Origin of the sequence: Gulosibacter sediminis, assembly GCF_030011715.1 — a bacterium.
Classification (GTDB): domain Bacteria; phylum Actinomycetota; class Actinomycetes; order Actinomycetales; family Microbacteriaceae; genus Gulosibacter; species Gulosibacter sediminis.
In genome coordinates, this window is the sequence record NZ_JASCYH010000020.1 from 1 (window position 1) to 43,659 (window position 43,659).

41 protein-coding genes and 1 pseudogene are annotated in these 43,659 nt (G+C 67.3%); 22 read left to right on the top strand and 20 right to left on the bottom strand.

Annotated features, from left to right (window positions below; translation table 11 throughout):
* The first annotated feature begins 313 nt into the window (after window positions 1-313).
* Window positions 314-463 (top strand): hypothetical protein, encoded by a 150-nt coding sequence (locus QM019_RS07890; protein ID WP_282852536.1) that lies wholly within the window; start codon window positions 314-316, stop codon window positions 461-463.
* A 4-nt stretch (window positions 464-467) separates the two neighbouring features.
* Here QM019_RS07890 and QM019_RS07895 read toward each other — a convergent pair whose 3' ends face one another.
* The 5 genes from QM019_RS07895 to QM019_RS07915 all read right to left on the bottom strand — a co-directional run bounded on the left by QM019_RS07895 (window position 468) and on the right by QM019_RS07915 (window position 5,573).
* Window positions 468-830 carry a hypothetical protein gene (locus QM019_RS07895; RefSeq protein WP_193128388.1) on the bottom strand — a complete coding sequence of 121 codons (363 nt, stop codon included), beginning with the start codon at window positions 828-830 and terminating at the stop codon, window positions 468-470.
* 400 nt (window positions 831-1,230) lie between these two features.
* On the bottom strand, window positions 1,231-1,650 hold the full coding sequence (locus tag QM019_RS07900; RefSeq protein WP_282852537.1) for a helix-turn-helix domain-containing protein: 420 nt from the start codon (window positions 1,648-1,650) through the stop codon (window positions 1,231-1,233).
* A 330-nt stretch (window positions 1,651-1,980) separates the two neighbouring features.
* Window positions 1,981-2,499 carry a hypothetical protein gene (locus QM019_RS07905; protein ID WP_282852538.1) on the bottom strand — a complete coding sequence of 173 codons (519 nt, stop codon included), beginning with the start codon at window positions 2,497-2,499 and terminating at the stop codon, window positions 1,981-1,983.
* Between the two features lie 146 nt (window positions 2,500-2,645).
* Window positions 2,646-3,149, bottom strand: coding sequence for a hypothetical protein (locus QM019_RS07910; RefSeq protein WP_282852539.1), 504 nt, complete (start codon window positions 3,147-3,149; stop codon window positions 2,646-2,648).
* A gap of 90 nt (window positions 3,150-3,239) precedes the next feature.
* Window positions 3,240-5,573 carry a glycoside hydrolase domain-containing protein gene (locus QM019_RS07915; protein WP_282852540.1) on the bottom strand — a complete coding sequence of 778 codons (2,334 nt, stop codon included), beginning with the start codon at window positions 5,571-5,573 and terminating at the stop codon, window positions 3,240-3,242.
* Between the two features lie 169 nt (window positions 5,574-5,742).
* Between QM019_RS07915 and QM019_RS07920 the strand changes: the two genes are divergently transcribed.
* The 5 genes from QM019_RS07920 to gatB all read left to right on the top strand — a co-directional run bounded on the left by QM019_RS07920 (window position 5,743) and on the right by gatB (window position 10,865).
* On the top strand, window positions 5,743-6,783 hold the full coding sequence (locus tag QM019_RS07920; protein ID WP_282852542.1) for a sensor histidine kinase: 1,041 nt from the start codon (window positions 5,743-5,745) through the stop codon (window positions 6,781-6,783).
* Entirely contained in the window at window positions 6,780-7,370 is a 591-nt protein-coding gene (locus QM019_RS07925; RefSeq protein WP_282852543.1) for a response regulator transcription factor, read from the top strand. Before QM019_RS07920 ends, QM019_RS07925 begins: the two co-directional genes overlap by 4 nt.
* Window positions 7,371-7,544: 174 nt before the next feature.
* Window positions 7,545-7,844: an Asp-tRNA(Asn)/Glu-tRNA(Gln) amidotransferase subunit GatC gene (gatC, locus tag QM019_RS07930; protein WP_164509824.1), complete on the top strand. Its 300-nt coding sequence runs from the start codon at window positions 7,545-7,547 to the stop codon at window positions 7,842-7,844.
* Entirely contained in the window at window positions 7,844-9,352 is a 1,509-nt protein-coding gene (gene gatA, locus QM019_RS07935; RefSeq protein ID WP_282852544.1) for an Asp-tRNA(Asn)/Glu-tRNA(Gln) amidotransferase subunit GatA, read from the top strand. Before gatC ends, gatA begins: the two co-directional genes overlap by 1 nt.
* Before the next feature lie 4 nt (window positions 9,353-9,356).
* Window positions 9,357-10,865, top strand: coding sequence for an Asp-tRNA(Asn)/Glu-tRNA(Gln) amidotransferase subunit GatB (gene gatB / locus QM019_RS07940; RefSeq protein WP_282852545.1), 1,509 nt, complete (start codon window positions 9,357-9,359; stop codon window positions 10,863-10,865).
* A 57-nt stretch (window positions 10,866-10,922) separates the two neighbouring features.
* On the opposite strand, the gene QM019_RS07945 is transcribed toward gatB, so the two are convergent.
* Window positions 10,923-11,261, bottom strand: a complete 339-nt coding sequence (locus tag QM019_RS07945; RefSeq protein ID WP_282852546.1) for a hypothetical protein — start codon at window positions 11,259-11,261, stop codon at window positions 10,923-10,925.
* A gap of 178 nt (window positions 11,262-11,439) precedes the next feature.
* On the opposite strand from QM019_RS07945, the gene QM019_RS07950 reads away from it, so the two are divergent.
* From QM019_RS07950 to QM019_RS07960, 3 genes are all read left to right on the top strand, one after another.
* Entirely contained in the window at window positions 11,440-11,709 is a 270-nt protein-coding gene (locus QM019_RS07950) for a VOC family protein (RefSeq protein ID WP_282852547.1), read from the top strand.
* Window positions 11,710-11,808: 99 nt separating this feature from the next.
* The gene (locus tag QM019_RS07955; RefSeq protein WP_282852548.1) at window positions 11,809-12,090 is read left to right on the top strand and encodes a hypothetical protein; all 282 of its coding nucleotides are present in this window, start codon (window positions 11,809-11,811) and stop codon (window positions 12,088-12,090) included.
* Window positions 12,074-12,430 (top strand): type II toxin-antitoxin system RelE/ParE family toxin, encoded by a 357-nt coding sequence (locus QM019_RS07960; protein ID WP_282852549.1) that lies wholly within the window; start codon window positions 12,074-12,076, stop codon window positions 12,428-12,430. The genes QM019_RS07955 and QM019_RS07960 overlap by 17 nt, the downstream gene beginning before the upstream one ends.
* Before the next feature lie 85 nt (window positions 12,431-12,515).
* Here the strand turns inward: QM019_RS07960 and QM019_RS07965 are convergent, their stop codons facing one another.
* Complete coding sequence (locus tag QM019_RS07965) at window positions 12,516-13,265, bottom strand: MBL fold metallo-hydrolase (RefSeq protein WP_282852550.1); 750 nt, start codon at window positions 13,263-13,265, stop codon at window positions 12,516-12,518.
* Between the two features lie 34 nt (window positions 13,266-13,299).
* Here QM019_RS07965 and QM019_RS07970 point away from each other — a divergent pair, with 34 nt between their 5' ends.
* From QM019_RS07970 to QM019_RS07980, 3 genes are read left to right on the top strand one after another with little or no spacing between them, the layout of a single operon-like run.
* Window positions 13,300-13,962: an NUDIX domain-containing protein gene (locus tag QM019_RS07970; RefSeq protein WP_282852551.1), complete on the top strand. Its 663-nt coding sequence runs from the start codon at window positions 13,300-13,302 to the stop codon at window positions 13,960-13,962.
* Window positions 13,963-13,992: 30 nt separating this feature from the next.
* A complete protein-coding gene (locus tag QM019_RS07975) occupies window positions 13,993-15,336 on the top strand; it encodes a M20/M25/M40 family metallo-hydrolase (RefSeq protein WP_282852552.1) in 1,344 nt (447 codons plus the stop codon).
* Entirely contained in the window at window positions 15,333-16,796 is a 1,464-nt protein-coding gene (locus QM019_RS07980) for an MFS transporter (RefSeq protein ID WP_282852553.1), read from the top strand. Before QM019_RS07975 ends, QM019_RS07980 begins: the two co-directional genes overlap by 4 nt.
* On the opposite strand, the gene QM019_RS07985 is transcribed toward QM019_RS07980, so the two are convergent.
* Genes QM019_RS07985 through QM019_RS08000 form a run of 4 tightly spaced genes read right to left on the bottom strand, consistent with a single transcriptional unit; the run spans window position 16,780 to window position 21,518 of the window.
* Window positions 16,780-17,760: an acyl-CoA thioesterase gene (locus QM019_RS07985; RefSeq protein WP_282852554.1), complete on the bottom strand. Its 981-nt coding sequence runs from the start codon at window positions 17,758-17,760 to the stop codon at window positions 16,780-16,782. The two genes, QM019_RS07980 and QM019_RS07985, sit on opposite strands and share 17 nt — an antisense overlap.
* Window positions 17,761-17,769: 9 nt before the next feature.
* Window positions 17,770-18,780, bottom strand: a complete 1,011-nt coding sequence (locus QM019_RS07990) for an agmatine deiminase family protein (RefSeq protein ID WP_282852555.1) — start codon at window positions 18,778-18,780, stop codon at window positions 17,770-17,772.
* A 45-nt stretch (window positions 18,781-18,825) separates the two neighbouring features.
* Window positions 18,826-19,797: a LacI family DNA-binding transcriptional regulator gene (locus tag QM019_RS07995; protein ID WP_282852556.1), complete on the bottom strand. Its 972-nt coding sequence runs from the start codon at window positions 19,795-19,797 to the stop codon at window positions 18,826-18,828.
* The gene (locus QM019_RS08000) at window positions 19,794-21,518 is read right to left on the bottom strand and encodes an AMP-binding protein (protein ID WP_282852557.1); all 1,725 of its coding nucleotides are present in this window, start codon (window positions 21,516-21,518) and stop codon (window positions 19,794-19,796) included. The genes QM019_RS07995 and QM019_RS08000 overlap by 4 nt, the downstream gene beginning before the upstream one ends.
* A 29-nt stretch (window positions 21,519-21,547) precedes the next feature.
* Here QM019_RS08000 and dinB point away from each other — a divergent pair, with 29 nt between their 5' ends.
* Complete coding sequence (gene dinB, locus QM019_RS08005; RefSeq protein ID WP_282852558.1) at window positions 21,548-22,822, top strand: DNA polymerase IV; 1,275 nt, start codon at window positions 21,548-21,550, stop codon at window positions 22,820-22,822.
* A gap of 6 nt (window positions 22,823-22,828) precedes the next feature.
* On the opposite strand, the gene QM019_RS08010 is transcribed toward dinB, so the two are convergent.
* Both QM019_RS08010 and QM019_RS08015 read right to left on the bottom strand, forming a co-directional pair.
* Window positions 22,829-23,683 (bottom strand): 3-hydroxyacyl-CoA dehydrogenase, encoded by an 855-nt coding sequence (locus tag QM019_RS08010; RefSeq protein WP_282852559.1) that lies wholly within the window; start codon window positions 23,681-23,683, stop codon window positions 22,829-22,831.
* Window positions 23,676-24,308, bottom strand: a complete 633-nt coding sequence (locus QM019_RS08015) for a TetR/AcrR family transcriptional regulator (protein ID WP_282852560.1) — start codon at window positions 24,306-24,308, stop codon at window positions 23,676-23,678. Before QM019_RS08015 ends, QM019_RS08010 begins: the two co-directional genes overlap by 8 nt.
* Window positions 24,309-24,434: 126 nt before the next feature.
* On the opposite strand from QM019_RS08015, the gene QM019_RS08020 reads away from it, so the two are divergent.
* On the top strand, window positions 24,435-25,076 hold the full coding sequence (locus QM019_RS08020; protein WP_282852561.1) for a Type 1 glutamine amidotransferase-like domain-containing protein: 642 nt from the start codon (window positions 24,435-24,437) through the stop codon (window positions 25,074-25,076).
* A gap of 7 nt (window positions 25,077-25,083) precedes the next feature.
* Here the strand turns inward: QM019_RS08020 and treZ are convergent, their stop codons facing one another.
* Genes treZ through glgX form a run of 3 tightly spaced genes read right to left on the bottom strand, consistent with a single transcriptional unit; the run spans window position 25,084 to window position 31,410 of the window.
* Window positions 25,084-26,877 carry a malto-oligosyltrehalose trehalohydrolase gene (gene treZ, locus QM019_RS08025; protein ID WP_282852562.1) on the bottom strand — a complete coding sequence of 598 codons (1,794 nt, stop codon included), beginning with the start codon at window positions 26,875-26,877 and terminating at the stop codon, window positions 25,084-25,086.
* Complete coding sequence (treY, locus tag QM019_RS08030; RefSeq protein ID WP_282852563.1) at window positions 26,877-29,219, bottom strand: malto-oligosyltrehalose synthase; 2,343 nt, start codon at window positions 29,217-29,219, stop codon at window positions 26,877-26,879. Before treY ends, treZ begins: the two co-directional genes overlap by 1 nt.
* A gap of 13 nt (window positions 29,220-29,232) precedes the next feature.
* Window positions 29,233-31,410 carry a glycogen debranching protein GlgX gene (glgX, locus tag QM019_RS08035; RefSeq protein ID WP_282852574.1) on the bottom strand — a complete coding sequence of 726 codons (2,178 nt, stop codon included), beginning with the start codon at window positions 31,408-31,410 and terminating at the stop codon, window positions 29,233-29,235.
* Window positions 31,411-31,495: 85 nt separating this feature from the next.
* Here glgX and QM019_RS08040 point away from each other — a divergent pair, with 85 nt between their 5' ends.
* Both QM019_RS08040 and QM019_RS08045 read left to right on the top strand, forming a co-directional pair.
* The gene (locus QM019_RS08040; RefSeq protein WP_125107961.1) at window positions 31,496-31,711 is read left to right on the top strand and encodes a hypothetical protein; all 216 of its coding nucleotides are present in this window, start codon (window positions 31,496-31,498) and stop codon (window positions 31,709-31,711) included.
* Window positions 31,712-32,266: a nucleoside/nucleotide kinase family protein gene (locus tag QM019_RS08045; protein ID WP_282852564.1), complete on the top strand. Its 555-nt coding sequence runs from the start codon at window positions 31,712-31,714 to the stop codon at window positions 32,264-32,266.
* On the opposite strand, the gene QM019_RS08050 is transcribed toward QM019_RS08045, so the two are convergent.
* Window positions 32,263-32,628, bottom strand: coding sequence for a metallopeptidase family protein (locus tag QM019_RS08050; RefSeq protein WP_125107963.1), 366 nt, complete (start codon window positions 32,626-32,628; stop codon window positions 32,263-32,265). The two genes, QM019_RS08045 and QM019_RS08050, sit on opposite strands and share 4 nt — an antisense overlap.
* A 9-nt stretch (window positions 32,629-32,637) precedes the next feature.
* Window positions 32,638-33,291, bottom strand: coding sequence for a trimeric intracellular cation channel family protein (locus QM019_RS08055; protein WP_282852565.1), 654 nt, complete (start codon window positions 33,289-33,291; stop codon window positions 32,638-32,640).
* Window positions 33,292-33,426: 135 nt separating this feature from the next.
* On the opposite strand from QM019_RS08055, the gene gltB reads away from it, so the two are divergent.
* The 3 genes from gltB to QM019_RS08070 are packed head-to-tail and all read left to right on the top strand — an operon-like array spanning window position 33,427 to window position 39,960.
* Entirely contained in the window at window positions 33,427-37,965 is a 4,539-nt protein-coding gene (gene gltB, locus QM019_RS08060; RefSeq protein ID WP_282852566.1) for a glutamate synthase large subunit, read from the top strand.
* Window positions 37,958-39,418: a glutamate synthase subunit beta gene (locus QM019_RS08065; RefSeq protein WP_282852567.1), complete on the top strand. Its 1,461-nt coding sequence runs from the start codon at window positions 37,958-37,960 to the stop codon at window positions 39,416-39,418. The genes gltB and QM019_RS08065 overlap by 8 nt, the downstream gene beginning before the upstream one ends.
* Window positions 39,418-39,960: a hypothetical protein gene (locus QM019_RS08070; RefSeq protein ID WP_282852568.1), complete on the top strand. Its 543-nt coding sequence runs from the start codon at window positions 39,418-39,420 to the stop codon at window positions 39,958-39,960. Before QM019_RS08065 ends, QM019_RS08070 begins: the two co-directional genes overlap by 1 nt.
* Here QM019_RS08070 and trhO read toward each other — a convergent pair.
* Window positions 39,941-40,840 carry an oxygen-dependent tRNA uridine(34) hydroxylase TrhO gene (gene trhO, locus QM019_RS08075; RefSeq protein WP_282852569.1) on the bottom strand — a complete coding sequence of 300 codons (900 nt, stop codon included), beginning with the start codon at window positions 40,838-40,840 and terminating at the stop codon, window positions 39,941-39,943. The two genes, QM019_RS08070 and trhO, sit on opposite strands and share 20 nt — an antisense overlap.
* 55 nt (window positions 40,841-40,895) lie before the next feature.
* Here trhO and QM019_RS08080 point away from each other — a divergent pair, with 55 nt between their 5' ends.
* Together QM019_RS08080 and QM019_RS08085 are read left to right on the top strand one after the other, a co-directional pair.
* Window positions 40,896-41,726: an HAD family hydrolase gene (locus tag QM019_RS08080; RefSeq protein ID WP_282852570.1), complete on the top strand. Its 831-nt coding sequence runs from the start codon at window positions 40,896-40,898 to the stop codon at window positions 41,724-41,726.
* A 79-nt stretch (window positions 41,727-41,805) separates the two neighbouring features.
* Window positions 41,806-42,612, top strand: a complete 807-nt coding sequence (locus QM019_RS08085) for a variant leucine-rich repeat-containing protein (RefSeq protein ID WP_282852571.1) — start codon at window positions 41,806-41,808, stop codon at window positions 42,610-42,612.
* 480 nt (window positions 42,613-43,092) lie between these two features.
* On the opposite strand, the pseudogene QM019_RS08090 reads toward QM019_RS08085, so the two are convergent.
* Window positions 43,093-43,335: pseudogene (locus tag QM019_RS08090) on the bottom strand (DUF1295 domain-containing protein); the annotation flags it as partial.
* Between the two features lie 38 nt (window positions 43,336-43,373).
* Between QM019_RS08090 and QM019_RS08095 the strand changes: the two are divergent.
* Window positions 43,374-43,659: transposase (locus QM019_RS08095; protein WP_282852573.1), on the top strand; the 286-nt coding region annotated here is incomplete at its 3' end.

Genomic DNA, 43,659 nt, shown 5'->3' on the forward strand with positions numbered 1-43,659 from the left:
TGCACGGCGAACTCGGCATGCGCACCCCGATCGAGATCGAGGACGCGTACTACGCTGACCTCGAATCAGGCCTCCCGGCGACCGCCGGACAGGGAAACCGATAGGAACGAAACCCAGGCCGATTCAGCAGACCCTTAAGGACGACCTTTGGTACACGGGACCGGTAGACGGCGCTTGGGGCCCCAATACTATCAAGGGGCTCCAGGCCAAGTTTGCAGCAGATTGGGGCATTGGTGGCGACATCCAGCTCTACTCCGGACCCATCGACGGCGCTCCCGGTCGAAACCTGGTCGCGGCCGTAAACACTTTCGCCATGGAGTGGGCGCGCGGCTCTAAGGGTGACCCAGCGGAGTACCAGACACTCCTCGCAGGCGCGGGCCGTGGAGAGAACCTGCGCAAGTGCCCCGCGATGGTGTGGCGCAACGTCGCCGCGCGTATCGCCGTGGAGCCAAAGAAGAAGTAGCGGGCTAGAGCGCGGTCGCCGTCTGCTCTGCGCTCCAGTGGCAGACGTAGGCGGCGTCCGTCTCGTCGCGCGCAGGGAACGTGACGTTCCACTCTCCGGCGTCGATGCGCGCCTCGGCGGCGTCGGCGTCGTAGGCGGCGTGGAATGCGTCTCCCGCAGCCTCCGCACTCGCGTACTTCGCAGCATCGGGCGATTCCATCCATGCCTCCGCGCACGCCTCCAACGCGAGAGGGCGCTCCCACTCTGGCATCTCGTCGACCGGGTGCCACCCGGAGGACGGGCCTGGTGCTCGCGTGCCCTCCGCTGCGCATCCGGCGAGGGTGGCGACGGCGGCGAGGGCGAGGGTGGCGGCTGCAAGTTTGCGCATGCTCTCGACCATATCGGGCTCTTCGGACATTGGGTGGGGGTCATGGGGTGAGTGCGCCGGCGGCGAGGAGCATCCGAAGTCGGTCGTTGTCTCGGTTGCGGTAGCCGCGGGCGAAGGCGACGGTGGAGTTCGATGGTCCCGTTCACTGCCTCGGTGCCGCCGTTGTTCGCGCGGCCGCGGTGAAGTACGCGAGGAATGCTTCGCGCCAGCGGCGCAGGGTGGGGCCGAAGCGTGCGATCTCGGGGATCGGGCAGGTGCGGAACGCGTGTCCGCGGCCTTCGAGCCGGGACGCGGAGGCTTTCCCGACCTGCCGGGCACGAGATCGAGCAGCCTGGCCGGAGTCTTTCCGTGGCCGTCGCGGCTCAGGCCGACCATCCCGGCCAACTCCTTCGGACCGCGCTTACAAGGGATCGACGTGATGCCAGATGTGCTCGGCGACACCGAGGGTGGTCACGTTCTCGAACCGGGACTCATCCGCCGCCAACCTGACGAGCTCGGGCTCGATCGCGCGCCATACCGTCTTCCACGACGTGCCGAGCTGACGAGCCAGGCTATGCACGGTCGCGTGCTCGCGACGCAGCTGCCCGATCGCCCAAGAGACCGCGCGCGTGGTGGTCGACCCGCGCCGGGCGACCAGATCCGGGAGTTGCTCCACGAACATCTTCCGCGTGTAATCGTCATCACCGCACCGCCAGACCCGTTGCCGCCACACGACCTGCACCCGCGTCGCCCCGGGCACGTCATGCAGCACCCGCCCGTGACGGCCGCGGCCGTCGCGACCACTCCACACGACGAGCACCCGGTCGAGGCCGAGTAGCAAGTCGCAGCGGGAGCACGGATCTGTGGCAGCGCGCGCGTCAGCGCACCCCGAAGTAGGGTGAAGCACGTCGAGGCCCTCATGGTCGATCAGAGAGTTAGCGCTTCTGATCCTCGGGGACCTCGACCCTACCCGCCGAACCTCACCCGGCGCGCCCTACCCCACCGGATGTCCGAAGAGCCGCAGGGCCTCGCTGGAAGGCTGGTGAGTGGTCAGAGAGCACCAGCATCCAGGGAGGCCCGCCTCGCGCGACGGAGCGGCCCAGACTGGGGACTTTCGTTGAGCACAACTGGGGAACTTCAGCGAGCGTCATCAAAGGAACGCTCTTCCCGATCAGGACGGCAACACGCTGTACAACAACGCTGCGTAGAGCAGGCAGACCGCACACACGGTAACGAGGGCTTTCACCCGGTTTGGGCGTTTATGGATCGCCAACAAAATGCCGGCGATGATGGTAGGTGCGAAGAAGGGGGAAGTCATCCGGAATGCATTTCCGATGGAGCCCCAACTGCTCGCGAACGTGTGAACTCCGTCCGTCCAGAAAATAAGCATATAAAGGGCCAAGAAGTCGAAGGCGAGCACACCGGGGATTGCCGTGACAATGAGCGTTGCGATGTAGTAGCGAGGGCGAGCCTGCACAGCAATGAGACCAAGGAAGCCGATCAATGTGGAGGCAAATGCGATCACGCGAGGAGAGATGGGAGCCTCGGTGTAGGACCCGAGACTCAATGTCGCAAAGAGTGTGCCGCTCACGATGGTGAGGATCGAGAAGAGGGAGGCGGCAACTGGACGAACGATCGATCGACCAGGATCCGTAGGGCGCGTTGCTTCAGTCAATGTGTCAGTCACCATTCCTTGATCTTGACAGAGCCCCCTGGAGAGCGTTGGTGAGGCGCCTCCCGGGGGATCTGTGTGCGACGGAGCGACCCCCAGACTGGGGGCTTTCGCTGAGCACACCTGGGGAACTGCAGCGAGCGTCATCGAGGGAACGCTCTCCCTTAATAGGGCGGCACCAAGGTGTATAGCAATACTGCGTAGAGCAGGCAGACCGAACACACGGTAACGAGGGCTTTCACCCGGTTTGGGCGCTTATGGATCAGCAACGAAACGCCGGCGATGATGGTAGGTGCGAAGAAAGGTGAAGTCATCAGGAATGTATTTCCGATGGGGTTCCAACTGCTCGCGAACGTGTGAACTCCGTTCGTCCAGACAATAAGCATTTTAAGGGCCAAGAAGCTGACGGCGAGTACACCGGGGATTGCTGTGACAATGAGCGGTACAAGGTAGTAGCGAGGGCGAGCCTGCACAGCAATGAGACCGAGGAAGCCGATCAATGTGGAGGCAAATGCGATCACGCGAGGGAGGAAGACAGTTTCGGGGTAGCCGATACTCAATGCTGCAAAGAGTGTGCCGCTCAGGATGATGAGGATCGAGAAGAGGGAAGCGGCAATTGGACGAACGATCGATCGACCAGGATCCGTAGTGCGCGTTGCTTCATTCACTGGTTTAGGCACCATTTCTTGATCTTGATAGAGGCCCCTGGAGGGCGTTGGTGAGGCGCCTCCAGGGGGCTCTGCATATAATTACACGTATTAGATTCCGGCGAGCGTCTTCACGGCGTCAGCGAAACCCAAGCCGATCTGTGCAGCTTCGGATGTCGAGGGCCTAGGCCCATCAACAAAGCCGTCCGCCAGCATCCAGTAGGCATCATCCGTGAAGATCTCAGCACCGGCGGCGGCGATCTCAGCGGCGGAGCCGCCGAAGCGCCGCTCGATAAACTTCTTGTACCGCCAGCTCGAGTCAGCCATGCATGCGACTTCAATCTGGCGGATGCACTCGTCGAGGTCTTGATCGGGGTTATCTCGCAGCATCTTGGCTGTGAGGAAACCATCAATGTCCTCGATAAAGTCATCCCGGCCGAACTGGGGAGACACAGTACCGACGTTTTGCGCCATCCACTGACGCACTCCGAGTGATGACCCTGACGCGAGATAGTCGTCCCACGCGGTCGCCAGGTCGAAGCCCCACCCGCCGAGGTCACCGATCCAGGCGTGACCAGCGCCGGGGAGCGGCTTGTTATTCCAGTGCAGTAGGTAGCCACGAGTGGTGGCTGCCCAGTGCGTGAATCGGTCGAATGTAAGCTCCGGAATGGGCGGCGCAATTTGCTTCAATCTGTACATTATTTCTGCGTCACCCGCATCCAAGTCATACGGGAGGTATGCATTCCAAGCAACATTGTTGTACTTCTGGGTCGAGAGCCAGTGCAGCACGTCTTTTGTAGTTCGTTCAGCCGACGTTGATACCAGATCGGCCTGCATCAAGATGTCGCAAAGGTACCAGAAGTAGTTTTCGTCGAAATCGTCAGTGACCTCCGTGCCACCGACGTCGACGGGTACCTTAATTGTGGGCGTGACGCGAACATCAGCGCGGGAAGCGGGGTTGGCACGGCTTGACTGTATGTCTTTGTCGATCTCTAGAGAGACAATGCTGCTCGGTAGTGTGCCGTTCCAGATCTGGTCGTACGACCAGTTCGGCGGAAGCGGGAATCCGAGGTTGCCGCCCCATCCCCAAGACATTGATGCGATAAATGCTTCTTCGGCGAGGCCGGCTTCGATGACCTTGCTGCAGACATTGCGGGTGCCGTATACACCCACTTTATACTGCTTGCGAGAACCGCCTATGACGCTTTTAATTCCCCGGAAGAAGGGAATAATGTTGGAATTGATTTGATCGCCGTTGGCGTCAAAATCCACGGAGAAGAATACGGTGTTTCCGGTTTTGAAGCCGAGCTGGCGAAGCCTGCGGATCGCCTGGATTGCGTGGTCCTTGCCTTTTTCATTACTAAAGTGCTCAATCCCAGTGTTGGCCTCCTGCATGATGGGAAACGTTTCCAGGCCGGCATCGAAGATATAGTCGAGCTCTTTCGCTTTGTATCGCTTGCTGAGCACAGTGAGGTAGCGCCCGACGGTGCGATATCCGTTGTTGTAGAGTTCCTCGCACGCCACGGGATAGAGCTGCGTCGCCATGTCGCTGGCGATGCCAGGTCGCGTGTCGTCTCCCGTGCTGATGAGTAGCGAAGCCCAGGTCTGGAAGTTCGCATTGCCAGATCCAGATAGCTCCGCGTAGTTTTGGAAGGCCTTGGTCGTGCTCACCGTGCTGGCATCGAAGACACCGTTCAGCGGGGCCGAATATCCGTTCATGCGAAGAGCGCACTGGAACAGTCGCACCCAGTGCTTAGTACTACTGTCTGTCGTCCCGGAGGAGATGTTGCCGTTCGATTGGAGACCTGACTTGGTGCCTGGTCCGAAGTTGCCATTGGCTTGGCTATCGGTCATTCCGATCTCGTACTGAATGACGGTGACGAGCCCCTGCTGGGTACTGCGCGTGAAGATACCATCACACGGCAGGAGATCTTGTTTCCGATTCAGATAGGTTCGGTTGATCCACTGCTGAGCTTCACGGATTTTGGGATCACCGCCAGAGACCAGTGAGTATGCCTCAAGGGTGAGCAGGCCCTTGAGCATTTTCGGCGTGATCTCTGAGGGCACTGAAGTTGCGTCGTCAGCCAGCCCGGCACCTATCGCGAATGTCTTGATGCCAGTGTTGGTGTCAGTATCGAATGTCCCCCAGTCGTAGCCGCCGAGGTAGCCGTGGCACCACAACGCACTTTGGGCGATGCGGCGCACGTTGGATTTCGAAGTCAGCGGTGTGATCTTCGGGAACTGTGTGGTGAGACGCGCCATGGTTGCGTCGCCGAAGTTGTCCGACAGCGTTGTGATGCCTAGTTCGATCTGGAGGGCACGGATCATCCCGTAGATGGTTGGCCATCCGATCTGTCCGTTTTCGGTGATGTTGTTCCACTGCGCGTGGTTGCCGTAGGTGGCGTTGAGCCACTGTTGAGTTTCGTCGACCTTAGGGTCAGCCATGATGATCGCTCCTTGAGGGAAGGCGAGGTGCGGGTGATTGATTCCTGTGCGATCTGGATGCTCCAGCGCTAGTTCCGAACCTGAACATACCCGCCACACGCATGGCCCGATCGGGCCATTCCGGCCGGAGCCTCGGGAAGGCGTCGATGCCCGCGGATAGGATCGACCGGTGACCTCGAAACTGCAGTTGGGCGAGCTCGCCGCCGATCTCATCCGAGAGCTGCAGGTCGAGCTTGAACGGCGCGGGAGCAGCCGCGTTGCGCAGGGCAGGCTTGGCGCCGGGATTGAATCGCAGGTGCGCTCGATCCTCGCCGAGACGGTGCTGAAACTGCACGCCGACCTCGATGTCGCCGACCTCGTCTCCTTCGACTACTCAAATGACGATGCCTTCCTCGAGAAGGGCGCGGTGTCTGCGAAGCACGATTACGACCCCTCCGAGCCGCTCGTCGTCGGTGAACTCACGTTTGGGCTCGCGCTGCCGAGACTCGTCGAACTGTTCGCCGACGATGATGCGATGCGCATCGCCCAGCACCTCCATCACGCGATCTGGCGACGTTTCCCGCCCGGCGCGATCGCCTACGTGCAAGTGCTCCGCGAGCAGCTCGAGCAGGCGGAAGCGCTCGCAAGCAAGCGACTGGCCCGCGAGCTGCACGACCGTATCGCGCACGGCATCCTCGCGGGCATCCAGCAGATCGAGCTCGGCATCGCCGGGGCCTCGGGGCCTCACCTCGAATCGGCACGCGCTGGCTTGGAGCAGCTGCGCAGCACGCTCGCCGACACTCGGGCGCTCGCCCGCGACGTACGCCTCGAACTCGCCGGGGCGAGTCTCGACGAGGCGATCGCGTCGTACGTCGAGCGCTCGCTCGGCGACGCGCCGCCCGTGCGCCACGAGTCGACCGGCGCACCGTCGGGCCTCACCGAACGGGTCACCGCCGAGCTCTTCGCCATCGTCGTCGAGGCGATCCGGAACGCGCGCGCCCACGCCGTCGACGCCACCGTCATCGAGGTGACGACGCAGTGGCGGGTCGACCGGCTCACCGTGCGCATCGCCGACGATGGCCCGGGCGGCGCCACTGCGGACTCCGGGTCCGGCACCCGCGGCATGGGGGAGCGGGCCGCCGCGATCGGCGCCGAGTTCACGCTCGAGGCCTCGCACGAGGGCAGCGCGGTGATCGTCGAACTGCCGTTCTCGGGGAACGTGGCGCCGTGATCCGCGCCGTCGTCGCCGACGACCATGCGCTGTTCCGAGCGGGGCTGGTTTCGCTACTCGAAGCGACTGTGCGGGTACGCGTCGTCGGCGAAGCAGCCGATGGCGACGCGGCCGTCGCGCGCTGCGAACGCCTGCGCCCCGACATCCTTCTGCTCGACGTCGAGATGCCGGGTCCCGCGACCTCGACGGTGCTCGCTCGCACTCGGCGAGCCGCGCCAGGCACCCGCATCGTGATCGTATCGATGCACGCCGACCACCTCCTCGCGAAGCAATGGCGATCGGCGGGTGCGGATGCGGTGGTCGCGAAATCTGCGCCGGTCGGTGAACTCGTGACCGTGCTCGAGCAGGTGATCGCGTTCGGCGATCGCCGCGCCGAACCGGCCGGGCCAGCGGGCATCCTCACCGTGCGGCAGGTCGAACTGCTCCACTTCGTCGCCCGCGGATTCACGAACCCAGAGATTGCGAGGGCCCTCTCCTTGTCGCCAAGCACCGTGAAACGGCATCTTGCGAACATCCAGGCGAAACTCGCCTCGTCGAGCCGCCTCGACAGCGTGCGCCGAGCCCAAATGCTCGGCCTGCTCGACTAACCCGCCGCCTCGCCCCGCCTCGCCGTCGCCCCCAACCCCAACCGTTGAGTGGTCACTTTTTGTAGTCTCACCGCCTTGGAAACTACAAAAAACGACCACTCAACCGAAGGCGTCGGGTGCGGGGTGGGCGAACTAGACTGGATTGGTCGTAATCGCACTCGAAGACGGAACGGTATGTCAGACATCACTCGTGCAGACGTCGAGCACCTGGCGGAGCTCTCGCGCATCGATCTCACGGAAGAAGAGATCGGGCGCATGACCGAGCAGCTCGGCGCCATCAACCAGCTCATCAGCAAGGTTCAGGAGGTCGCGACGCCCGACGTTGCGCCCGCAAGCCACCCGTTCGTGAACGCGAATGTCACGCGCCCCGACGAGGCGGCGCCGACTCTCGACCGCGATGAGGTGCTCGAACAGGCCCCTGACCGCGACGAGACCCGGTTCAAGGTCACCGCGATCTTGGGGGAGGAAGCCTAATGACCGACCTCACCAAGCTCACCGCCGCCGAACTCGCGCAGCGCCTGACGGCCGGCGAAACGACCTCGGTCGAAGCGACGCAGGCGCACCTCGACCGCATCACTGCCGTTGACGGCGCCGTGCACGCGTACCTCACCGTCGACGCCGAGGGCGCGCTGCAGCAGGCAGAGGCCGCCGACGCCGCCCGCGCCGCAGGCGAAACCACCTCACCGCTTGCCGGCGTGCCGATCGCGGTGAAGGACAACCTCGTCACCCGCGGCCTCGAGACCACGGCGGGCAGCCGCATCCTCGAGGGCTGGCAGCCGCCGTACGACGCGCACGTCATCGAACGCCTGCGCGCCGCCGGCATGCCGATTCTCGGCAAGACAAACATGGATGAGTTCGCGATGGGCTCGTCGACCGAGACCTCGGGCTTCGGCGCCACGAACAACCCGTGGGGTCTCGACCGGATTCCCGGTGGCTCGGGCGGAGGCTCGGCCGCGGCCGTCGCCGCCTTCGAGGCACCCATTGCGCTCGGCACCGACACGGGCGGCTCGGTGCGCCAGCCTGCCTCGGTCACCGGCACCGTCGGCGTGAAGCCGACCTACGGTGGCGTGAGCCGCTACGGCGCCATCGCGATGGCCTCGTCGCTCGACCAGATCGGCCCCGCAGCACGCACCGTGCTCGACGCGGCGCTGCTCCACGACGTCATCGGCGGCCACGACGTGCGCGACCAGACCTCGATGACCCACGACTGGCCGTCGTTCGCGTCCGCCGCCCAGGCCGGCCTCGAGTCGGATGCGGTGGCCGGCCTGCGCGTCGGCGTGCCGCGCCAGCTGGCCGAGGGCGAGGGCTTCGAGGCGGGCGTGCGCGAGCGCTTCCAGGAGGCGCTCGACGTGCTCACCGCCCGCGGCGCAACGATCACCTGGATCGACCTCGACACCCTCGACTACGCCGTCGCGGCGTACTACCTGCTCATGCCCGCCGAAGTCTCGAGCAACCTCGCCCGCTACGACTCGGTGCGCTACGGTCTGCGCGTTACGCCCGAGGGCGCGAACGTCGAACAGGTCATGAGCGCGACCCGTGCCGCCGGCTTCGGCGACGAGGCGAAGCGCCGCATCCTGCTCGGCACCTACGCCCTGTCGAGCGGCTACTACGACGCCTACTACGGCTCGGCGCAGAAGGTGCGCACCCTCGTACAGGGTGACTTTGACCGCGCGTTCGGCGAGGTCGACGTGCTCGTCGCACCGACGTCGCCGACGGTCGCGTGGAAGCTCGGCGAGCGCCTCGACGACCCGACCGCAATGTACGTCGCCGACATCACGACGATCCCCGCGAACCTCGCGGGCATCCCGGCCCTCTCGCTGCCCATGGGCCTCAGCGAGGGCCTGCCCGTCGGCTTCCAGCTCATGGCACCCGCTCGGGAGGATGCGCGCCTCTACCAGGTCGGCGCCGCGCTCGAGGCAGCACTCAACGAACAATGGGGCAGCCCGCTCTACGCGCAGGCCCCCGAGCTGAAGGAGGCGTAGCGAGATGGCGAAGCCGGAACTCATGGACTTCGATGCCGCGCTCGAGAAGTACGAGCCCGTCATCGGCCTCGAGGTGCACGTCGAGCTTTCGACGAAGACGAAGATGTTCTCGCCCACACCGAACCCCTCGGGCGACGAACACGACGCCGAGCCGAACACGCAGATCGGCCCCGTCGACCTCGGTCTGCCGGGCACGCTGCCCGTCGTGAACGAGGAGGCGGTGCGCTACTCGATCCAGCTCGGGCTCGCGCTCGGCTGCTCGATCGCCGAGGAGTCGTCGTTCGCGCGCAAGAATTACTACTACCCCGACAGCCCCCGCAACTACCAGATCTCGCAGTACGACGACCCGATCGCGTTCGAGGGCGAGGTCGAGGTCGAGCTCGAGGACGGCACGGTGTTCCAGGTGCCGATCGAGCGCGCGCACATGGAGGATGACGCGGGCAAGCTCACGCACATGGGCTCGACCGGGCGCATCCAGGGCGCGAGCTCGTCGCTCGTCGACTACAACCGCGCGGGTGTGCCGCTCGTCGAGATCGTCACGAAGCCGATCTTCGGCGGCGAGGCACGCACCCCCGAGCTTGCGGCGGCGTATGTGTCGACGATTCGCGACATCGCCCGTTCGCTCGGCGTCTCGTACGCTCGCATGGAGCGCGGCAACCTGCGCTGCGACGCGAACGTGTCGCTGCGCCCCCGCGGCGCGGAAAAGCTCGGCACGCGCACCGAGACGAAGAACATCAACTCGTTCCGCTCGATCGAGCGCGCCGTCCGCTACGAGATCCAGCGCCAGGCCGCGCTGCTCGAGAAGGGCACCCCAATCACGCAGGAGACGCGCCACTGGCACGAAGACACCGGCCGCACCTCGTCGGGCCGGCCGAAGTCGGATGCGGACGACTACCGCTACTTCCCCGAGCCCGACCTCATGCCGCTTCGCCCGAGCCGCGAGCTCGTCGAGGAGCTGCGCGCAGCCCTGCCCGAGCAGCCGGTGCTGCGCCGTCGTCGCCTCCGCGGCGAGTGGGAGTTCAGCGGCCAGGTGTTCCAGGACATCGTGAACGGTGGTCTCCTCGACGCGGTCGACGAGACGGTGAAGGCCGGCGCGATGCCGCAGGGCGCCCGCAAGTGGTGGCTCGGCGAGCTGAGCCGCCTCGCGAACGAGCAGGGCGTGCACCCGACCGCCCTCGCGACGCCGCAGCAGGTGGCCGAGCTCGAGGCACTCATCGCCGACGGCACCGTCAACGATAAGCTCGCGCGCCAGGTGCTCGAGGGCGTGCTCGCGGGCGAGGGTTCGCCGCGCGAGGTCGTGGATGCGCGCGGGCTCGCGGTGGTCTCGGACGACGGCGCGCTCATCTCGGCCATCGACGAGGCGCTCGCGGCGCAGCCCGACGTGCTCGCGAAGATTCAGGACGGCAAGGTGCAGGCCGCCGGCGCCGTCATCGGCGCGGTCATGAAGGCCATGGGCGGCCAGGCCGACGCGAAGCGCGTGCGCGAGCTCATTCTCGAGCGCGCTCAGGTGTAGCGACACGGACGAAGTGGGCGGTGGGCAGTGTGCCCGCCGCCCACTTCGTCATTTCCCTCATCCGAGTCGACGTGCGATGTGGCGCTTGTGCCATCGTCGGAGCAGCCACACGAGCAGAACGCCGCAAATCAGGATGATGCCCATCGCAATGGTGAGTTCGTAGCCTGGCGGCACGACCGTAGGGCCGTCCGGGTCGTCGAGCCTGTAGACGCAGCTCTGCCCCAACGGCCACCAGCTGTGTTCATAGGTCCATGTCGAGACGCCGATAGGGATCGACAAGTCGCAGTCATTCGCATCAAATCGTGCGCCGATCAACCACGCCGCGAGCAGCAGAAAGCAGGTCAGTGCGACAGCAAAAGCGATGCTGGTTCGGTAGAGAAATGTGTGCAGGCGCATTCACTCAGTCTGCGCGCGCACGGCCGTCGTACCAATAGCCCGATCGGGCCATGGCCGACACTTATCCGGGTCGCTGGCCCGTTGCCTTTCATTTATTAGCACTGTCGAACCCCAAATGCCGTGTCTCGGACGGACCCGCGCCAGCAGTCGTCGACTGTGGACTGAGAGAATTGCTGGCGTGACCAATTCTGACCCCGCGCTCGTGCCTGAGCTGCTCGTGACCCACACCCCTACGAGCCTCGAGTTGTGGTGCGGCCTGTGTGGCTTCACCATCGACTATCAACGCCAGGACGAAGGATTCGCCTACATCTCCCGCGGCAGTGCGCATGTGGTGCTCGAACAGCAAGGAGTAAGCCGGAACTGGATCACCGCACCGCTGGAGCGTTCCTTGGGGCAAGCGACTCATCGTCCAGTCAGAGGGCACGCAGTGACTCGCGGAACATACTGACAGCGCGACTGCGAGCAGTAAGTGGCGTCGGAGCGGTCAGCGCCGTGAGTTTGACGGCGTCATCTGCCGCCATTGAACGAGCCGTCGTAGAATGCCTTCATGAAATCGACTCTGACCGAAGTGCTCGATGCAGCGCGTGCGCTGCCGCGCGCCGAGCGAGCCGAGATCGCGCAGGAGCTGATCGCTTCGCTCGAAACCACGAACGAGCACGACGAGGCGCGTTACGCCGAACTCAAGGCGGCCGTGCAAGTCGGAGTCGACCAGATCGACCGGGGCGAAAGCATCCGCATCCCCGCAAGTGAGCTTCAGGAGTATCTGCAAGGGCTAAGCCGCGAGGCGACCGACGCGGTGCGCGAAAGCCGGCGTGACGTACGCAGTTGACCTCACGCCTGCGGCTCGCGCTGACATCGTTGATGCGCTGGGATGGTCATTGGAGAACTTCGGTGCGGCCGTTCGCGACGGATACGAAGGTCTGATCTTCGCAACGTTGAGCGTCATCAGTGTGGATCCGAGGTTTCCTGGCTCGCATGATCGTTCCGACCTCGCTGACGGCTTCCGCATGCTGCATCTGAGAGCTTGCCGTGACGAGGTGAGCCCTGCTGTGCGACGTATCTCGCACCCTCGGCACTTCGTGGTCTATCGACAAGTTGCCGACGCCATCGAAGTCGCTCGTCTGCTGCACGACGCGATGGATATTCAGGCTTGGCGCATCACAAAATAGGCTCAGGGAAAAGTCACCCCAAATTACCTCGGCAGCAAGCAACAAGTGGCAGGTCAACCCGAAAGCGCGGGCTACGGTTTTCGCTCTAAGCCCCCGCGAGGTAGTCGAGCTGGGCCGCGACCGACAACCGGGCGGCACCGGCTGCGGCAACGCCCGGGTAGATGAGCTCGACGAGGCGGTCGATGAGCCCCTCGTCGACGCGGGGTGCCTCGCCGAGCTGCGCGAGCGCATCCTGAATCTGCTTGAGCCGGCCGAGGCGGTGCTCGCGCAGCTCGCGCACGGCCTCGTCGCCCGCCTTGATCTCGTCGCCGTGGCCGGGCAGGATGCGGCTGGCGCCGAGCTTCTCGAGCTGGTCGAGCGAAGCGAGGTAGTCGCGCAGCGTGCCGTCGGGGTATTCGAGCACGGTGGTCGAATCGCCGAGCACGGTGTCGCCGGTGAGCACGGCGTGGGCCTCGGGCACGAGCACGCTCATCGAGTCGCTCGTGTGGCCCGGGGTGGCGAGGATGCGCAGGCTCGTGTCGCCGAGCGCGATCGCTTCGCCGTTGTGGAGCGGCTCGGCACCCCGGCACCACTCGGGTGAGATGGCGCGGACGGATGCGCCGGTGCGCGTCACGAGCTCGTCGATCGCGGCCGTGTGGTCGCTGTGGCGGTGGGTGGAGAGCACGAGCACGATCTGCTCGGCGGTCGCGACGATCGCATCGAGGTGCTCGGCCTCGAGTGGGCCCGGGTCGACGACGCAGCTCACCTCGCCGCTCGTGATGACGTACGTGTTCGTTCCGGTCAAGGTCATCGGTGACGGGTTGTTCGCCCGCACCTGCGCGATTTCGACAGCCATACCGCCAGCGTATCGCCCGCGATATGGTGCACAGGTGACCACACCCGCATCGCCCGAAACCACCGAACACCTTGCCGCCACCGTGCTCCTGCTGCGCGACGGCGACGAGGGCATCGAGGTGCTCATGCTGCAGCGCCCGTCGCGCGGCTCCTTTGCGAGCGCCTGGGTGTACCCGGGCGGCAAGGTCGACCCCGAAGACGGCGACCCGGCCGACGAGGAGGCCGCGGCGCGCGTCGCGGCCGCCCGCGAGGTGCAGGAGGAGACCGAGCTCGTGGTCGACCCGGCGAGCCTCACGCCGCTCGCGATCTTCAGCCCGCCGCACGACGTCACGCCGCGATTTCGCACCTGGTTCTTCGTCGCCCCGGCGTTCTCCGGCACCCCGGTGCCCGCCGAGGCCGAGGCGGTGGCGCTCGAGTGGGTGCGCCCGCAGCAGATGCTCGACGCGCACGCGAACGACGCCCTCACGCTGATCGTGCCGACCTGGGTCATGCTCGACAAGCTCACGAAATATGCCGACGTCGCCGAGGCCCTCGCCGACCTGCGCTCGGGCGGCTTCGAGGAACTCCCGACCCGGGCACGCGACGGTGGCATCATCTGCTGGCCGGGCGACGCGATCTACGACGACCCCGACGCCCCCGGCGAGGCCCGCCACCGCGTCGAGACGGCCACGAAACCCTGGCGTTACCTCCGAGGCTAATCGCCGCCCAGACCGCACTACGCTGAGCACATGAGCCAAGCAGCGTCGCCTCGGCCCGGCATCGCCGAACGCCTCTCGCGCATGATTCAAGTGCCAACCGTGTCGGCCGAACTCGACGCGCGCGGGCGCGAGCCGTTCGAGGCATTCGTCGACCTCCTCGCCGAGCTGTACCCGCGCATCCACGCCTCGCTCGAGCTCGAGCGCATCACCGACTTCGGGCTGCTCTATCGCTGGCCGGGCGCGACGCCGACGGCCGACCCGGTCGTGCTCATGGCGCACTACGACGTCGTGCCGGTCGACGAGTCCGACCCCTGGACCCACCCGCCCTTCGAGGGCCGCATCGAGGGCGGCAGCGTCTACGGCCGCGGCGCGCTCGACGACAAGGGCCCGCTCGTCGTGCTGCTCGACGCCGTCGAAAACCTGCTCGCCGACGAGTTCGTGCCCGCGCGCGACGTCTACCTCTCGTTCGGCGGCAACGAAGAGACCTTCGGGGCCGCGGCCCAGGCGATCGTCGAGGTGTTTCGTGAGCGCGGGCTCACGCCGTGGCTCGTGCTCGACGAGGGCGGCGCGGTCACCGACGCGCCCCTTCCGTTCGTGCGGGGCCTCGCCGCAATGGTCGGCGTCGGCGAGAAGGGCGTCGCGACGGTGCGGCTCACGGCCCGCAGCGACGGCGGCCACGCCTCGACCCCGCCGCCGCTCACCGCCGTCGGCCGCGTCTCGCGCGCGGTCTCGCGGCTCACGCCCACGACGTTCACCGCGCGGGTGCCGGCGGCGATTACCCGGATGCTCGGGCTGTTCGCCGCGCGCAGCACCGGCGTCGGCCGGCTGCTCTATCGGCTGCTTGCGGCCTGGCCCTGGCTCAACGCGCGCGTCTTCGCGCGGCTCGGCGGGGAGGCCGCCGCGCTCGTGCGCACGACCGTCGCGCCCACGGAGATCACCGGCGGCACGGCCCACAACGTGCTGCCCTCGCAGGCCGAGGCCGTCGTCAACCTGCGGCTCGCGCTCGGCGAGACGGTCGCCGGCACGGTGCGGCGGCTGCAGCGCCGCATCGCCGACCGCAGCGTCGCGGTCGAGGTGCTCGAGGGCAGCGACGCGTCGCCCGAGTCGCCGAGCGACGGGCCACAGTTCGCGCTCATCGCCGACGCGGTGCGGGTCTCGCATCCGGCCGCGATCACGGTGCCATACGTGACGATGGCCGCGACCGACTCGCGGTACTTCCACCAGATCTGCCCCGCGACCTATCGCTTCGCGCCGCTGCTCATGAACGCCGAGCAGCGCGCCTCGATCCACGGCGTCGACGAGCGCGTCGACATCGCCGAGCTCGAACGCGGCGAGCGGTTCCACCGCACCCTCATCGAAGGAATCCGCGCGTGAGTGCCCGGCGCCGGCGGGCATCCCTCGGCCCGCTCGCGGGCATCGTCGGCCTGCTCGCCTTCGTCGAATTCACGAGCGGGGTGCTGCAGGGGTACTACACCCCAATGCTCACCGACATCGCGCGGCACCTCGACGTGCACGATGCCGACGTCAACTGGCTCGAGGGCACGCAGCTCATGCTCAGCGCGCTCGTCGTGCCGGCGTTCGCGAAGCTCGGCGACATGTTCGGGCACAAACGGATGCTGCTCTGGTCGACCGCGATCACGGCCATCGCGTCGCTCGCGCTGCCGTTCTCGAACTCGTTCGGGCTCTTCCTCGCCGCGTGGGCGCTGCAGGGCGTCTACGTCGTGTGGTTGCCGCTCGAGGTCGCGATCATCTGGTCGCGCACCCGCGGCCGCGAGGACGCTTCGCTGCTCACGGCCCGCGCCGCCGGCATCCTTGTCGCCACCCTCGAGGCCGGCGCGATCATCGGCGCGCTGCTCGGCGGCCAGCTCGTCGACACGCTGCCGCTCTGGGTCGTGCTGCTCGTGCCGGCGCTGCTCGTCGTCGCGTGCTTCTTCGTGATCCGCTTCGGCGTGCGCGAGTCCGACCTGCTCACGGGCGGCAAGCTCGACCTTGTGGGGCTCGTGCTCGTGTCGCTTGCGCTGATCGCGTTCACGGGCGGCCTGAGCCTGCTGCGGCTCGGGGGAGCCGCGAGCCCGGTGGCCTGGGGCGTCGTCGCGCTCGGCCTGCTGCTGCTCGTGCCGTTCGTGCGCTACGAGCTGCGCCACCCTGACCCGCTCATCGACGTGCGGATGTTCCGCTCGCCAGCCCTCGCGCCCGTGTTCCTCACGGCCGGGCTCTTCGGCGTGAGCGTGCTCGGCTCGCAGGCGCCGCTGTCGACGTTCGCGCGCACCGACCCCGAGGTCTACGGCTACGGACTCGGCACCTCGGGCTTCAGTACCTCGCTCATCATCGGCCTCTACCTCATCGCGATGATCGCGGGCGCGCTGCTCTTCTCGCGCGTCTCGCGCTGGATCACGCCGCGCCTCACGCTCGTCGCCGCGGCGCTGCTCGTCGGCGTCGGCTACCTGCTGTTCCTGCCGCTCCACGATACGTACGCCCAGGTCATCGTGAACATGGTCGTCGCGGGCGTCGGCTCGGGCGCGCTCGTCGCGGCGCTGCCGGCTGCCGCCGCGGCCGCGGCGCCACCGACGCAGACGGGCGTCGCGACGGGCCTCACGAACTCGGTGAAGACGGTCGGCGGCGCGATCGCGTCGGCCACCTTCGGCATCGCGCTCATGCAGGGCGCGGCCGGCACCACGGCGACGACCGAATCGACCGCCGGCTCGCTCGCCGGCTACTTCACGGTGTGGATCGTCTGCGGCGTGACGGCGCTTGTCGCGGCCGTGCTGCTGCTGTTCGTGCCGAAGGCGGCGTTCACGGACACGGCGGCGCCAGCGCCTACGCCTCGGGCTTGAGGCGAATCATCGCCTCCTGCGACACGCTCGCGACGAGCAGGCCCTCGCGGGTGTAGAACTCGCCGTGCGTGAGCGCGCGGCCGCCGTGCGCGTTCGTCGAGTGCAGCACGAGCAGCAGCCACTCGTCGGCGCGCGCGAAGCGGTGCCACCACACGCTGTGGTCGAGGCTCGCGACGCGCAGGCGCGGCTCGGTCCACGCGAGGCCGTGGCGGCGCAGCACGGGGTCGAGCATGAGGTAGTCGCTCGCGTAGGCGAGGGATGCGCGGTGCACGACCTCGTCGTCGGGCAGCTGGTCGACGGCGCGAATCCACACGGCCTGCTCGGCGACGCGGCCGGCGGCGGGCTGCAGGAAGATCGGCTCGTCGGCGTAGCGCAGCTCGAACGGGCGCCGGTTGATCCAGTAGTTCGCGAGGGCCTCACCGGCGACCGCGACCTGGGCAGCCGCGCTCGGCAGCTGCTCGGGGCCGGGGATGCCATGCGGCATCTCGGCGTAGTGGTCGAGCCCCTCGGAGTCGACCTGGAAGCTCGCGATCATCGACCAGATCGGCTCGCCGTACTGGAACGCTTGCACGAGGCGCGTCGAGAACGAGTTGCCGTCGTGGCTGCGCTCGACCGAGAAGGTGATCGGCTCGTTCGCGTTGCCCGGGCGCAGAAAGTTACCGCGCATCGAGTGGATGTGCCGGTCGTCGGCGACGGTGCGGGTCGCAGCGACGAGTGACTGCGCCGCGACCTGCCCGCCGAAGATGCGCCCGTGGGGCATCCACTGGCTCTGCCCCGTGAAGATGTCGCGCGAGGTGCGCGCGCCGGTCTCTGAGAGCGCGAGGGTGTTGAGGAACGATTCGAGCGGCGGCACCTTCTCGAGCTCGGTGAGGTCGACGGCGTCGCCCGGCGCCAGGATCGCGCCGCTCGGGCGATTGCTACCTGCCGCGAGCGGCGAGACCGGGTGCTGTGGTGATTCGTTCACACGGTCAGCTTAGCGAGCGGGCTGCTGCTGGGTGATGCAGTGCACGCCGCCGCCGCGCGCGAAGATGGGGCGCGCATCCACCGGCACGATCTCGCGGCCGGGGTAGGCCTCGGCGAGCACCTCGAACGCCTCGATGTCGTTCGCGTCGTTGAAGGCGCAGGCGATGACCGCGTCGTTCGCGACGAGGTGATTGATGTAGCTGTAGTCGACCCAGCCCTCGGCGTCGCGGAGCTCCTTTGGCGCGGGCACGCGCAGGATTTCGCGGGGCGTGTCGGTCGCGTCGAAGGCGTCGGTGAGGGCCTCGATGACCTGCTGCGTCACGGCGAAGTCGGGATGCGCTTCGTCGCGCTGGTCGTGCACGAGCACGCGGCCGTCGGGCGTGTAGCTCGCGACGATGTCGACGTGGCCGCGCGTGCCGAACTCCTCGGAGTCGCGGGTGAGGCCGCGGGGGAGCCAGACGGTCGAGGTGGTGCCGAGCTTGTCGGCGAGCTCCTGCTCGACCTTTGCGGTGTTCCAGTTCGGGTTGCGGCCCGGGTCGAGCTGCACGGTGCGGGTCGCCATGACCTGGCCGGCGCCGTCGACGTGAATGCCGCCGCCCTCGTTGACGAGCGGCGAGTCGACGACGCGCACGCCGGCGAGCTCGGCGACGCGGCGGCCGATGTGCTGGTCCTTGTCCCAGTTCGCCCACGATTGGGCGCCCCAGCCGTTGAACACCCAGTTCACCGCGACGAGCTCGTCGCCGTCGAAGGCGAACGTCGGGCCGATGTCGCGCATCCAGGCGTCGTTGAGCTCGGCCTCCTCGATGTGCACGCGGCTCGAGAGCGCGCGCTTCGCGGCGCCGAGCTCGGAGCGCGGCACGAGAATCGTCACGGGCTCGAAGTCGACGGTGGCGTTCGCGACCGACGCCCACGTGGCGCGGGCCTCGTCGGCATCGGCTTCGGAGCTACCGAAGAGGTAGCCGGGGCCGGGCCAGGCCATCCAGGTGCGCTCGTGGCGCTCCCATTCCGCGGGCATCTTCATTGTTGCGAGTCCTTTCGGGCGGGTACGCTCGTCAGCTTAATCGATTTAGTTGGTCGCCGCTCGGGCGCGGAGTTCGACGTTGAGTTGCTGCTCGCGGGGCACATCGGCGCCCTCGAGCAGATCGAGCAGCAGCTGGGCGCAGCGCGCGCCGAACTCGCTCGGCCGCAGGTCGATCGCGGTGACCGGCGGGTCGAGCAGGCGGTCGGACTGCGCGTCGGTGTACGACGCGAGCCGAACATCCTCGGGGATGCGCTGCCCGCGCGAGCGCAGCACACCGGCGACGCTCGTGGCCGTGCCGTCGGGCACCGCGACAATTGCGTCGACGCTGTCGGGAAGCGTCGCGCAGGCGGCCTGAATCTCTTCGGTCTCGGGCGAGAACGACACCGGCACCTCGTGCACCTCGACCGCCGAGTCGTCGGCGAAGCGGCGGGCGGCGCGGGCGACCTCGATGCCCCAGGCGGTGTCTTCGGGCGGCAGCAGGACGCCGATCGAGGTCGAGCCCCGCTGCTCGAGGTGGCGCAGCAGCCCGGTCATCTCGCGCTCGTGGTCGACGAAGACGACGCCGTCGGGCTGCGGCTGGCCCTCGGGCACGCGCTCGCCCGTGACGACCTCGCGGCCGGCGCCGAGCACGGCGCGGGCGAGCGGGTCGGTCGTGCGCACATCCACCGTGACGATGCCGTCGACGTGCGCGAGAAACGGGCGCGGGTCGCCGTGCTGCGGCAGGATCAGGGCGGCGACGCCCCGGTCGCCGGCCGCGTTGCTCACGCCGACCGCGAAGTCGGCGTAGTACCACTGCAGCGTCGTGCCGGGCGGCAGGTAGATGCCGATCGTGTCGGTGCGGCGGCGACGCAGGTTGCGGGCGCTCACGTTGACGACGTAGCCGAGGGCACCCGCGGCGTCGAGCACCGTGTCGCGGGTAGAAGGGCTCACGCCCGGCAGCCCACGCAGCGCAAGCGACGCGGCGGCGGTCGACACTCCGGCGCGCGCCGCGACGTCGCGCAGGGTGGGTCGGCTCACTTGCCGGCCTTGGGCGCGCTGAGCTGTTCGCGCACCTTCTTGCGCAGCACCTTGCCGAGCAGCGACTTCGGCAGCGCGTCGACGACGGTGTAGCTGCGCGGCACCTTGAACTCGGCGAGGTGGTCGTGCGCGTACGCGCGGGTGGCAGCCTCGTCGAAGCTCGCGCCCTCGTCGAGCACGATCGCCGCGGTCACCGACTCGGCGCCCGACGAACCGCGCTGGATGCCGACGACGGCGGCCTCGGCGATGCCCGGCACCTGCACGAGCACCTGCTCGACCTCGGTGGGGGCGACGTTGTAGCCGCCCGTGATGATGAGCTCCTTGGCGCGGTCGACGACGGTGATGAAGCCGTCGGCGTCCTGCGTCACGAGGTCTCCCGTGCGCAGCCAGCGGCCGGGCAGCAGCACCTTGTCGGTCTCCTCCTGGTTGTTCCAGTAGCCCTGGAACACCTGCGGCCCGTGCACGATGAGCTCGCCGACCTCGCCGAGCGGAACATCCTCATCGGGGTTGTCGGGGTTCACGACGCGAATCGTCGTGGAGGCGTGGGGCAGGCCGATCGTGCCGATCTTGCGGGTCGGGCCGAACGGGTTCGAGAACACGATGGGGGAGGCCTCGGTGAGGCCGTAGCCCTCGTTGAGCCCGCCACCGGCGACGGCCTCCCACCGCTCGACCACGGCGTCGGTCAGCGTCATCGCGCCGCTCATCGCGTAGCGCACGTTCGAGAGGTCGAGGCGACCCTCGCGGGCGATGCGCGCGAGGCGGTCGAACATCGGCGGCACGCCCGGGTAGAACGTGGCGGGGTGCACCTTCGACGCGTCGACGATGAGGTCGGGGTCGAAGGAGGGGAACAGGGTGACGCGCGAGGCGGTCACGACGCCGTAGATCGTGCCGAGGAGGTTGCCGAACGAGTGGAACATCGGCAGGAACGCGTAGATCGTCTCCTCGCCCATCGTGAATTCGGGCATCCACGCCTGACCCTGGCGGCCGTTCGCGAGCAGGTTCGCGTGCGAGAGCATGGCGCCCTTCGGGGTGCCGGTCGTGCCCGAGGTGTACGCGAGCATCGCGATGTCGTCGGGGCCGGGCTTCGGCACCTCGTCGCCGATCGGCACCTGGTGCAGAATCTTCTCGAACGGCACGGTGCCCGGCGCCTTGCCGGTGAGCTTGTCGCGCGACTCGCGCGCCTTCTTCACGGGCAGCTTGAGCAGCAGCTGCATCTTCGTCGGCATCATCTTCGTCATGTTCACCGAGATCACCCGGCGCACGTCGACCTCGCCGGCGAGCGACTGTACGACCGGCGCGAGCTTGTCCCACGCGATCGTGAACACGGCGCCGTGGTCCTGGTACTGCGTGCGCAGCTCGCTGCGAGTGTAGAGCGGGTTGTGCTCGACGACGGTCGCGCCGAGGCGCAGGGTCGCGTAGTAGGCGATGACGTGCTGCGGGCAGTTCGGCAGCACGATCGCGACGCGGTCGCCGCGCTTCACGCCGATGCGGCGCAGGCCATTCGCGAAGCGCACGACGTGGTCGTGCAACTGCGCGAAGGTCAGCTCGGCACCGAAGAATTCGATCGCGGGCCGGTCGGCGAACTTACGGGCCCGGTCGGCCAGCTCGTCGTAGAGCGAGGTCGTAACCGGCTCAATATCGCGGGGAACCCCCGGGGCGTAGTTCTTGGTCCACACGCGATTCGCGTTGAACTCGGCAACGTTGACTGCGGCATCGCTCATATGGACAGTTTATTGACCAGAATGGAAGCATGTCTCGGAAACAGCTCGGCATGCGCGAAGTGGGTGACGCGTACGACGACGGCAGCGCCACAATTCTGCACGTCGACATGGACGCGTTTTTCGTTGCCGTCGAGGTGCGTGACCGCCCCGAGCTGCGCGGGGAGCTCGTCATCGTCGGCGGCGCAGGCGGCCGCGGGGTCGTCTCGTCGGCGAGTTACGAGGCCCGAGCGCTCGGCGTGCACGCCGCAATGCCGATGGTGCGGGCGCTCCAGCTGGCGCCCGGGGCCACCGTGATCTCGGGGCACATGCACAAATATCGCGAGGCGTCTCACGCGGTCATGGCGATTTTCCGCGAGTTCACACCGCTCGTCGAGCCGCTCTCGATCGATGAGGCGTTTCTCGACGTGTCGGGCTCGGTGCGGCTGTTCGGCTCGCCCTCGGAAATCGCCCGGCGCATCCGCCGCGAGGTGCACGCGCGCACCGGCCTGACCTGCTCGGTCGGCGTCGCGTCGACGAAGTTCGTGGCGAAGCTCGCGAGCGGCAAGTGCAAGCCTGACGGGCTGCTCGTGATTCCCGAATCCGAGACGATCCCGTTTCTGCACTCCCTGCCCGTGGGCGCCCTCTGGGGCGTCGGCGAGACGACCGAGACGAAGCTGCGCGGCCGGGGCATCCACACGGTGTTTGAGCTCGCGCACACGCCACCCGCGGCGCTCGAGCGCATCGTCGGCAAATCGATGGGCGCGCACCTCGCAAACCTTGCGTGGGGGCGCGACTCGCGTCCTGTCGAGGTGACGCGACGCGAGAAGTCGGTGTCGCACGAGCAGACGTTTGAAGACGACGTGACCTCGCACGCGGCCCTGCAGCGTGAGGTGCGGGCGCAGGCGGATGCGGTGGCCGCGCGACTTCGCCGGGCCGGCCTCGCGGCGGCGACCGTCGCGGTGAAGCTACGCTGGTCAAACTTTGCGACGGTGTCGCGGCAGGCGCGCCTCGAGCGGCCCTCCGACACGGGCCTCACGCTGTATCGCGCGGCCGCGCAGCTCGTGGACGAGCTGCATGCCGAGGGCCGCCCGGTGCGGCTCATTGGTGTGCGCGCGGCCGACCTCGTCGAGGCCGGGCAGGCAACGTCGCTGCTGCTCTGGGACGAGCAGCACGACGACGAGTGGTCGGCGGCCGAGCGGGTGGCGGATGCGGCGGTTGCGAAGTTCGGTAAGGCCGCGATCCGCCCCGCTTCGCTGCTCGGCCGTGGTGAGCGTCGCGACGGCGGCACGGGCCTCAGCGAGCGCCCGAACCGACCGTCGACCTAGGCGCACTTACTTGTAGTTGTAGAAGCCCTCGCCGGTGGCGATGCCGAGCTTGCCCTTGTCGATGAAGTCCTCCTTGAGGACCTTCGCGAACTTCTGCGACTCATCGTCGCCCATGATCGACACGTTGTAGGCGGTCGTGAGGCCGATGATGTCGAAGATCTCCATCGGGCCTCGGGGTGCGCCGGTGCCGATGCGCCAGGTCTTGTCGATCGTCTCGGCGTCGGCGATGCCGTTCGCATAGAGGTAGCCGGCGGCGTTGAGCAGCGGCACGAGCAGTGTGTTGAGCACGTAGCCAGGCTGCTCCTTCTTTACCTCGATCGGCACCATGCCCTGTTCCTTCGCGAACTCGACCACGGTCTTATACACCTCGGGGTCGGTGTCGGCGGTGCCCATGACCTCGGCGGTGTTCTGTGCCCAGATCTGGTTCGCGTAGTGGAGCGCGAGGAACTTGTTCGGACGGCCGGTCGCGTCCTTGAAGCTCGAGGGCAGTAGGGTCGACGAGTTCGTGGCGAAGATCGTCTTCTCGGGGGCGAGGGCGCCGACCTTCTCCCACGTCGACGTCTTGATCTCGGGGCTCTCGGGCACGGCCTCGATGATGAGGTCGGCGTCGGCAACCGCGGCGGCGAGGTCGCTCGTTGCGGTGAGGCGCTCGAGCGCGGCCGCAGACTTGCCGTCCTTTGCGCCCTCAACCTCGGCGTCGTAGCGCTGGGCGAGGCCCGCGAAGCGCTCCTTCGCCGCGGCGACGGCGTCGTCGTTGATGTCCCATGCGGTGACGGTGAAGCCGGCGTAGGCGGTCTGGTACGCGATCTGCGAACCGAGCACGCCCGAGCCGAGCACGGTGACGTTCTTGATGTCAGTCATTGCTTTCCTTCTTTCCTGTGACCGTGGCGAGATAGCCCCGAACGATAAGCTCGGTTTGGCCACGGAAGTGTGCGGTGAGGTCGTCGGGGGAGCGCCCGTCGCGATCGGCGAGCACGATCTGCAGGTGCAGGGATGCGTAGATCGCCTCGGCCGCCAGGTGGGCCGCTTCGGCGGAGTCGGGCCGTTCGGAGACCTCGAGCAGCAGCTTGCCGATCGCGTCAATGAGCCGCTCGACGATGGCGACCGCCTCGGCGCAGTGCTCCTCGTGCCGGTCGCCGTCGAGCGCGGCGCGCTGATACGCGACGAGGTTCTCGAGCTGCGTGCGGTCGTCGATGAACGGCGCCACGAGCGCGATGATGCGGTCGGTCGGGGTGCCGTGCCCCGCATCCGCGTATTTGGCAAGCCGTGCGCTCAGCGTGGCGTTGCCGACCATGAGCATGAGCGCGGGCTTCGAAGACGCGTAGCGAAACAGCGTGCCGTGCGAAAGGTCGGCGGCCTCGGCGATGGCGCTCGTGGTCGTCGCGGCGTAGCCGTGCTTGGCAAACAGACGGCCAGCTTCGGCGAGAATGCGAGTGCGCTTCTCGCGCTTGTTGCGCTCGCGGCGCCCCGGCGGTGCTTCCGTCATCCGCATCACCCTCTCCACTCAGTCCAAAACTCCGAACTGACTTATTAATGAGCATACTCACTTTTAGGATTCGGTCAAGACAGTTCGATTGTGGCCCGGCACACCCGACTTCGGTACCCTGTGCGCATGAAGCTGCTGCTGCTGTCCATGCAGGCTGGTGCCCTGTGGGGCTTTCTGCGCAACCACCTCGAGCACCCGGGCAAGGCGCGAATCGGCTTCGTGCACGACGCGATCGGGCGCGTGCCCGAGCACGACACGATGCAGGCATGGATTTACGAGGAGCGCCAGCGCGTCGTCGACCTCGTCGAGACAGTTGACGACCTCTTCCTCGCCGAGATGACGCCCGACGAGGTGGCCGAGGCCCTCGACCGCATCGACGCGCTCTACGTGCGCGGCGGCAACACCTTCCTCCTCCGCGAGGCGATGCGCGTCTCCGGCGCCGACAAGCTCATCGTCGAGCGCGTCAAGGCGGGCCTGCCCTACATCGGCCTGAGTGCCGGCTCGATCGTCGCGGGCCCGAGCCTCGAGCCCGCCGTGCCGATGGACGACCCCGACGAGGCGCCCAACCTGCCGAGCTACCGGGGCCTGGGCCTCATCGACTCGGTCATCGTGCCGCACGCCGACGGCCAGTTGCCGCCGTACCCGCCCGAAATGATCTCGAGCATCCTCACCACCTACAGCGATCGCTATCAGCTGCAGCCGGTCGAAGACGACCAGGCCTACGTCGTCGACGACCGCGGCGAACGCCTCATCTCCTCCGCCGACTAGCGCCGCGCTACTCGAGCTGCGGGGCGAACACCGCGGCGGTGTGCGGTGGCAAGAACGCGTGCGTACCGTCGACCGTGACGCGCTCGTCGGTCGTGAACACGATCTCGGGCAGCTCCTCATACGAGGTCCACGCGATGTCGACGTCGAGTTCGAGCCCGCGCGCCGCATCCGAGAAGTTGCAGACCACCTCAAGGTCGCCCCGCCAGAACGTGAAGACGCCGAGCTCGGCGTCGGCCTTCGCCGACACGTCCCGTAGCCACGGCCGCGTGAGCTGTGGACGGCTGCGGCGCAACGCGATGAGCCGGCGGTAGACATCGAGCAGCCACTGCCGCTCGGGGCTGTCGAGCTCCATCCACTCGAGGCGGGATGCGCGGAACGTGTCGGGGTCCTGCGGGTCGGGCACCTGCGACTCGTCCCAGCCCATGCGCGAGAACTCGCTGATGCGGCCGCGGCTGACCGCCTCGGCGAGCTCGGGTTCGGGGTGCGACGAGAAGTACTGGAACGGCGTCGTCGCGCCCCACTCCTCGCCCATGAACAGCATCGGTGTGAACGGCGAGCACATCATCAGCGTCGCGCCCACCGCGAGCTGCCCGACGCTCACGGTTTCGCTGAGCCGGTCGCCGCGGGCCCGGTTGCCGATCTGGTCGTGGTTCTGCGTCGACACGACGAGGCGCCACGCGTTCGTCGCGGGCGCGAGCGGCCGCCCGTGGTGCCGGCGGCGGAAGGTCGACATCGCGCCGTTGTGGAAGAAGCCCTGCGTAAACACCTTCTCGAGCGCGCCGAGGCCGTGGCCGGGCGTGCTCGCGAAGTCCTCGTAGTAGCCGTCCGACTCGCTCGAGAGCGAGACGTGCGCGGCGTGGTGGAAGTCATCCGACCACTGGCCGGTGAGCGCGTAGCCACCGGCCGCGCGCGGCGAGATGAGCCGCGGCGCGTTCATGTCGGACTCGGCGATGAGTGTCAGCGGGCGGCCGAGGAATGCCGAGCACGCCTCGACCTCGTTCGCGAGCTCCTCGAGGATGTGCGTTGCGCGGGTGTCGATGAGCGCGTGCACCGCGTCGAGTCGCAGACCATCGACGTGAAAGTCGGTGAGCCACATCAGCGCGTTGTCGATGATGTACTGGCGCACCTCGTCGGAGTCGAAGTCGTCGAGGTTAATCGCGTCGCCCCAGTCGGTCTGGTGACGCGACGAGACGTACGGACCGAATTTGCCGAGGTAGTTGCCGGATGGGCCGAGATGGTTGTAGACGACGTCCTGAATCACGCCGAGGCCGCGCTCGTGGCAGGCGTCGACGAAGCGCTGGTAGGCGCCGGGCCCACCGTAGGCCTCGTGTACCGCGTACCAGTAGACGCCGTCGTAGCCCCAGCCGGCGTCGCCGTTGAAGGCGTTGACCGGCATGGGCTCGACGAAATCGACGCCGAGGTTGACGAGGTGGTCGAGTCGCTCGATCGCGGCGTCGAGCGTGCCGTCGGGAGTGAACGTGCCGACGTGGAGCTCGTAGATCACGCTGCCCGCGAGCTGGCGGCCACGCCACTGCTCGTCCTGCCACTCGTAGGCGTCAGGGTCGAAGGTGCGCGAGGGACCGTGCACACCAGCCGGCTGCCGGCGCGAGCGCGGGTCGGGCGTCACCGCATCCTCATCGTCGATGAGGTAGCCGTAGTCGACCTCGCTCGGCAGCTCGGGCAGGCCCTCGGGCCGCCACCAGCCGCCTCGCTCTTGGCGCATCTCGTAGGTGTCGGCTTCGATGCGCACGCGCATGCGCTGCGCCCTCGGTGCCCACACGTCGAATCGGCTGTCGCGCACTACTCCTCCTCGTAATCGCTGCGGGCGAGCATCGCCACGGGCAGGTGCTCGAGCAAGTGCGCGACGGCGACCTCGCCCGAGTAGGCGGTACCGTTCACCTGGTCGACCCAGCGGCCCTCGGGCAGTTCGAGATGGGTGTCGTGCCAGCCGCCGCCAAGTTCGAGGTCGATCGGCAGCCGCGTGGCGAGCACCACGACGCCGCCGCGGTCGACGGCGATGAGGTGGTCGGCCGAGGCGCCGCTGGCGTGCAGTGGCCGATACTCGGCGAACCGCTCGCGCAAGCCCTTGCGCAGGCGCAGGCCGATCACCGTGAGCAGCAGCTTCACGCTGCCGGTCGGGTCAGTGTCATCGAATGCCGGGCGAGCGCCGCGCAGAATCGCGCCCAACGCCGTCGTCTGCTCGACCCACGGCACCGGCCGGCGGTTGTCGGGGTCGACGAGCGAGTGCTGCCAGAGCTCGGTGCCCTGGTAGACATCGGGCACACCGGGGCCGAGCAGTTGCAGGGCCTTCATCGAGAGCGAGTTTGACCAGCCAGGTCGCCGCAGCTCCTCCGTGAGGTTCGCGACGATCGCGCGGGCGGCCGGATGGTCAAAGGCCGCGTCGACGGCTGCGCGCAGCTCATCCTCGTACTCGGCATTGACCTCGGTCCAGGTCGTGAAATCGCCGGCCTCGCGCGCCGCCTTCTCGGCGTAGGCGTAGAGGCGCTCGCGGCTGGCGGGCCAGACACCGATGATCGCCTGCCAGAGCAGGTTGCCGAAGGCCGGGTTCGAGAGCGGCGCGATTTCGAGCAGCTGCTCGAGCGAGTCGCGCCAGAGTTCCGGGCGCTCGCTCAGCGCATCGAGCCTGGCCCGCACATCCTCACTGCGCTTCGTGTCGTGCGTCGTCAGCGCGGTCTGCGCGTGCGGCCAGCGCTCCTGGCGCTCGGCCTGCAGCTCGTGGAACCGCTCGGGCGGGTACGCGAAGATCGACGGGTCACCGCCAACCTCGTTCAGCGAGGTGAGGCGCGAGTAGCGATAGAACGAGCGGTCCTCGACCGCCTTCGCCATGACCATGCCGCTCGTCTGCTGAAACCGCAGGGCGCCGGGGTTCGCCGGGTCGCGCAGCTTGCCGAGCACGCGCTCGATTTCTTCACCGAGGTCGCTCCGCCAGTCGGCCGCATCCCGTGCCGCCTGCTCGAGGTACTCGAGCCCCTCGGGCAGATACGTGCGGTACACCGAGAAGCAGGCGGCGATCTCGCTGATCGCGTCGACGGTGACGTCGTCGGGCTCGGCGACGCCGTCGAGGTCGCGCGCGACGCGGCGCATCTCGGCGTGCAGCTGGCCGTCCGTGACGAAGCGCTTCGAGCTGTGCACGAGCGTTGGCCAGTCATCGACGTCCTCGTGCGAGAGCGCGGCGGCCTGCTCGTCGAGATCGTCGCGGCCCTTGTCGTCAATGAGCACACGCTCGAACTCGCCGAGCGCGTCGTAGCCGGTCGTGCCGTCGATCGGCCACGGCTGCAGCTGCTCGCCGGGCTCGAGGATCTTTTCGACCGAGAGGTAGACGTTCGCGTGCTCGCGCAACCGCTGCAGGTAGCCGCGCGGGTCGCGCAGGCCATCGACGTGGTCGATGCGCAGGCCATCAACGAGGCCCTCGCGCACCCACGAGAGGATCTCGGCGTGGGCCGCGTCCCACACCTCCGGCTCCTCGACCCGCACCCCCGAGAGCTCGGTGACGGTGAAGAAGCGGCGGTAGTTGAGCGACCAGTCGCCGCGGCGCCAGTGCACGAGCGCGTAGTGCTGGGCGTCGTGCACGGCGCGCACACCGAGCGAGTCGTCGTCGGCGCTGCCCGGGGCGAGCGGATACTCGTGGTCGTAGTAGCGCAGCACCCCCGCCTCGCGGTCGATAGTCATGCCATTGATGGGCGCGCCGGGCTCGGTCGGCATGTCGGCGTCGCCGATCACGGGCAGCAGCAGCTTGCCGTCGCCCGCCGGCCAATCGATGTCGAAGAAGTGCGCGAACCGCGAGGCCTCACCGTGTTGCAGCACATCCCACCACCACGGGTTTTGCCGCGGCACTGCGACGCCCACGTGGTTCGGCACGATGTCGACGAGGATGCCGAGGCCGGCCTCGTGCGCGGCCGAGGCAAGGCGCACGAGGGCCTCGCGGCCGCCACGGGCCTCGTCGACTCGACTCGGGTCAACCACGTCATACCCGTGCGTCGACCCCTGGGTCGACTGCAGGATGGGGGAGAGATAGAGCCAATCCACGCCGAGATCGACAAAGTAGGGCACAAGACGGGCGGCATCGTCGAGGGTGAACTCCGAAGAGAGCTGGAGTCGGTAGGTGCTCGCCGGGGTGCGCATGCGATTCCTTTCGCTAGCTCATGGACGTTTGATCGGTCGGCGATGGGCTGATGACGGAGATCGACGACGTGATAGTCGGCACGGCATCTGCCTCGCTCCACTCGCGCAACACTGCCATAGACCGCTGGGGCATCACGAAGGTGTCGCCGGGCTGGGCGTGCGTGCGCTCGCCGCTGGCCGTGTCGACCACGACTTCCCACGTCATCGAGATCTCGTGCGAGGGCACGGTCACCTCGACGTCGGTTTCTGATGCGTTGAAGTAAATGAGGAATGATTTGTCGGTGATGCGCTGTCCCCACGCGTCGCGACCGGTGATCGCGTCGCCGTTGAGGAAACACCCCATGGCGCGCACAAACGCCTCGTTCCAGTCCTCGCCCTCCATACGGCTGCCATCGGTCGACAGCCACACGACGTCGGGTAGGCCCTCGCCCTCGCCACGCTTCGCGATGCGGCCCGAGAAGAAGTGTCGGCGGCGGAATGTCGGGTGGTTGTGACGCAACTCGGCGAGGCGCCGGGTGAATTCGACGAGCTCGACGTCGGCCGTGTCCCAGTGCACCCAGCTCAGCTCCGAGTCCTGGGCGTAGGTATTGTTGTTGCCGTTCTGCGTGCGACCGAGCTCGTCGCCGTGCAGCAGCATCGGCACGCCCTGCGAGAGCAAGAGTGTCGCGATGAAGTTGCGCTGCTGACGCCCGCGCAGTTCGTTAATCGCCGGGTCGTCGGTCGGGCCCTCGACGCCCGAGTTCCACGAGCGGTTGTGGCTCTCGCCGTCGCGGTTCTCTTCGCCGTTCGCGTCGTTGTGCTTGTCGTTGTACGAGACGAGGTCGCGCAATGTGAAGCCGTCGTGCGCCGTGACGAAGTTGATGGATGCCACGGGTCGGCGGCCGTCGCGCTGATAGAGATCGCTTGAGCCCGTGATGCGGGTGGCGAACTCGCCGAGGGTCGCGGGCTCGCCGCGCCAGAAGTCGCGCACGGTGTCGCGGTACTTGCCGTTCCACTCGGTCCACAGCGGCGGGAAGTTGCCCACCTGGTAGCCGCCTGGGCCCACATCCCACGGCTCGGCGATGAGCTTCGCCTGCGAGACGATCGGGTCTTGCTGCACCAGGTCGAAGAAGCTCGAGAGCTTGTCGACGTCGTGCAGCTCGCGCGCGAGCGTCGAGGCGAGGTCGAAGCGGAATCCGTCGACGTGCATCTCGAGCACCCAATACCGCAGCGAGTCCATGATCAGCTGCAGCGAGTGCGGGCTGCGCATGTTGAGCGAGTTACCCGTGCCCGTGTAGTCGGTGTAGTAGCGCTTGTCATCAGCCTCGAGCTTGTAATAGGCCTCGTTGTCGATGCCGCGGAAGCTCAGGGTTGGGCCGAGGTGGTTGCCCTCGGCCGTGTGGTTGTAGACAACGTCGAGGATCACCTCGATGTTGTTCGCGTGCAGGGTCTTCACCATCGCCTTGAACTCCTGCACCTGCTGACCGTCGTCGCCGGCCGACGAGTAGTCGCCGTGCGGCGCGAAGTAGTTCAGGGTGTTGTAGCCCCAGTAGTTGCGCAGGCCCTTCTCGACCAGGGTTGAGTCGTGCACGAACTCGTGCACCGGCATGAGCTCGATCGCGGTCACGCCGAGGTTCTTGAGGTGGTTGACAACTGAGGGATGCGCGATGCCCGCGTAGGTGCCGCGCATGTCCTCCGGCACATCCGGGTGGAGCTGGGTGAGGCCCTTTACGTGCGCCTCGTAGATGAACGAGTCGGCGTAGGGCGTGCGCGGGTGGCGGTCGCCGACCCAATCGAAGAAGGGGTTGATGACGACACCCTTAGGCATCGACGCGGCCGAGTCCTCGTCGTTTCGAGAGTCGGGGTCGCCGAAGTTGTACGCGAACACCGATTGGTTCCACTCGATGTTGCCGTCGATCGCCTTCGCGTACGGGTCGAGCAGTAGCTTGTTTGGGTTGAAGCGTTGACCGCTCGCCGGGTCGTAGGGGCCGTGCACGCGGTAGCCGTACCGCTGCCCGGGCAGCACCTTGGGCAAGTAGCAGTGCCAGACGAAGCCGTCGCGTTCGAAGAGGCGCACGCGCGTTTCGACACCTTCGTCGTCGAACAGACAGAGCTCGACCAACTCGGCGCCCTCCGAGAAGATCGCGAAGTTGGTGCCCGAGCCGTCATAGGTTGCTCCGAGCGGGTACGGCGTTCCTGGCCAGCTCTGGATCGTGTCTTGAGTCACGCTGCAAGCGTAGTGCGCAGCATCGGCGGCTTCCTGACTTTGCCCAGATGGGCCGCCTATCGTGACCTGCATGACTGACGCAACCACCGCATCCGAGTCGATCGAGCAGGTCGAATTCACGGCAGGCAACGTCTGCCTGCCGCTGGGCTACGTGCTGACCGACGCCTATGGCACCCGCTTCCGCCCGAACATCGTCGCGCTGCTCGCCGCGCTCACGCCACTCATGGTCGTGTCGGGCTGGGCCGTGCCGCGCATCCTCAAGGCGCTGAAGAAGAAGCGCCGCTAGGTGACGACGCAGCGTACGAGCTGCATCCTCGCCATCGACGGCCGGTCCGGCGCCGGGAAGACGACCCTCGCGAGCGATGTCGCGCTCGTGACGGGCGCGCAGCTCGTGCACGTCGAAGACTTCTACCCGGGCTGGGGCGGGCTTGCCGACGGCGCCGACTACCTCGTGCGCGAGGTGCTCGAGCCCGTGCTCGCGGGCGACGTCGTCGTGCCGCGGCGCTGGAACTGGCATGCTGACGCGTTCGAGCTCGGCGTGCCCGTGCATCCGGGGCTCATCGTGGTCGAGGGATGCGGTGCCCTGTCGCGTGCGAGCCGGCGGCTCGTGACCCTGGGCGCGTGGTTCGACGTCGATGCCGAGCTGCGGCACCGGCGCGCGTCGCTGCGCGACGGCGACGATGCCTGGTGGGAGGCGTGGCGCGCACAGGAGGACGCGTTCTATGCGGCCGAGGGCTCGGCCGACCTCGCCGACGTCACGCTGCCCGTCGATATCGGCGTCGCCGAGACGATTGCCGTGCTCGCGGACCACGGCTGGCCCGCGCCGGAAATCGCTCGTTAGCCCCAGCCGAGCTCGTGCAACTGCGCGTCGTCGATGCCGTAGAAGTGGCCGATTTCGTGCACGAGCGTCACGTGAATCTCGTGGCGCAGCTCGTCGAGTGAGCTGCAGTAGTCGAGCAGCGGCTCGCGAAACAGAATGATGCGGTCGGGCAGCGGGCCCCAGTCGTAGGTGCCGCGCTCGGTGAGGTCGACGCCGTCGTAGACCCCGAGTATCCAGCCGTCTTCGGGCCGGTCTTCGACGAGGAAGACGACGTTGTCGAGCCCATCGACGGCGGCATCGGGCAGCGCGTCGAGCTCGGCGACGACGAGTCGCTCGAAGGCATCGAGGTCGATGTTGGGAAACTCGAGGTGCTCGTCGGGCATAGCGCCAGCCTAGTGATCGTGTTTGTCGGGCGTCGCCCGTGCGATCGGGGCGCTGAGCTTGAAGTGAATGGCGAGCGTGCGGATGAGGAAGCACGCGATCGCGCCGACGAGCTGCGTCGAAACGCCGAGCACGCCGTCGAGATGCCAGATGGCGAATGGCACGACGACGAGGGTCGCGCCGACGAGGGCGGGGATCGCGTAGAGCTCGCTCGTCAGGATGGTCGGCACCCGGCCGAGCATCATGTCGCGGATCGTGCCGCCGCCGACCGCGGTGATGACGCCGAGGAGCACGGCGGGAATCGGCTCGACTCCGAACGCGAGGGCCTTTTGCGCGCCGACGACGCAAAAGAGGCTGAGGCCGATCGCGTCGAGCACCTGCACGGTCGAATTGAGGATGTGGTGCGGCCGTGCGACGAAGAACGCGATGAGCGCGCCGAGGAGCGCGACCGCGAGGTAGATCCAGTCGCCAAACATTGCCGGGGGAGTGTCGCCGAGCAACACGTCGCGCACCACGCCGCCGCCCGTCGCGGTAATGATGCCGAGGGTGACGACGCCGACGATGTCGAGCCGCACGACACGCGTCGCCGCCATCGCGCCATTCAGAGCGAACGCGAAGGTGCCGAGGTAGTCGAAGAGCCCCACGATGAGTTCGGCGGTAATCACAGAGCCATGGTCGCACCACCGAGAATGAAGACCGTACATTTAGTGCGATCTGCGCTCTGTGTAAACTTTCGAACTGTCGGCCGAATCGATGACGTTTTGGCCTGCCATCAAACCCAACCCGCAATGAGGTGAGACATGTCGCAGCAGCGCATTTCGGCGCTCAACACGCCCGAACGACAGGGCCTATACGATCCCGTGTTTGAACGGGACTCATGCGGCCTCGCCATGGTGGCAACTCTGCGCCGCGCGCCCGGCCACGACGTCGTCGAGGGAGCCCTCGATGCGCTCCGCCACCTTGAGCACCGCGGCGCCGTCGGGTCCGACGAGGGCACCGGTGACGGCGCCGGCATCCTGTCGCAGATTCCTGACGAGTTCTTCCGCGCCGTCGTCGACTTTCCTCTCCCGAGCCCGGGGGAGTACGCCGCCGGTCTCGTGTTCCTCCCCGTTGACGAGCCCGACGCCGCGGCCAAGGCGATCGAGCGCATCGCGTCGCAGGAACGCCTCAAGGTGCTCGGCTGGCGCGAGGTTCCGACCCGACCCGAGGTGCTCGGTTCGCTCGCGCGCGACGCGATGCCGGCCATCCGCCAGATCTTCGTGACCTCGGCGACAACCAGGGCGAGCGGCATCGAGCTCGACCGCCTCACGTTCCGCATGCGCAAGCGCATCGAGCGCGAGCTCGGCGACTACCTGCCCTCGCTGTCGGCGCGCACCGTTACCTACAAGGGCATGGTCACGACGCTGCAGCTCGAGGACTTCTACCCCGACCTCAGCGACCAGCGCTTCACCTCTCGCCTCGCGATCGTGCACTCGCGCTACTCGACGAACACGTTCCCCTCGTGGCCGCTCGCGCAGCCGCTGCGCATGATCGCGCACAACGGCGAGATCAACACCGTCGAGGGCAACCGCCACTGGATGCTCGCTCGACAGTCGCAGCTTGAGAGCGAGCTGCTGGGCGACCTGCGCCCGCTCTACCCGATCATCACCGAGGGCCTGAGCGACTCGGGCTCGTTCGACGAGGTGCTCGAGCTGCTCACGCTCTCGGGCCGCAGCCTGCCGCACGCCATGATGATGATGGTGCCGGAGGCGTGGGAGAACTCCGACGACATGCCCCAGCAGTTGCGCGACTTTTACGAGTTCCACTCGCTGCTCATGGAGCCGTGGGACGGCCCCGCGTCGATCTCGTTCACCGACGGCCGCTTCGTCGGCGCGACGCTCGACCGCAACGGGCTGCGCCCCGGCCGTTGGATGGTCACCGAGGACGGCCTCGTCGTCGTCGCGAGCGAGACCGGCGTCATGCCGCACCTCGAGCCCGAGCGCATCCGTGCCCGCGGCCGCCTGCAGCCCGGCGTGATGTTCCTCATTGACACCGAGGCTGGTCGGATCATCCCCTCCGACGAGGTGAAGATGGAGCTCGCCCGCTCGGAGCCGTGGGGCAAGTGGCTCGAGTCGACCCGCATCAAGCTCGACGACCTGCCCGAGCGCGAACACGTGAGCCACACGCCCGCGTCGGTTGTGCGTCGCCAGCGCGCGTTCGGCTACACCGAAGAAGAGCTGAAGATGCTCATCGAGCCGATGGCTCGCACTGGCGCCGAACCGCTCGGCGCGATGGGCTCGGACACCCCGATCGCCGTGCTGTCGGAGCGCCCGCGCCTGCTGTTCGACTACTTCACGCAGGCGTTCGCGCAGGTGACGAACCCGCCGCTCGACTCGATCCGCGAGTCGGTCGTGACCTCGATGTCGAGCGGGCTCGGCCCGGTGCGCAATCTGCTCACCGCGACCGAGGAGCACGCGAGTCAGGTCATCCTCGACTTCCCGGTGATCGACAACGACGAGCTCTCGAAGATTCGCCACATTGACCGCACCCCGGGCTCGCGTCGCACGCGCGTCATCTCGGCGCTCTACGCCGTGGCCGAGGGTGAGCACGCCATGGAGCATCGTCTCGAGGCGATGTGCGAAGAGGTGGATGCGGCGGTCGCGCGTGGCTCGCAGTTCATCATCATCTCTGACCGCGACTCCGACGAACAGCTCGCGCCGATTCCAACGCTGCTCGCCGTGAGCGCCGTGCACCAGCACCTCATTCGCGAGGGGCACCGCATGGAGGTCGGCCTGCTCGTCGAAACCGGCGACGCCCGAGAGGTGCACCACATTGCGACGCTGCTCGGGTATGGCGCGAGCGCGGTGAACCCGTACCTCGCGATGGAGTCGGCCGAGGAGCTCGTGCGTAGCGGCTCGCTCAAGGGCATCACCGTTGACGACGCCGTGCACAACCTCATCAAGGCGCTCGGCAAGGGCGTCATGAAGATCATGTCGAAGATGGGCATCTCGGCCGTGTCGTCGTATATCGGCGCCCAGGCGTTCGAGGCGGTCGGCCTCTCGCAGGAGCTCATCGACACGTACTTCACCGGCACCGTGAGCCGCCTCGGCGGCATTGGCATCGACACGATTGCCGAGGAGACCCGGCAACGCCACGTCCTCGCGTACCAGTCGGAGCGCGCGGCGCTCGACCACCGTCGCCTCGAGTCGGGTGGCGAGTACAAGTGGCGTCGCGACGGCGCACCGCACCTGTTCAGCCCCGAGGCCGTGTTCAAGCTGCAGCACTCGACACGCAACCAGCGCTACGACGTGTTCCGCGAGTACACCTCGCTCGTCGACAACCAGGCGCGCGAGCTGAAGACCCTGCGTGGCCTGTTCAAGCTGCGCACCGAGGCGCGCTCGCCGATTCCGATCGACGAGGTCGAGTCCGTGAGCGAGATCGTCAAGAAGTTCCAGACCGGCGCGATGTCGTATGGTTCGATCTCGCAGGAGGCGCACGAGACGCTCGCGATCGCGATGAACCGCCTCGGCGGGAAGTCGAACACCGGCGAGGGCGGCGAAGACACCGACCGCCTGCTCGACCCCGAGCGCCGCAGCGCGATCAAGCAGGTTGCCTCGGGTCGCTTCGGCGTGACGAGCATGTACCTCACCCACGCCGACGACATTCAGATCAAGATGGCGCAGGGAGCGAAACCCGGCGAGGGTGGCCAGCTGCCCGGCGAGAAGGTCTACCCATGGGTCGCGCGCACGCGGCACGCGACGCCCGGCGTCGGCCTCATTTCGCCGCCGCCGCACCACGACATTTACTCGATTGAAGACCTCAAGCAGCTCATCTTCGACCTCAAGCGCGCGAACCGCGACGCCCGCATCCACGTGAAGCTCGTATCCCACTCGGGCATCGGCGCGGTGGCGGCCGGCGTGGCGAAGGCGAAGGCGGATGTGGTGCTCGTTTCGGGCCACGACGGCGGCACCGGCGCGAGCCCGCTCAACTCGCTCAAGCACGCGGGCACGCCGTGGGAGATCGGCCTCGCGGAGGCACAGCAGACGCTCATGCTCAACGGCCTTCGCGGCCGCGTGACGGTGCAGGTAGATGGGCAGCTGAAGACGGGCCGCGACGTCGTCATCGGTGCGCTGCTTGGCGCCGAGGAGTTCGGTTTTGCGACCGCGCCTCTCGTCGTGTCGGGCTGCATCATGATGCGCGTGTGCCACCTCGACACCTGCCCGGTCGGCGTCGCGACGCAGAACCCGCAGCTGCGCGAGCGCTTCACCGGCAAGCCGGAGTTTGTCGAGACCTTCTTCGAGTACATCGCCGAGGAGGTGCGCGAGATTCTCGCGTCGCTCGGCTTCCGCAGTCTCGAGGAGGCGACCGGCCACGCCGAGTTGCTCAACCTCGACGACGCCGTCGAACACTGGAAGGCTGACGGACTCGACCTCGAGGGCGTGTTTGCTGTGGCCGGTCGCGGCGATCGCCGCCACACGACGCAGCAGGACCACGAACTCGAGGCGCAACTCGACTGGGCCTACATTCCGCAGGTGCGCGAGGCGCTGAAGTCGGGGGAGCGCATCCGCCTTGATCTCGCGATCGCGAACACCGACCGCTCGGTGGGCACGATGCTCGGCAACGAGCTGACGAAGTTGCTCGGCGAGGTCGGTGCGGAGCCCGGCACGATCGAGCTCAACTTCACGGGTTCGGCGGGGCAGTCGCTCGGCGCGTTCGTGCCGCGCGGTATCAACATCACGCTGTTCGGCGACGCGAACGACTACGTCGGCAAGGGCCTCTCGGGCGGGCAGGTCGTGGTGCGCCCCGACCGCCGCGCGAGCTTCGTCGCCGAGCGCAACGTCATCGCCGGCAATGTCATCGGGTACGGCGCGACGAGCGGCGCCCTGGCGCTGCGCGGCGTCGTGGGCGAGCGATTCCTCGTGCGCAACTCGGGCGCGATCGGCATCTGCGAGGGTGTCGGCGACCACGCGCTCGAGTACATGACCGGCGGAACCGCGGTGATTCTCGGCCCAACCGGCCGCAACATCGGTGCGGGCATGTCGGGCGGCACGGCCTACGTGCTCGACCTCGACACCCGCAAGGTAAACCCCGAGGCCCTCGCGAGCGGTGAGCTGCAGCTGCAGTCGCTGAGCGACGAGGACGTCATGGAGCTGCGCGTGCTGCTTGAACGGCACGCCGAGCTGACCGAGTCGGCCGTCGCGCGACGGCTGCTGGATGCTGCGGATTGGTCGCGCTTTACGCGGCTCGTGCCGCGCGACTGGGCGGCGGTGCACGCGATTCGTGACCGGGCCGAGCAGCAGGGCGATGACCCCGACAGCGAACTCGTATGGGAAAAGATCAAGGAGGTGACCCGTGGCTGACCCGCGCGGATTTCTCAAGGTAACTGAGCGTGAACTGCCGCCGAAGCGACCGGTGGCGGTGCGCATCCTCGACTTCAACGAGGTGCAGCAGGTTCAGCGTGACGGTGCGGTACTACAGCGTCAGGCGGGTCGCTGCATGGACTGCGGCGTGGCGTTCTGCCACCAGGGTTGCCCCCTCGGCAACCTGATTCCCGAGTTCAACGACCTCACGTGGCGGGGTGAGTCGAAGCTGGCCGCCGACCGGCTGCACTCGACGAACAACTTCCCCGAGTTCACCGGCCGCCTCTGCCCGGCGCCCTGCGAGTCGTCGTGCGTGCTCAGCATCAACCAGCCCGCCGTGGCGATCAAGTCGGTCGAGCAGGCCATCGCCGACGACATCGCCGAGAACGGCTGGATGGAGCCGCACGCTCCCGCCCGCCTCACGGGTCAGACGGTCGCGGTCGTCGGCTCGGGTCCTGCGGGCCTCGCGGCGGCGCAGCAACTCACGCGCGCCGGTCACACCGTCGCCGTGTATGAACGCGACGATCGCATCGGCGGCCTGCTGCGCTACGGTATCCCCGACTTCAAGCTTGAGAAACAGCGCATCGACGCTCGCATCGAGCAGATGACCGCCGAGGGCACGCGCTTTCGCACCGGCATCGAGATCGGCCGCGACATGACGTGGCGCCAGCTGCGCGAGCGCTTCGACGCGGTCGTCATCGCAACGGGCGCGCTGAAGTCGCGCGAGCTCGCCGTTCCCGGGCGTGACATCGACGGTGTGCACACTGCGATGGAGTTCCTCGTGCAGCAGAACCACGCGAGCGCAGGCGACCAGGTCGTCGAGCAGATCTCGGCCAAGGGCAAGCACGTGGTCGTCCTCGGCGGTGGTGACACCGGCTCGGACTGCATCGGCACCGCCCACCGCCAGGGTGCCAAGAGCGTGACGAATCTCGCCATTGGTGTGCAGCCGCCGAGTGAACGCCCGGCGCACCAGCCGTGGCCGACGCATCCGAACCTGTTCGAGGTGCAGACGAGCCATGAGGAGGGCGGCGAGCGCAAGTACCTCGCGTCGACCGTCGAATTCCTCGCGGACGATGACGGCAAGCTGCGCGCGCTGCTCGTGGCCGAGACCGAGATCGTCGACGGCGTGCGTCGCCCGAAGGCGGGCACCGAGCGCGAGATTCCCGCCGAGCTGTGCCTGCTCGCGCTGGGCTTCACCGGCACCGACGCGGAGTCGCTGCCGGAGCAGCTCGACGTCGAGTTCGAGCGCGGCTCGGTGTCGCGCGACGACGCCTACGCCACGGTTGAGCCGGGCGTATTCGTCGCCGGTGACGCCGGTCGCGGTGCGAGCCTCATCGTGTGGGCGATTGCCGAGGGCCGTTCGGTGGCTGCCGCGGTCGACCGCTTCCTCACCGGTTCGACGGTGCTGCCGGCGCCGGTGCGCGCGAACGAGCGGGCGCTTACCCTGTCGTAATGACACGTCTGCGTTTTGCCACCGTGGTGGCCGTGCTCGGTCTCGGGTCGCTCGCCGCCTGTTCGGCGGGTGGTGCGGCGCCCGAGCCTGGGCCGGGCCCCGACGGGCACGTTGCTGAGCCTGCGGCGGAAGACCTCACGCCGACGGCCGTGCGCTACCTCTGGCAGCAGGATGCGCTCAGCGACGCCGACGCGCTCGAGCCCGTGCTCGAGGAACTTGGCGAGCCGATGCTCGTGCGCACCGAGGCCGAGTGGGACGCCTGGTGGAGCGACGTACCGAGCGAGTTGCAGGATTCGGCGCTGCAGTCGACGCCGCCCGACTTCTCGGAGGGCGTGGCGGTGGTCGTCGCCGTTGGGTCCTGTCCACCGCAGGCGTATTCGTTCACGACGGTGGGCGTGGGAGAGATCTCCGCCGAGGTCAGCTCGGCCGACGACAGTGACCTGACGTGCGAGTGGGATCCGAAGGCCGTCTATGCCTTCGGCTTCTCGTTCTCGGATCTCGACGTCACGACAGCCGACGACGTCACGCTGACGCCGCAGTAGCCTCGCAGACCGGGTTCGTGGCGGCGCAGTTCTCGCAGACGACGAGGCGCTGCTGGCAGGTGTCGTCGGCGCAGTTCTGCAGGCGCGCCGTCGGCTCGTCGCAGACCACGCAGCGGCCGATGACCTTCGCGTCAGGCGCGAAGTCGATCTGCTGGCGCCCGTCGAACACGGTGAGTGAGCCCTCCCAGAGGCCGTCGTTGCCGAAGCGTTCGCCGTAGCGCACGATGCCGCCGTCGAGTTGGTAGACCTCCGCAAAGCCGCGGTTGATCATGAGCGCCGAGAGCACCTCGCAGCGCACGCCGCCGGTGCAATAGGTCACGACCGGTTTGTCCTTGAGGTCGTCGTACTTGCCCGAGTCGAGCTCGCGGGTGAAGTCGTGAGTTGTGACGGTGTCGGGCACCACCGCATCCTTGAAGCGGCCAACCGCTGCTTCGGCCGCGTTGCGCCCGTCAAAGAAGACGGCGTCGGGCTTCTGCTCGAGCAACTGGTGGAGCTCGTCCGGGGCGAGGTGCGTGCCGCCGCCGACCACGCCCTGCTCGTCGACCTCGAGCTCACCGGGAGTGCCGAACGACACGATCTCGGGGCGCACCCGCACGGTGAGGCGCGGGAAGTCGAGGCTACGGCCCTCGTCGTCGAGGCCGGTGCCCTCCGACCACTTCATGTCGACGTCCTTGAACGGCGCGTACTGCTTGAGCGCGCGCACGTACTTCTTGCACTCGACCACGTCGCCGCCGACGGTGCCGTTGATGCCGTGCGGCGACACGATGATGCGGCCGCGCAGCCCGAGATGCTCGCAGAGCGTGTGCTGCCAGAGCCGGATCGCGTCGGGGTCGGCCAGGGGAATGAAGACGTAATAGAGGAGGATCTTCGGAGTGGCCATAATCGCCAATTCTACGTTCGCAGGGGCGTTTGCCGCGTATCCCTAGACTGGGCTGGTGACTGCCGCATCCTGGACATCGATCGACCCCGCCGCCGCCGACATTCGCCTTGTCGTGTGTGACATGGACGGCACCCTGCTGACGACTGCCGGGCATTTCCCCGAGGGCTTCGACGAGGTGCGCGAGCTCGTGCGGGCGCGTGGGGTGACGTTTGTACCCGCGAGTGGCCGCCAGCTCGCGACGCTCGAGCACATGTTCCCGGGTCTTCAGGGCGGCTCGTTCGTCGCCGAGAACGGCAACATCGTCGTGCACAACGGCGAGGTGATCTCGACCACGAGCGTCGACCGCGACACCGTCACGCGGGTGGTCGACACCGTGCGCGGGGCCGAGGGGTTCGACCTCGGGCTCGTGTACTGCGGCGTCGATGGTGCCTACATCGAGCGCACCGACGACGCGTTCCTCGCCGAGGCGAGCAAGTACTACGCGAAGCTCGACGTGGTCGACGATCTCAAGCACGTCGATGACCCCGCGCTCAAGCTTGCGATCTTCGACTTCACGAGTTCGCAGGCCGTGGCGGATGCGCTGCTCGGCGACCTGGCCAAGTCGCTTCAGGTCGTGGTCTCGAGCGCGAACTGGGTCGACATCATGGTGCCCGGAGTGCACAAGGGTCTCGGCGTGCGAGCCCTGCAGGAGGCCCTCGGCGTGACCGCTGCCCAGACGGCGGTGTTCGGCGACTACCTCAACGACCTCGACATGATCTCGACCGGCGATTGGTCGTTCGCGATGGCCAACGCGCACCCCGATGTGCTCGCCGAGGCAAACTACGTAGCCCCGAGCAACGACGAATTCGGCGTTGTGCAGGTGCTGACGTATTTGCTCTCCCGTTAAGCTGCCCGCAGGTGTCGGAAATAACCGCAAGGCCGGCACGTCGACCCGCCTCAGTGCGGACAAGGGGATGGAGACCACAATGACCGATCGCGAACCCGGCAGCTTCACAGCCGAAGAGCTCGCTAGCCCGACCACCGACGCCGAGACTCTCGCACGGGCCGCCGCTGTGCGTCCCGACTTGTGGTCGGCTATTCTCGCGAACCCGAACTGCTACCCGGAACTCGGCGATTGGATCCGTCAGCAGCAGAGCGCCCAGAACCAGCGTCCTACACCTCACCAGCAACAGGCTGCACAGGGAAGCCAGAGCCAGGAAGCTCCGCAGTGGGCACAGAGCCCGCAGCAGGGTCAGCAGGCGCAGCCCGGTCAGCAGCAGGGCACGAACCAGTTCTTCGATGGTGCGCAGCAGATGGCACAGGGCGCGAAGAGCTTCCTCAACGACGCCGGTCAGCGCGCGGGTAAGCGGGCGAGCGGCGACCCGAACAGCTTCCTCAACAAGTTCACATGGGGCCAGGTCGGCGTCGTGATTGCGGCCGTCGTGGGAATCCTCGGTCTCTTCTTGCCCGCCGTTTCGGCGAGCGCGTACGGGTTCAGCGTCTCGGCGAGCTTCATCCAGTCGGGTGACGGCGTGCTGCTGCTGATTCTGTTCCTCGGCACGATCGGTCTCACGATATTCTCGGGCTACTCGACGCAGCGACCCGTGCTCATCACTTCGTGGGTTGTCGCGCTCATCGCGGGCGTCGTCTCGGTGATCGACGCGATCGCGACCCTGGCGAACGTCGCCGGCTCCGGCTTCGGACCGGGCCTCGGCATCTTCGTCGTGCTGCTCGTCGGCCTCGCAATCATCGCCGGCACGGTGCTCGACATCATGCAGCGCCGCAAGGGCTAGCTCGCTACTCGATCATGACGATGGCCACGGTCTGCGCGACCGTGGCCATCGTTCGTTTCATCGTGCCCGCAATGGCACCGGCTAAGGCGCACTCCGAGCACCGATTCGGCGTGACGAACACCTCGAAGAGTTGGCCGAATTCTCCGCCTTCCCGGCGTCTTGCTGGGGGTCATGGCCTACATATTGAGGTTCCTGCATAGACAGTTCTCAAACCCCAACCCTGATTCACGACGATCGAGGTCCTCGCAGCAGGAGGATGGACAAACTTTATGCCGAGCTCGCCCCTGCTGAATCCGCCCTCCTGGTCGGCGATTACCTCGCTGGTCTTGGCGTCGAATACCTGGCTCAGAAGTATTGCGTGCATCGCGGGACGGCCTCGAAGCACCTCGCCGGAAGAACGTTAGTCCGCCGCAAGCAAATGCGCTCCAATTGTGGGCGAACAGTGGTCAGGGGATTTGCCGATCGGTCCGAGTAGGGAACCTAGTGTTCACTGTCCTTGTGCGTAAAGATTCGCGGAAGCAGCACCGGCGTGTTCTTTTTGTATGCTTCGTAATCTTCCTGGCCTCCCCAACGACTGTCGGCCTTCGCCTCAAGCATGGGTACACCGCTCACACGGGTGAGCAGCAGGACAACAAAGATTGGCGAAAGCAAAGCAACCCACTGCCAGCCCTCTAACACTGGTGCAGCAACCAGGAACACTCCGACCCAGAGAATGAATCGGCCTGGGTTTCGTTCCGTTCTTGAAGCAAGGATGGAACACGATGAACCAGAAGTACTCTCCCGAGATGCGCGAGCGCGCCCTGCGGATGCTCGATGAGGCCAAGGCCTCCGGTGAGCACTCGAATCTGATGTCCGCCGTGCGGCATGTTGCGGGGCTCCTCGGCATGAGCGCGCAGACGCTGCGGGTGTGGCATCGCCGCCGCGAGGTCGACGCCGGCGCGAAGCCCGGTGTCCCGAGCGATGTCGCAGAGGAGAACAAGCGCCTGCGCCGCGAGGTGGCCGAGCTGCGAAAGGCGAATGAGATCCTCAAGGCTGCGAGCGTGTTTT

What these genes read in the sequence shown, in the direction of transcription:
- QM019_RS07890 (WP_282852536.1), top strand. Translation starts at nt 314, where the DNA reads ATGGAGTGGGCGCGCGGCTCTAAGGGTGACCCAGCGGAGTACCAGACA.
- QM019_RS07895 (WP_193128388.1), bottom strand. Translation starts at nt 830, where the DNA reads ATGCGCAAACTTGCAGCCGCCACCCTCGCCCTCGCCGCCGTCGCCACC.
- QM019_RS07905 (WP_282852538.1), bottom strand. Translation starts at nt 2,499, where the DNA reads ATGGTGACTGACACATTGACTGAAGCAACGCGCCCTACGGATCCTGGT.
- QM019_RS07915 (WP_282852540.1), bottom strand. Translation starts at nt 5,573, where the DNA reads ATGGCTGACCCTAAGGTCGACGAAACTCAACAGTGGCTCAACGCCACC.
- gatC (WP_164509824.1), top strand. Translation starts at nt 7,545, where the DNA reads ATGTCAGACATCACTCGTGCAGACGTCGAGCACCTGGCGGAGCTCTCG.
- gatA (WP_282852544.1), top strand. Translation starts at nt 7,844, where the DNA reads ATGACCGACCTCACCAAGCTCACCGCCGCCGAACTCGCGCAGCGCCTG.
- gatB (WP_282852545.1), top strand. Translation starts at nt 9,357, where the DNA reads ATGGCGAAGCCGGAACTCATGGACTTCGATGCCGCGCTCGAGAAGTAC.
- QM019_RS07945 (WP_282852546.1), bottom strand. Translation starts at nt 11,261, where the DNA reads ATGCGCCTGCACACATTTCTCTACCGAACCAGCATCGCTTTTGCTGTC.
- QM019_RS07955 (WP_282852548.1), top strand. Translation starts at nt 11,809, where the DNA reads ATGAAATCGACTCTGACCGAAGTGCTCGATGCAGCGCGTGCGCTGCCG.
- QM019_RS07965 (WP_282852550.1), bottom strand. Translation starts at nt 13,265, where the DNA reads ATGGCTGTCGAAATCGCGCAGGTGCGGGCGAACAACCCGTCACCGATG.
- QM019_RS07975 (WP_282852552.1), top strand. Translation starts at nt 13,993, where the DNA reads ATGAGCCAAGCAGCGTCGCCTCGGCCCGGCATCGCCGAACGCCTCTCG.
- QM019_RS07990 (WP_282852555.1), bottom strand. Translation starts at nt 18,780, where the DNA reads ATGAAGATGCCCGCGGAATGGGAGCGCCACGAGCGCACCTGGATGGCC.
- QM019_RS08000 (WP_282852557.1), bottom strand. Translation starts at nt 21,518, where the DNA reads ATGAGCGATGCCGCAGTCAACGTTGCCGAGTTCAACGCGAATCGCGTG.
- dinB (WP_282852558.1), top strand. Translation starts at nt 21,548, where the DNA reads ATGTCTCGGAAACAGCTCGGCATGCGCGAAGTGGGTGACGCGTACGAC.
- QM019_RS08010 (WP_282852559.1), bottom strand. Translation starts at nt 23,683, where the DNA reads ATGACTGACATCAAGAACGTCACCGTGCTCGGCTCGGGCGTGCTCGGT.
- QM019_RS08015 (WP_282852560.1), bottom strand. Translation starts at nt 24,308, where the DNA reads ATGACGGAAGCACCGCCGGGGCGCCGCGAGCGCAACAAGCGCGAGAAG.
- QM019_RS08020 (WP_282852561.1), top strand. Translation starts at nt 24,435, where the DNA reads ATGAAGCTGCTGCTGCTGTCCATGCAGGCTGGTGCCCTGTGGGGCTTT.
- treY (WP_282852563.1), bottom strand. Translation starts at nt 29,219, where the DNA reads ATGCGCACCCCGGCGAGCACCTACCGACTCCAGCTCTCTTCGGAGTTC.
- QM019_RS08040 (WP_125107961.1), top strand. Translation starts at nt 31,496, where the DNA reads ATGACTGACGCAACCACCGCATCCGAGTCGATCGAGCAGGTCGAATTC.
- QM019_RS08050 (WP_125107963.1), bottom strand. Translation starts at nt 32,628, where the DNA reads ATGCCCGACGAGCACCTCGAGTTTCCCAACATCGACCTCGATGCCTTC.
- gltB (WP_282852566.1), top strand. Translation starts at nt 33,427, where the DNA reads ATGTCGCAGCAGCGCATTTCGGCGCTCAACACGCCCGAACGACAGGGC.
- QM019_RS08070 (WP_282852568.1), top strand. Translation starts at nt 39,418, where the DNA reads ATGACACGTCTGCGTTTTGCCACCGTGGTGGCCGTGCTCGGTCTCGGG.
- trhO (WP_282852569.1), bottom strand. Translation starts at nt 40,840, where the DNA reads ATGGCCACTCCGAAGATCCTCCTCTATTACGTCTTCATTCCCCTGGCC.
- QM019_RS08085 (WP_282852571.1), top strand. Translation starts at nt 41,806, where the DNA reads ATGACCGATCGCGAACCCGGCAGCTTCACAGCCGAAGAGCTCGCTAGC.